Source organism: Nonomuraea sp. B10E15, from assembly GCF_039871615.1.
In the GTDB taxonomy this organism is placed as follows: Bacteria; Actinomycetota; Actinomycetes; order Streptosporangiales; family Streptosporangiaceae; genus Nonomuraea.
The window spans coordinates 1,418,706-1,474,006 of sequence record NZ_JBDPMB010000001.1 but is presented as its reverse complement, the minus strand read 5'-3'; the positions used below and the strand labels follow the sequence as shown (position 1 = coordinate 1,474,006).

General features: G+C 71.5%; 56 protein-coding genes and 1 riboswitch (1 of these 57 only partly in view). Of the genes, 23 read left to right on the top strand and 33 right to left on the bottom strand.

What is annotated here, in order from left to right; genetic code table 11:
• Window positions 1-35: 35 nt before the first annotated feature.
• On the top strand, window positions 36-875 hold the full coding sequence (locus ABGB14_RS06805; RefSeq protein WP_347642669.1) for a deoxyribonuclease IV: 840 nt from the start codon (window positions 36-38) through the stop codon (window positions 873-875).
• A 416-nt stretch (window positions 876-1,291) separates the two neighbouring features.
• Here ABGB14_RS06805 and ABGB14_RS06800 read toward each other — a convergent pair whose 3' ends face one another.
• From ABGB14_RS06800 to ABGB14_RS06780, 5 genes are all read right to left on the bottom strand, one after another.
• The gene (locus ABGB14_RS06800) at window positions 1,292-2,785 is read right to left on the bottom strand and encodes a cation acetate symporter (RefSeq protein WP_347642668.1); all 1,494 of its coding nucleotides are present in this window, start codon (window positions 2,783-2,785) and stop codon (window positions 1,292-1,294) included.
• Entirely contained in the window at window positions 2,782-3,081 is a 300-nt protein-coding gene (locus ABGB14_RS06795; protein ID WP_347642667.1) for a hypothetical protein, read from the bottom strand. The genes ABGB14_RS06800 and ABGB14_RS06795 overlap by 4 nt, the downstream gene beginning before the upstream one ends.
• Window positions 3,082-3,103: 22 nt before the next feature.
• Window positions 3,104-3,844: a LytTR family DNA-binding domain-containing protein gene (locus ABGB14_RS06790; protein WP_347642666.1), complete on the bottom strand. Its 741-nt coding sequence runs from the start codon at window positions 3,842-3,844 to the stop codon at window positions 3,104-3,106.
• 69 nt (window positions 3,845-3,913) lie between these two features.
• Window positions 3,914-5,149: a histidine kinase gene (locus ABGB14_RS06785; RefSeq protein ID WP_347642665.1), complete on the bottom strand. Its 1,236-nt coding sequence runs from the start codon at window positions 5,147-5,149 to the stop codon at window positions 3,914-3,916.
• A 65-nt stretch (window positions 5,150-5,214) separates the two neighbouring features.
• On the bottom strand, window positions 5,215-5,811 hold the full coding sequence (locus ABGB14_RS06780) for a molybdopterin-dependent oxidoreductase (RefSeq protein WP_347642664.1): 597 nt from the start codon (window positions 5,809-5,811) through the stop codon (window positions 5,215-5,217).
• Between the two features lie 238 nt (window positions 5,812-6,049).
• Between ABGB14_RS06780 and aroF the strand changes: the two genes are divergently transcribed.
• Window positions 6,050-7,081, top strand: a complete 1,032-nt coding sequence (gene aroF, locus ABGB14_RS06775) for a 3-deoxy-7-phosphoheptulonate synthase (RefSeq protein WP_347642663.1) — start codon at window positions 6,050-6,052, stop codon at window positions 7,079-7,081.
• A gap of 121 nt (window positions 7,082-7,202) precedes the next feature.
• Here the strand turns inward: aroF and thiI are convergent, their stop codons facing one another.
• The 3 genes from thiI to ABGB14_RS06760 form a co-directional block, all read right to left on the bottom strand.
• Window positions 7,203-8,399: a tRNA uracil 4-sulfurtransferase ThiI gene (thiI, locus tag ABGB14_RS06770; RefSeq protein WP_347642662.1), complete on the bottom strand. Its 1,197-nt coding sequence runs from the start codon at window positions 8,397-8,399 to the stop codon at window positions 7,203-7,205.
• Between the two features lie 61 nt (window positions 8,400-8,460).
• A complete protein-coding gene (locus tag ABGB14_RS06765; RefSeq protein ID WP_347642661.1) occupies window positions 8,461-9,102 on the bottom strand; it encodes a response regulator transcription factor in 642 nt (213 codons plus the stop codon).
• Window positions 9,103-9,182: 80 nt separating this feature from the next.
• Window positions 9,183-10,289 carry a DUF5931 domain-containing protein gene (locus tag ABGB14_RS06760; RefSeq protein WP_347642660.1) on the bottom strand — a complete coding sequence of 369 codons (1,107 nt, stop codon included), beginning with the start codon at window positions 10,287-10,289 and terminating at the stop codon, window positions 9,183-9,185.
• 113 nt (window positions 10,290-10,402) lie between these two features.
• On the opposite strand from ABGB14_RS06760, the gene ABGB14_RS06755 reads away from it, so the two are divergent.
• A complete protein-coding gene (locus ABGB14_RS06755) occupies window positions 10,403-11,401 on the top strand; it encodes an MHYT domain-containing protein (protein WP_347642659.1) in 999 nt (332 codons plus the stop codon).
• Between the two features lie 60 nt (window positions 11,402-11,461).
• A complete protein-coding gene (locus ABGB14_RS06750; RefSeq protein ID WP_347642658.1) occupies window positions 11,462-12,277 on the top strand; it encodes an MHYT domain-containing protein in 816 nt (271 codons plus the stop codon).
• 137 nt (window positions 12,278-12,414) lie between these two features.
• Here ABGB14_RS06750 and ABGB14_RS06745 read toward each other — a convergent pair whose 3' ends face one another.
• The gene (locus ABGB14_RS06745; RefSeq protein ID WP_132514396.1) at window positions 12,415-13,440 is read right to left on the bottom strand and encodes a 6-phosphofructokinase; all 1,026 of its coding nucleotides are present in this window, start codon (window positions 13,438-13,440) and stop codon (window positions 12,415-12,417) included.
• 556 nt (window positions 13,441-13,996) lie between these two features.
• On the opposite strand from ABGB14_RS06745, the gene ABGB14_RS06740 reads away from it, so the two are divergent.
• Together ABGB14_RS06740 and ABGB14_RS06735 are read left to right on the top strand one after the other, a co-directional pair.
• Window positions 13,997-15,091 (top strand): ThiF family adenylyltransferase, encoded by a 1,095-nt coding sequence (locus ABGB14_RS06740; RefSeq protein ID WP_347642657.1) that lies wholly within the window; start codon window positions 13,997-13,999, stop codon window positions 15,089-15,091.
• Window positions 15,088-16,332, top strand: coding sequence for a hypothetical protein (locus tag ABGB14_RS06735; RefSeq protein WP_347642656.1), 1,245 nt, complete (start codon window positions 15,088-15,090; stop codon window positions 16,330-16,332). Before ABGB14_RS06740 ends, ABGB14_RS06735 begins: the two co-directional genes overlap by 4 nt.
• Here the strand turns inward: ABGB14_RS06735 and ABGB14_RS06730 are convergent.
• Window positions 16,325-17,227 carry a beta-propeller fold lactonase family protein gene (locus tag ABGB14_RS06730; protein WP_347642655.1) on the bottom strand — a complete coding sequence of 301 codons (903 nt, stop codon included), beginning with the start codon at window positions 17,225-17,227 and terminating at the stop codon, window positions 16,325-16,327. The two genes, ABGB14_RS06735 and ABGB14_RS06730, sit on opposite strands and share 8 nt — an antisense overlap.
• 94 nt (window positions 17,228-17,321) lie before the next feature.
• On the opposite strand from ABGB14_RS06730, the gene ABGB14_RS06725 reads away from it, so the two are divergent.
• Entirely contained in the window at window positions 17,322-18,182 is an 861-nt protein-coding gene (locus tag ABGB14_RS06725; protein ID WP_347642654.1) for a helix-turn-helix domain-containing GNAT family N-acetyltransferase, read from the top strand.
• Here ABGB14_RS06725 and ABGB14_RS06720 read toward each other — a convergent pair.
• Window positions 18,139-20,313 (bottom strand): MMPL family transporter, encoded by a 2,175-nt coding sequence (locus tag ABGB14_RS06720; RefSeq protein ID WP_347642653.1) that lies wholly within the window; start codon window positions 20,311-20,313, stop codon window positions 18,139-18,141. The genes ABGB14_RS06725 and ABGB14_RS06720 overlap by 44 nt on opposite strands.
• A gap of 149 nt (window positions 20,314-20,462) precedes the next feature.
• On the opposite strand from ABGB14_RS06720, the gene ABGB14_RS06715 reads away from it, so the two are divergent.
• Window positions 20,463-21,056: a TetR/AcrR family transcriptional regulator gene (locus tag ABGB14_RS06715; protein WP_347642652.1), complete on the top strand. Its 594-nt coding sequence runs from the start codon at window positions 20,463-20,465 to the stop codon at window positions 21,054-21,056.
• Between the two features lie 108 nt (window positions 21,057-21,164).
• Here ABGB14_RS06715 and ABGB14_RS06710 read toward each other — a convergent pair whose 3' ends face one another.
• A complete protein-coding gene (locus tag ABGB14_RS06710; RefSeq protein ID WP_347642651.1) occupies window positions 21,165-22,187 on the bottom strand; it encodes an alkaline phosphatase PhoX in 1,023 nt (340 codons plus the stop codon).
• A 318-nt stretch (window positions 22,188-22,505) separates the two neighbouring features.
• Window positions 22,506-22,973: a DNA starvation/stationary phase protection protein gene (locus tag ABGB14_RS06705; RefSeq protein ID WP_347642650.1), complete on the bottom strand. Its 468-nt coding sequence runs from the start codon at window positions 22,971-22,973 to the stop codon at window positions 22,506-22,508.
• Between the two features lie 116 nt (window positions 22,974-23,089).
• Here ABGB14_RS06705 and ABGB14_RS06700 point away from each other — a divergent pair, with 116 nt between their 5' ends.
• Window positions 23,090-23,770 carry a MerR family transcriptional regulator gene (locus tag ABGB14_RS06700; RefSeq protein WP_347642649.1) on the top strand — a complete coding sequence of 227 codons (681 nt, stop codon included), beginning with the start codon at window positions 23,090-23,092 and terminating at the stop codon, window positions 23,768-23,770.
• A complete protein-coding gene (locus ABGB14_RS06695; RefSeq protein ID WP_347642648.1) occupies window positions 23,767-26,097 on the top strand; it encodes a VIT domain-containing protein in 2,331 nt (776 codons plus the stop codon). Before ABGB14_RS06700 ends, ABGB14_RS06695 begins: the two co-directional genes overlap by 4 nt.
• A 21-nt stretch (window positions 26,098-26,118) precedes the next feature.
• Here the strand turns inward: ABGB14_RS06695 and ABGB14_RS06690 are convergent, their stop codons facing one another.
• Window positions 26,119-26,382, bottom strand: a complete 264-nt coding sequence (locus tag ABGB14_RS06690; RefSeq protein ID WP_347642647.1) for a YciI family protein — start codon at window positions 26,380-26,382, stop codon at window positions 26,119-26,121.
• Between the two features lie 73 nt (window positions 26,383-26,455).
• On the opposite strand from ABGB14_RS06690, the gene ABGB14_RS06685 reads away from it, so the two are divergent.
• Together ABGB14_RS06685 and mmuM are read left to right on the top strand one after the other, a co-directional pair.
• Window positions 26,456-27,118: a Crp/Fnr family transcriptional regulator gene (locus ABGB14_RS06685; protein WP_347642646.1), complete on the top strand. Its 663-nt coding sequence runs from the start codon at window positions 26,456-26,458 to the stop codon at window positions 27,116-27,118.
• Between the two features lie 58 nt (window positions 27,119-27,176).
• Window positions 27,177-28,043, top strand: a complete 867-nt coding sequence (mmuM, locus tag ABGB14_RS06680) for a homocysteine S-methyltransferase (RefSeq protein ID WP_347642645.1) — start codon at window positions 27,177-27,179, stop codon at window positions 28,041-28,043.
• A gap of 15 nt (window positions 28,044-28,058) precedes the next feature.
• Here the strand turns inward: mmuM and ABGB14_RS06675 are convergent, their stop codons facing one another.
• Window positions 28,059-28,487, bottom strand: coding sequence for a DoxX family protein (locus ABGB14_RS06675; protein ID WP_347642644.1), 429 nt, complete (start codon window positions 28,485-28,487; stop codon window positions 28,059-28,061).
• 135 nt (window positions 28,488-28,622) lie between these two features.
• Here ABGB14_RS06675 and ABGB14_RS06670 point away from each other — a divergent pair, with 135 nt between their 5' ends.
• The gene (locus ABGB14_RS06670) at window positions 28,623-29,081 is read left to right on the top strand and encodes a MarR family transcriptional regulator (RefSeq protein ID WP_347643132.1); all 459 of its coding nucleotides are present in this window, start codon (window positions 28,623-28,625) and stop codon (window positions 29,079-29,081) included.
• Window positions 29,082-29,212: 131 nt separating this feature from the next.
• On the opposite strand, the gene ABGB14_RS06665 is transcribed toward ABGB14_RS06670, so the two are convergent.
• Window positions 29,213-29,920 (bottom strand): lysophospholipid acyltransferase family protein, encoded by a 708-nt coding sequence (locus ABGB14_RS06665; protein ID WP_347620874.1) that lies wholly within the window; start codon window positions 29,918-29,920, stop codon window positions 29,213-29,215.
• Window positions 29,921-30,080: 160 nt separating this feature from the next.
• Here ABGB14_RS06665 and ABGB14_RS06660 point away from each other — a divergent pair, with 160 nt between their 5' ends.
• A complete protein-coding gene (locus tag ABGB14_RS06660; protein WP_347642643.1) occupies window positions 30,081-30,839 on the top strand; it encodes an alpha/beta fold hydrolase in 759 nt (252 codons plus the stop codon).
• A gap of 46 nt (window positions 30,840-30,885) precedes the next feature.
• Window positions 30,886-31,365 carry a hypothetical protein gene (locus ABGB14_RS06655; protein WP_347642642.1) on the top strand — a complete coding sequence of 160 codons (480 nt, stop codon included), beginning with the start codon at window positions 30,886-30,888 and terminating at the stop codon, window positions 31,363-31,365.
• Between the two features lie 10 nt (window positions 31,366-31,375).
• On the opposite strand, the gene ABGB14_RS06650 is transcribed toward ABGB14_RS06655, so the two are convergent.
• The 7 genes from ABGB14_RS06650 to ABGB14_RS06620 all read right to left on the bottom strand — a co-directional run bounded on the left by ABGB14_RS06650 (window position 31,376) and on the right by ABGB14_RS06620 (window position 37,075).
• A complete protein-coding gene (locus ABGB14_RS06650) occupies window positions 31,376-32,434 on the bottom strand; it encodes a hypothetical protein (RefSeq protein ID WP_347642641.1) in 1,059 nt (352 codons plus the stop codon).
• A gap of 88 nt (window positions 32,435-32,522) precedes the next feature.
• The gene (locus tag ABGB14_RS06645; protein ID WP_347642640.1) at window positions 32,523-33,218 is read right to left on the bottom strand and encodes an endonuclease/exonuclease/phosphatase family protein; all 696 of its coding nucleotides are present in this window, start codon (window positions 33,216-33,218) and stop codon (window positions 32,523-32,525) included.
• 10 nt (window positions 33,219-33,228) lie between these two features.
• Window positions 33,229-34,161 (bottom strand): ROK family glucokinase, encoded by a 933-nt coding sequence (locus ABGB14_RS06640; RefSeq protein ID WP_347642639.1) that lies wholly within the window; start codon window positions 34,159-34,161, stop codon window positions 33,229-33,231.
• A 14-nt stretch (window positions 34,162-34,175) separates the two neighbouring features.
• Window positions 34,176-34,568 (bottom strand): hypothetical protein, encoded by a 393-nt coding sequence (locus ABGB14_RS06635; protein ID WP_347642638.1) that lies wholly within the window; start codon window positions 34,566-34,568, stop codon window positions 34,176-34,178.
• A 93-nt stretch (window positions 34,569-34,661) separates the two neighbouring features.
• On the bottom strand, window positions 34,662-35,810 hold the full coding sequence (locus ABGB14_RS06630) for an ArsA family ATPase (RefSeq protein ID WP_347642637.1): 1,149 nt from the start codon (window positions 35,808-35,810) through the stop codon (window positions 34,662-34,664).
• A 1-nt stretch (window position 35,811) separates the two neighbouring features.
• Window positions 35,812-36,249, bottom strand: coding sequence for an SRPBCC family protein (locus tag ABGB14_RS06625; RefSeq protein ID WP_347642636.1), 438 nt, complete (start codon window positions 36,247-36,249; stop codon window positions 35,812-35,814).
• A gap of 58 nt (window positions 36,250-36,307) precedes the next feature.
• Complete coding sequence (locus ABGB14_RS06620; protein WP_347642635.1) at window positions 36,308-37,075, bottom strand: metallophosphoesterase; 768 nt, start codon at window positions 37,073-37,075, stop codon at window positions 36,308-36,310.
• Between the two features lie 118 nt (window positions 37,076-37,193).
• Between ABGB14_RS06620 and ABGB14_RS06615 the strand changes: the two genes are divergently transcribed.
• Window positions 37,194-38,942 carry an AMP-dependent synthetase/ligase gene (locus ABGB14_RS06615; RefSeq protein ID WP_347642634.1) on the top strand — a complete coding sequence of 583 codons (1,749 nt, stop codon included), beginning with the start codon at window positions 37,194-37,196 and terminating at the stop codon, window positions 38,940-38,942.
• Between the two features lie 76 nt (window positions 38,943-39,018).
• Here the strand turns inward: ABGB14_RS06615 and ABGB14_RS06610 are convergent, their stop codons facing one another.
• Window positions 39,019-40,149, bottom strand: a complete 1,131-nt coding sequence (locus ABGB14_RS06610) for an FG-GAP repeat protein (protein ID WP_347642633.1) — start codon at window positions 40,147-40,149, stop codon at window positions 39,019-39,021.
• A gap of 287 nt (window positions 40,150-40,436) precedes the next feature.
• Here ABGB14_RS06610 and ABGB14_RS06605 point away from each other — a divergent pair, with 287 nt between their 5' ends.
• Window positions 40,437-40,799, top strand: a complete 363-nt coding sequence (locus ABGB14_RS06605; protein ID WP_347642632.1) for a hypothetical protein — start codon at window positions 40,437-40,439, stop codon at window positions 40,797-40,799.
• A gap of 6 nt (window positions 40,800-40,805) precedes the next feature.
• Here the strand turns inward: ABGB14_RS06605 and ABGB14_RS06600 are convergent, their stop codons facing one another.
• Window positions 40,806-41,720, bottom strand: a complete 915-nt coding sequence (locus ABGB14_RS06600; protein ID WP_347642631.1) for a DeoR/GlpR family DNA-binding transcription regulator — start codon at window positions 41,718-41,720, stop codon at window positions 40,806-40,808.
• 185 nt (window positions 41,721-41,905) lie between these two features.
• On the opposite strand from ABGB14_RS06600, the gene ABGB14_RS06595 reads away from it, so the two are divergent.
• Genes ABGB14_RS06595 through ABGB14_RS06585 form a run of 3 tightly spaced genes read left to right on the top strand, consistent with a single transcriptional unit; the run spans window position 41,906 to window position 44,972 of the window.
• Window positions 41,906-43,186 carry an ABC transporter substrate-binding protein gene (locus ABGB14_RS06595; protein WP_347642630.1) on the top strand — a complete coding sequence of 427 codons (1,281 nt, stop codon included), beginning with the start codon at window positions 41,906-41,908 and terminating at the stop codon, window positions 43,184-43,186.
• Entirely contained in the window at window positions 43,186-44,058 is an 873-nt protein-coding gene (locus ABGB14_RS06590) for a sugar ABC transporter permease (protein ID WP_132603395.1), read from the top strand. The genes ABGB14_RS06595 and ABGB14_RS06590 overlap by 1 nt, the downstream gene beginning before the upstream one ends.
• A complete protein-coding gene (locus ABGB14_RS06585) occupies window positions 44,055-44,972 on the top strand; it encodes a carbohydrate ABC transporter permease (protein WP_347642629.1) in 918 nt (305 codons plus the stop codon). The genes ABGB14_RS06590 and ABGB14_RS06585 overlap by 4 nt, the downstream gene beginning before the upstream one ends.
• 9 nt (window positions 44,973-44,981) lie before the next feature.
• On the opposite strand, the gene ABGB14_RS06580 is transcribed toward ABGB14_RS06585, so the two are convergent.
• The 8 genes from ABGB14_RS06580 to ABGB14_RS06545 form a co-directional block, all read right to left on the bottom strand.
• Window positions 44,982-46,085, bottom strand: a complete 1,104-nt coding sequence (locus ABGB14_RS06580; protein ID WP_347642628.1) for a glycosyltransferase family 4 protein — start codon at window positions 46,083-46,085, stop codon at window positions 44,982-44,984.
• Window positions 46,082-47,578, bottom strand: coding sequence for a M48 family metallopeptidase (locus ABGB14_RS06575; protein ID WP_347642627.1), 1,497 nt, complete (start codon window positions 47,576-47,578; stop codon window positions 46,082-46,084). Before ABGB14_RS06575 ends, ABGB14_RS06580 begins: the two co-directional genes overlap by 4 nt.
• A gap of 12 nt (window positions 47,579-47,590) precedes the next feature.
• Window positions 47,591-48,406, bottom strand: coding sequence for a hypothetical protein (locus ABGB14_RS06570; protein WP_347642626.1), 816 nt, complete (start codon window positions 48,404-48,406; stop codon window positions 47,591-47,593).
• A gap of 127 nt (window positions 48,407-48,533) precedes the next feature.
• Window positions 48,534-49,055, bottom strand: coding sequence for a C40 family peptidase (locus tag ABGB14_RS06565; protein WP_347643131.1), 522 nt, complete (start codon window positions 49,053-49,055; stop codon window positions 48,534-48,536).
• 73 nt (window positions 49,056-49,128) lie between these two features.
• Window positions 49,129-49,291, bottom strand: a riboswitch (cyclic di-AMP (ydaO/yuaA leader).
• Between the two features lie 396 nt (window positions 49,292-49,687).
• On the bottom strand, window positions 49,688-50,662 hold the full coding sequence (locus ABGB14_RS06560; RefSeq protein ID WP_347642625.1) for a C40 family peptidase: 975 nt from the start codon (window positions 50,660-50,662) through the stop codon (window positions 49,688-49,690).
• Window positions 50,663-50,748: 86 nt separating this feature from the next.
• Window positions 50,749-52,002, bottom strand: a complete 1,254-nt coding sequence (locus ABGB14_RS06555) for an NYN domain-containing protein (protein ID WP_347642624.1) — start codon at window positions 52,000-52,002, stop codon at window positions 50,749-50,751.
• Between the two features lie 441 nt (window positions 52,003-52,443).
• On the bottom strand, window positions 52,444-53,112 hold the full coding sequence (locus ABGB14_RS06550) for a response regulator transcription factor (RefSeq protein ID WP_347642623.1): 669 nt from the start codon (window positions 53,110-53,112) through the stop codon (window positions 52,444-52,446).
• Window positions 53,109-54,347 (bottom strand): histidine kinase, encoded by a 1,239-nt coding sequence (locus ABGB14_RS06545; RefSeq protein WP_347642622.1) that lies wholly within the window; start codon window positions 54,345-54,347, stop codon window positions 53,109-53,111. The genes ABGB14_RS06550 and ABGB14_RS06545 overlap by 4 nt, the downstream gene beginning before the upstream one ends.
• A 110-nt stretch (window positions 54,348-54,457) precedes the next feature.
• On the opposite strand from ABGB14_RS06545, the gene ABGB14_RS06540 reads away from it, so the two are divergent.
• The 3 genes in view from ABGB14_RS06540 to ABGB14_RS06530 are tightly spaced (each overlapping or abutting the next) and all read left to right on the top strand, a layout consistent with a single transcriptional unit that may run on beyond the window.
• Entirely contained in the window at window positions 54,458-54,685 is a 228-nt protein-coding gene (locus ABGB14_RS06540) for a hypothetical protein (protein ID WP_347642621.1), read from the top strand.
• The gene (locus tag ABGB14_RS06535; RefSeq protein ID WP_347642620.1) at window positions 54,682-55,173 is read left to right on the top strand and encodes a PH domain-containing protein; all 492 of its coding nucleotides are present in this window, start codon (window positions 54,682-54,684) and stop codon (window positions 55,171-55,173) included. The genes ABGB14_RS06540 and ABGB14_RS06535 overlap by 4 nt, the downstream gene beginning before the upstream one ends.
• Window positions 55,170-55,301, top strand: the start of a protein-coding gene (locus tag ABGB14_RS06530) for a PH domain-containing protein (RefSeq protein WP_347642619.1). 1,542 nt of this gene lie beyond the right edge of the window; only the first 132 of its 1,674 coding nucleotides appear in the window; its start codon is at window positions 55,170-55,172; its stop codon lies off the right edge, out of view. Before ABGB14_RS06535 ends, ABGB14_RS06530 begins: the two co-directional genes overlap by 4 nt.

Genomic DNA, 55,301 nt, shown 5'->3' with positions numbered 1-55,301 from the left:
AAGTGTCCGCCACTGCGCCTACACTGTCGGTCATCATGACCCTGAAATCCCTGATCGGCGGACACGTGTCCGTGACGGGCGGCCTCGCGACGGGCGGCCTGAAATACATGGCGGAGATCGGCGCCGAGATGATCCAGGTGTTCGTCACCAACCCGCGAGGGTGGGCGCTCACCGAGGGCAAGCCCGAGCAGGACGCCCGGCTGGCGGAGTCGGGCGTCGACGCGTTCATCCACGTGCCCTATCTCGCCAACTTCGGCTCGCCCAGTCCCGAGACGCTGGCCAACTCCATCGCGATCGTGCGCCACACGCTGCGCCGCGGCGTGGCGACCGGCGCCAAGGGGGTCGTGGTGCACACGGGTTCGGCCGTGACGCAGCCCCGCGACGACGCGCTGCGCCAGACCCGCGAAAACCTGCTGCCGCTGCTCGACGAGATCCCCGACGGCGGGCCCGGCCTGCTGCTCGAGCCGATGGCGGGCCAGGGCGCCATGCTGTGCGCCACGGTCCAGGACATCGAGCCCTACCTCGCGGCCCTCGACTGGCATCCGCGGGCCGGCATCTGCCTCGACACCTGCCACGCCTTCGCCGCCGGTCACGACCTGGCGGCCGAGGGCGGGGTGCGGGAGACGTTCGACGCCCTGCACACGATCGCTCCCGGGCGGCTCAAGCTGATCCACGCCAACGACTCGAAGGACGCGTGCGGCGCCAAGAAGGACCGCCACGAGAACATCGGGGCCGGCCTCATCGGCGCGCGGCCGTTCGCCGAGCTGATGCGGCACCCGGCGGTGGCGGGCGTGCCGATCTGCATCGAGACGCCGGGCAAGGCGCCCAAGCACGCCGAGGACATCGCCCTGCTCAAGCGGCTCCGCGACGGCTGAGCGCGTACGCGGTCGACGCGGGCATGGAGCGCCCGCCGTGCGCGGTCGCGCGACCACCGGTGGCAGCCGGACACAACCGTAACGGGGCCACCGAACATGATGAGGGACGCCCGCTCGCGTGATCCGGAGCCCCCGTGGCCCGGATCGCGGGGCCGGTTCTCGCGGCCTCAGCGGGCGCCCCCTCACGGAACGGCGTGGCGGGCCCTACCCCCCGGTCAGGGCCCGGCCGCCGCGGCGACCTGCGCGGTCGCCGGTGAATCCGGCGCATCAGATCTGCTGTGAGCCTTGCGGCTCGTCCCCCCAACGCGCCGGGGTGGCTATCCGATGCCGAAACACTACGGTCGCGATCATGCGGGCGAAACCCCGTTTACGGACAGCTCGTCGAACGGTCTGTAGTCATCGCCATACGGAGAGTGCTAATGCGACGAGCGGTCACCGGGCTGCGATGAGCGGCAGTCTGGGGGGCCCGCACCCGGCTCGGGCACGTGCATCCTGGCCATCATCCACCCCACCCCGCTCGGCACCCGGCCCGGCGTGACCAGGGACATCATGACCATGGCCGCGAACGCCACCGGCACCGCGACCAGCGCGGGATAGGACGCCGGCTCCCCCACGCGCACGCCTGCCTGCTCGCTGAGCACGAGCGCGGCGGTCACGCCCCCTCCCAGGGCGAACCCCGCCGCCACCCCCGCGTCCGTCAGCCGCCGCCACCAGATGCCGAGCACCAGCATCGGGCAGAACGTGGCTGCGGAGAGGGTGAAGCCGACCACCACCAGCGCCACCGATTCCCGCGGGGTGCTGGCCGCGGTCAGGGCGAGCGCCGCCAGCAGCACCGCGGTCACGGCGGCGCGGAAGGAACGGGCGCCCGCCGGCGGCACGCATGACGACACCGCGCCCCCGACGGCCACCAGCACGCCCACCATGGTCGCGAGGAGCGCCGCGAACGCCCCGGCCGCCAGCACCCCGGTGAGCACCTCTCCGGCGGCCCCGGGCAACATCCTGGCGGGCAGCAGGAGCACGATCTCGTCCGCCGCCGCGTCGCGCGCGTGCCGGTGCCCCAGCGCCCCGTACAACGGCGGGACGACGCCGAACACCGCCAGCATCACCTGGGCCGCCACGATCGACCGCCTGGCCGCGCGGGCGTCCCTGTTGGTGTAGACGCGGACGATCACGTGCGGCAGCCCCATCGTGCCCAGCGCGCACGCCAGCAGCACCGCCAGCACCCCGGGCAGCGACGGGTCGCCGGCCCCCGCCAGCCCGGCCACCCCGGCCCGGTAGGAGCCCTCGAACAGGGTGATCGGCCGCGCGCCCGACATCCACCAGCAGATGACCCCCACGCCCAGGAAGACGACCAGCTTCAGCCAGAACTGCGAGGCCTGCAGGCTCGTCACGCTCCCCAGGCCGCCCGCGACCGCCACGCCCAGCGTCGCCGCCCCGACGGCCGCCCAGCCCAGCCACGGCGGCAGCCCGGTCAGCAGCCGCACCACGATCCCGGCGGCGTGCAACTGGGCGACCATGAACGCCAGCCCGATGACCAGGAGGAAGCAGGTGGTGAACGGGCGCAGCCGGGCCGAGCGGAGCCGCCATCCGGCGAAGTCGGGCAGCGTGTACGTCCCCGAGCGGCGCAGCGGCGCCACGACCAGCGCCAGGATGACGACGAACCCGGCGGCGGCCCCGACCGGATACCACAACATCGGCCCGCCGTGGGTGGCGATGAGCCCCGCGGTGCCGAGACAGGCCGCCGCCGAGGTGACCTCGGAGGAGATCGCGGCACCGTTCCACCAGGGCGGCACCTCCCTGGCCGCCACGTGGAAGTCGGCCAGGCCGCTGGAGCGGCGCGGCCGCGCGGCGCCCACCATCACGCCCAGTACGACGACGAAGGCGATCCCGGTGAGCACCGCGACGGTCATTTCTCCAGCCGCTCCGCCCGTCTCAGCTGCACCACGGCCAGCCCCACCCAGGCGGCCTGGGCGGCCAGCGAGAGCGCCACCCAGACCTCGGGGGCGGGCACCCACATGGCGATGACGGGAACGCCCGCCAGCACCGCGGCGACGGCGGCCACCGTCAGCATGGCCTGCCGTAACTGGCGCCCCACGATGGCCGGCACGTCGGGCGGGACCTGCCTGCCGTGCTCGTCGACGCGTCGCCGGCCGCGCCCGAGGGCGACCGGCCGTCGCGAGACGACGACACGGCGCTCCGCCGTCACCGGACCACTCCTCCGCCGACCGTCACGAGATCACGCCCCTGTGCTGGCGTACGAGCTGTTCGCGGACCTGGCGGCTGTGCCGCCTGCTGACCTGCAGCGTCTCGGTGCCGACGGTGAGCGACACCCGCCCGCCCTCGAACCTGAGCTCGCTGACGTGCTTGGCCGACACCAGAGTGCTGCGGTGGATGCGGATGAACCCGGCCTCCGACCAGCGCCGTTCCAGCGCGGCCAGCGACATGCGCACGAGATAGCTGCCGTCGACGGTGTGCAGGCGCACGTAGTCGCCCTTGGCCTCGGCGAACCAGACGGCCTGCTGGGGCACGAAGCGGGTGCGGCCGCCCAGCTCGACGGGGATCACGTCGTCCTGGCCCGGCTCGGCGGCGGGCGAGGTGGCGGCCTCCAGCCTGCGCACGGCCTCGGCCAGCCGCTCGGCCCTGACCGGCTTCAGCAGGTAGTCGACCGCCTCCAGCTCGAACGCCTGCACCGCGCACTCCTCGTGGGCCGTCACGAAGACCAGCCGGGGCGGGCTGGGGAAGCCGCCGACGAGCCGGGCGAGGTCGAGCCCGTCGAGCCCGGGCATCCGGATGTCGAGGAAGACGCCGTCGAGCCGCTCGCCCGCGCCGATCATCTGCACCATGTCCTGCAGCGCGGTGACGCCGTCGGCCGCGGTCGTGACCTGCTCGATCCGGGCGTCCTGGCGCAACAAGTAGGCGAGCTCCTCCAGAGCCGGCACTTCGTCGTCGACGGCCAGAACTCTCAGCATGTCCACCACGCTGCCGTAGAAAAGCAGAGGCCACAAGGGGTAAGCCAGCTTAGCGTAATGAATTGACTACTATGAGCCAAGTTGTGTCTTCGGTACGCGCAACCGCACCTTGGTGCCGGCGCCCAGCGCGGTCTCCACGACGAGCCCGTAGCCGTCGCCGTAGATCTGGCGCATCCTGAGGTCCACGTTCGCCAGCCCGATGCCGCCGCCCTCGCGGCCGGGTTCGTCGTCGAGCATGCGCCGCGCGCACTCGGGATCCATCCCCGCGCCGTCGTCCTCGACGGTGATGTGCGCCTCGGGGCCCGCGTCGCGCACCACGACCCGCACCTCCCCCGCGGCGCCGCCGTCGCCCCGCATGCCGTGCTTGATGGCGTTCTCCACCAGCGGCTGCAGGCACAGGAACGGCACGGGCACCGGCAGCACCTCCGGAGCCACCTGCACGGTGAAGCGCAGCTTGTCGCCGAAGCGGGCGCGCTCCAGCAGCAGGTAGCGGTCGACGCAGGTCAGCTCGTCGGCGAGGGTGGTGAAGTCGTTGGCCCTGCGCAGGGCGTAGCGGGCGAAGTCGGCGAAGTCGAGCAGGAGCTCGCGGGCGCGCCTGGGGTTCGTCCGGACGAACGAGGCGATCGTGGTGAGCGCGTTGTAGATGAAGTGCGGCGAGATCTGGGCGCGCAGCGCGCGCATCTCGGCCTCCAGCGCGCGCTGCCGCGAGGCGTCCAGGTCGGCCAGCTCCAGCTGGCCGGAGACCCAGCGGCCGACCTCGGTGACGGTGCGCACGAGCGCGGCGCTGACCTCGTCGTCGTGGGCAGCCAGCGTGCCCACGACCGCGCCGTCCACGGTCAGCGGCACCACCACCGCCGCGTACGGCTCGCCGGGGAACACCTGGGCCCGGCCGGCGGCCAGCGTGGCGCGGGCGTGGGCGAGCACGTCCCCTTCGCGCGGCCCTTCGCGCGGCCCTTCGCGCGGCCCTTCGCGCGGCCCTTCGCGCGGCCCTTCGCGCGGCCCTTCGCGCGGCCCTTCGCGTGGCCCGTCCGCCAGGCCGTCCCAGGCCAGCACCGCCTCGGCCGAGGTGATCGCGACGGCGTGGGTGCCGAGCAGCGTGCGCAGGTGCCGGACGGCCTTGCGGGCGGAGTCGCGGCCGAGCCCCGCGCGCAGGGCGGGGGCGGCGAGCGCGGCGATGTGCAACGTGGTGAACGTCGCCTCGTCCGACCTGCGGCCCTGCGGCAGCGCGTCACGGCACGGCCGCGTCCTGGCCAGCCCGTAACCGGCGGCGAAGGCCAGCAGGAACAGCGCCACGCCAGTCAGCATGCGGGCCACCGTAGCCAACAACGCGCCGTGTCCGGGGCGAAACCCGCAGTGAGACCGCTCTTGCGCTACGGCGGGCCCTCGCCGGGTTCTTCCTGGTAGGAGTAGCGCTGTTCGCGCCAGGGGTCGGCGAGGTTGTGGTAGCCGCGCTCCTCCCAGAAGCCCCGGCGATCCTCGAGGAGATATTCGATGCCGCGCACCCATTTGACGCTCTTCCACGCGTAGAGGTGGGGCACCACGATCCGCACCGGGTGGCCGCGGTCAGGGCTGAGCGGTTTCTCGTCGAGCTCCATGGCGAACAGCGTGCCGGGGGCGGTGAAGTCGGACATCCGCAGGTTGGCGCTGTAGCCGTACTCGGCCCAGATCATCACGTGGCGCACGCCGGGGTCGGGCGGGAATGCGCCGATGATGGTGGCGGGGGCGACGCCGCGCCACTCGTTGGCCATGAGCGAGAACTTGGTGACGCAGTGGAAGTCGGCGAGCCGGGTCGTGCGGGGCAGCCGCTCGAACTCCTCCCAGGTGTAACAGTGCTCCTCGCCGGTGGCGGTGGCCCCGAACACGCGGAAGTCCCAGCTCTCGGGCTTGAACGTGGGGACCCTGCCGTAGTGGATCACGGGTCTGCCGCGCGGGACGTACTGGCCTGGAGGCAGGCGCGACTCCTCCACGATCACTCCCCTCACCGGTCTCGCGTCTTGGGCCATCCTGCCATCGGGCCGCCGATGGCACGCGGCCGGGTGCGGTGCGCTACGATTGGGGTCTATGCGCACAGCGTTCTGGTTTTGGTATGGCGACGGACCCGAGTCCGTTCGCCATCTGACGCTGCGCTAGCAGACAGGCGAACGAAAGGCCCCGGGTCCACGTGGACCCGGGGCCTTTCGTGTTTTCAGGCAGAAGGAGAAGCAGATGGTGATCGTGATGGGCCCGGAGGCCACGCCGGACGATCTCACGTCGATCGTGTCGGTCGTCGAGGCGGCCGGGGTGGAGGCTTTCATCAGCAAGGGGGTGCGCCGCACCATCGTCGGCCTGGTCGGCGACGTCACCCAGCTCGACGCGGCCGGCCTGCGCGGCATGCCGGGGGTGCGCGACGTGATGCGCGTGACCACGCCGTACAAGCTGGTCAGCAGGGAGAACCATCCAGAACGCTCCACGGTCCACGTGGGCGGCGTGCCGATCGGCCCCGACACCGTGACGCTGATCGCGGGGCCGTGCGCGGTGGAGACGCGCCAGCAGACGCTGGACGCGGCCAGGATGGCGCAGTCGGCGGGAGCGGCGCTGCTGCGGGGCGGGGCGTTCAAGCCGCGCACGTCGCCGTACGCGTTCCAGGGGCTGGGCGAGGCCGGCCTGCGCATCCTGGCCGACGTGCGCGAGGAGACCGGGCTGCCGATCGTGACGGAGGTCGTGGACGCCCAGGACGTCGAGCTGGTGGCGTCGTACGCCGACATGTTGCAGGTCGGCACCCGCAACGCGCAGAACTTCGCGCTGCTGCGGGCGGTCGGCGCGGCCGGGCGGCCGGTGATGCTCAAGCGCGGCATGAACGCCACGATCGAGGAGTGGCTGATGGCCGCCGAGTACATCGCGCAGCGCGGCAACCTGGACATCGTGCTGTGCGAGCGGGGCATCAGGACGTTCGAGACGGCGACGCGCAACACGCTCGACGTCTCCGCGGTCCCGGTGGCGCAGCGGCTGTCGCACCTGCCGGTGATCATCGACCCGTCGCACTCCGGCGGCCGGCGTGACCTGGTGTTGCCGCTGACCCGCGCGGCCATCGCGGTGGGCGCCGACGGCGTGATCATCGACGTGCACCCGCAGCCCGAGCAGGCGCTCTGCGACGGCCCGCAGGCGCTCGTCGACACCGACCTGGGTGAGCTGGCCCAGGTCATGACGGACTTCCCCGCGCTGCTCGGCAAGTCGACCGCGGCCGCGGTCGCCGCCTGACCCGCCCCTTCATCCTCTGCCCGGGCTCCTGTCGTTCGCCGTCCCGGTCGTCCCGGTGACGACCGCCCTGATCCGCCCGCCGGCCGAGGGGTGGATCAGGGCGCCGGCCGTGCGGGACCGCCTAGAGCGTGTACTCCTGGATCGAGTCGGCCAGTTGCACGCACAGCTCCTCGGCGTCGAGCCGCTTCTCGATCTGCTTCAGGTCGTCGATCTTGGCCCGCGTCTCGGCGCGCTTGGGCGCCAGCAGGGAGCAGCAGTCCTCGTCGGGCAGCTCCGAGATCTCCAGCGTGCCGATGCGCCGGGCCTCGGCCATGATCTCGGTCTTGTCCCAGCCCACCAGCGGCCGCAGGATCGGCAGCTCGACCGCGTTGTCCTGAGCCGTGATGTTGGTCAGGGTCTGCGAGGAGACCTGCCCGAGCGCGTCACCGGTGATCAGCGCGGCGGCGCGGATGCGGTGGGCGACCTCTTCGGCCGTCTTGAGCATGAGCCGCCGCTGGGCGATCACGGCCAGGCGGTCCTGGCCGGAGGTGCGGATCGACTGCTGCGCCTTGCCGAACGGCACCACCCACAACCGCGAGCCGCCCTGGAACCTGTCGAGCTTCCGCACCAGCGCGTACGCCTTGTAGATCGACTCGGAGGTGGTGAACGGGATGCCCGAGAAGTGCAGGAAGTCGACGTGCAGGCCGCGCCGCATCATCCGGTAGGCCGCCACCGGCGAGTCGATGCCGCCCGACATCAGCACCAGCGCCCGCCCGCTGCTGCCGACCGGCAGGCCGCCCTGGCCGGGGATGCCGTCGGTGAAGACGAACACCTCGTCCCTGTCGACCTCGATGAACACCGTCAGCTCGGGGTTCTTCAGGTCGACGGGCAGGCGGTATTCGTCGTTGATCGCGCCGCCCACCATGCGGTCGAGTTCGTTGGAGCGCAGCGGGAAACGTTTGTCGCGGCGGCGCGAGCGGACCGCGAAGCGGGCGCCGCGCTTGGCTTCCTCGCTCTCCCCGACGAGCTCGAGACCGGCCTTCAGCACCGTTTCCGGGTCTTTCTCGACCCGCCAGGCCCGGTGGATCCACACCAGCCCCGGCACGTCGGCGACCCGCTCGGCCACGGCTCCGGCCTGCTCCGCGGTGGCGCCCTGGGGGAGGAAGATCGCGATCACGCCGTGCCGTCTGCGCACGTCGACCTTGATCCCGAGCGGCTGGAGCGCGTCGCGGATGTTACCGATCAGGCGGCGTTCGAACAGCTCGCGGTTCTTGCCCTTGAGGACGATCTCGCCCAGCTTGAGCAGCACGCACGGCTCGCCCAGGGCAGACATCGTCATGGTGGAACCTCCGGGAAATGGGGAAAAGGCGTGTTGGTGCCAACGTCGCGCGCCCCCGAGTTTAGTCCGCGTCGAGGCCCTGCTCGATCGCATATCGCACCAGCTCCACCCTGTTGTGCAGCTGGAGCTTGCCGAGGGTGTTCTGGACGTGGTTCTGCACGGTGCGGTGCGAGACCACCAGCCGCTCGGCGATCTGTTTGTACGACAACCCCTTGGCGACCAGCCGGAGCACCTGCGTCTCGCGCTCGGTGAGGCGCGGGCCCTCGGCGGGCGCGGGCTGCGCGGCCAGCCGCCGGTATTCGCCCAGCAGGAGCCCGGCCAGCCCGGGGGTGAACACGGCGTCGCCCTCGGCTGTCCTGCGTACGGCGTCGAGGAACTCCTCCCGGCTCGCCGATTTCACCAAATATCCGGACGCGCCCGCCTTGATCGCCTCCAGCACGTCCTCCTGCTCGGCGCTGGCCGACAACACCAGCACGCGCGGCGGCGCCTCCAGCCCGGACAACCCGGCGGCCACCTCGTGGCCCGGCATGTCGGGCAGCCGCAGATCGAGCACCACGAGGTCGGGCCGGACCGCGCCGGCCACCCTGACCGCCTGCCGCCCCTCACCCACGGTGGCCACGACGTCGTAGCCGGCCTCGGCCAGATCTCTCGAGATCCCGTCACGCCACATGGGATGGTCGTCCACCACCATGACCCGCACCATGCCCGCAACTCTAACGCCGGCCGCGCCCCGCGCCCCGGCCTCGGCGGAGCAGGACCACGATCAGCGTCGCGGGGGCGGGGTCACGCGGGGAGGCTGATCTCGACCTCGGTGCCCTGCCCGGGGACGCTGACGATCGAGACGTCACCGCCCAGGTCGGCCACCCGGCCGCGGATGGAGCGGGCGACCCCCATGCGCCCCTCGGCCAGCGCCTCGTCCAGCCGCCCTTCCGGGATGCCCGGCCCGTCGTCCCGCACGCTGACCGTCACGGTGCCCTCGCCCGGCTCCGCCAGCACCCAGGCGCGCGCCGACGGCCCGCAGTGCGCCCTGACGTTGTCCAGGGCCGCCCCGACGGCGGCCACCGCCTGCTCCGCCACCGGCGCCGGCAGGACCAGCGGCGTGGCGGGGGTGGAGACCGTCACCTGGGACGAGGCGTGCCGCAGCAGGAGGGTGCGCAGGTCGGCGGAGCCCGGCTCGCCGGCCTCGCCGGGGCGGTCGGCGACGAGGCGGCGTAAGGCGGACTCCTGCTCACCGGCGAGGCGGCCGAGCTCGGCCGCCTCGCCGCCGAGCCGCTGCCCGCGCCGGTGCACCAGGGCGAGCACCTGGAGGACCGAGTCGTGGATGTCGCGGGCCAGGCGGTCGCGCTCGCGCTGGGCGGCCTCCATCTCGACGGCCCGCTGCATGCGCTCCTCGGCCTGCTTGGCGAGCCTGGCCACGTGGCCGACCACGACGCCCGACAGGAAGAGCAGGACCGCGCCGTTGATCAGGATGGGCACGTCGGGGGCGCGCACGCGCAGCCACAGGTCGCCCGCCGCCATGGCGAGCGCCGCCACCGCTCCCGCGCGCCGGCCGCCGTGCACGGCCCAGGCGAGCACGGGCCCGGCGACCCAGGTCGCGGGGACGGGCGTCGTGCCCGCCTCGCCCTGCTCGGCGCCCTGGACGTACGGCGAGGCCAGCAGGCAGGCCAGCACCACGAGCAGGTCGGTCACGAGCAGCGGCCACCGGCGCAGCGCGGCGGCGGAGTAGGCGAGCGTCGTCCCCGCGGTCCAGAGCACCATCACGCCGATCACCAGCCAGCCGAGGACCGGCTGCTCGTAGCCGCGGTGCTGGGCCATCAGGACGATCGCGTACACCACGGACGCGACGCGGAAGACGGCGATCGCCCGCCAGAACGGCCCCTCGATAGCCATGAGCCTTTCTCATGTTTCCGACATAACAAGTTGACAGATAGTTGCAATATCCATGCGTAAGGGACATTCCCGATGACAGAATCCGGGGACCCCTAATGCAAGGAACGCGATAGATGACCGCTGTGAATCATTTCACCTATGGGCCGCTCACGCCGCTGCTGGCCTACGTGATGTCATGCATCGGGTCAATGCTCGGCCTGCGTCTCACCGCGCAGGCCCACGCTTCGCGCGGGGGTTCCAAGGTGCGGTGGCTGCTCGGCGCGGCCATCTCCATCGGCGGCACGGGCGTCTGGGTCATGCACTTCATCGGCATGATGGGCTTCCAGGTGGAGGGCACCCAGATCAAGTACGACGTGTGGCTCACCGCGGCCTCGGCGGCCGTCGCGATCATCGTCGTGGGCACCGGCCTGTTCCTCGTCTCCTACGGCCGCGGCCGCCTCTTGGCCCTGCTCGGCGGCGGCCTGCTGACGGGGCTCGGGGTGGCCTCCATGCACTACCTGGGCATGTACGCGATGAACATGTCCGCCCAGGTCTCCTACGACCGCGTCACCGTGGCGATCTCCGTGGTCATCGCCGTGGTGGCCGCGACGGCGGCGCTGTGGTTCACCCTCCGCGTCAGGAAGCCCATCTGGATCACCGGCGCCGCCCTGGTCATGGGCGTGGCCGTGTCCGGCATGCACTACACCGGCATGTACGCGATGCACGTCACGGTCGACTCGGAGCCCGGCATGATCGCCGGCGCCGACGCGCTCGACTTCCTCGTGCCCCTCATGACCGTGATCAGCCTGATCACCCTGACCATGCTCCTCATGGTGATCCTCTCTCCGTCGGAGGAGGAACTGCACGAGGACGCGGAGCTCCTCGCCAAGCTGGAGCTGCGCCGGCGCACCGCGCAGCAACAGCAGCAGCTCGCCCATCCCTCGCCCGGTGTGGCGCCCGCGCCGATGCCGATGGCGGCTCCCACGCCCCAGGCTCCCTTCTCACAGGCTCCCTTCCCCCAGGGTTCCTATCCCCAGGCGCCCGCCCCGCAGGCCGATCCTTCGTCCATGCCGGCGCCCGGCGGCCAGGCCCAGCCGTCGCGCAGGCAGCCGTCGCGCTCGCGCAGAAGGTAGTTGCGCGGCCGACGATCACCCGCCCATACTCCCTTATCAGTACGCGAGGGATGGGTGGGTATGTCGTCGGTCGATCATTTCTCCTTCGGGCTCGTGACGCCCGTCGCCGCCTACGCCGTCTCCAGCATGGGTTCGATGCTGGGCCTGCTCCTGACCTCGCGGGCCCGTGTGGTCGGCGGGCGCGCCGGCGCGTTCTGGCTGGTGGGAGCCGCCCTCGCCATCGGCGGCACGGGCATCTGGACGATGCACTTCATCGCCATGCTCGGCTTCTCCATCCCCGGCATGGCCATCCGCTACGACGTGCCGCTCACGGTCACCTCCGCGCTCATCGCGGTCGTGGTCGTGGGGGTGGGGCTGTTCCTCGCCGCGTACGGCGCCGATCGCCTGAGCTCCCTGCTCGGCGGCGGTCTGCTGACCGGAGCCGGCGTGGCGAGCATGCACTATCTCGGCATGGCCGCGATGAACATGTCAGCACATGTCTCCTATGACCCGGTGATCGTCTCGGTCTCGGTGCTGATCGCGATCGCGGCGGCCACGGCGGCGCTGTGGTTCACCGTACGGGTCAGCGGTGCTCTCAAGATCGGCGCCGCGGCGCTCGTCATGGGCGTGGCGGTCGCGGGCATGCACTACACCGGGATGTACTCCATGACGGTGACGCCGCACCACGAGGTGGGGGCTGTGCCCGGCGCCCAGGGCGTCGACTTCCTGCTGCCGCTGATCGTCGGCACCAGCGTGATCACCGTCGGCCTGCTGCTCGCGGCCCTGCTGTCGCCGTCGGAGAAGGAGCTGCGCAACGAGGCGGCCTACCGGGAACGGCTGCGCGCGCACGACGAGGGCGCGCCGGAGATGGATCTCTCCGCCGCGCCCCGCCGATGATCTATGTCATGGGTACGGCCCGCGTCGCACAGGTGGGCCGCCAACTCGCTGCGGCGCAAGCCGTACCCCTTGGGGGGTTGTAGCGGTAACCCCGCTGACGCAGAAGCTACGGCCGCCCGCTTGCAGCCCGCTTACAGTCAGCCGAAGAACACCTCCGCCTCCGCGTAGCGCGAGACGGGCACGGTCTTCAGCTCGGCCGTGGCCTCGTCGAGCCCGACGCGGACGATGTCGGTGCCGCGCAGCGCGACCATCTTGCCGTAGTCGCCCTCGTGGGCCGCGTCGATGGCCTGCAGCCCGAACCTGGTGGCCAGCACCCGGTCGTAGGCCGTCGGGGTGCCACCGCGCTGGATGTGACCGAGCACCGTCGTGCGGGCCTCCTTGCCGGTGCGCTTCTCGATCTCCTTGGCCAGCACCTCGCCGATGCCGCCCAGCCGGACGTGGCCGAACGCGTCGAGCTCGCCCGCCTGCAGCTCCATCTGGCCCTCGACGGGGTGGGCGCCCTCGGCGACGACGATGATCGGCGAGTAGCGGGTGCGGAACCGCGACTCCACGTATTCGCAGACCCGGTCGATGTCGAACGGCTTCTCCGGGATGAGGATGACGTTCGCGCCGCCGGCCATGCCCGCGTGCAGGGCGATCCAGCCGGCGTGCCGGCCCATGACCTCGCAGATGAGCGCCCTGTGGTGGGACTCGGCGGTGGTGTGCAGGCGGTCGATGGCCTCCGTCGCGATGTTGACGGCGGTGTCGAAGCCGAAGGTGTAGTCGGTGCCCGACAGGTCGTTGTCGATCGTCTTGGGCACGCCCACGACCTTGACGTCGCGGTCGTAGAGCTGCTTGGCGACGCCCAGGGTGTCCTCGCCGCCGATGGCGATCAGCGCGTCGACGCCGGTCGAGGCGAGGTTGTCCTTGATCCGGTCGACGCCGCCCTCGATCTTGATCGGGTTGGTGCGCGAGGAGCCGAGAATGGTCCCTCCGCGCGGCAGGATGCCGCGCACGGCCTGGATGTCGAGCGGCATCGTGTCGCCTTCGAGCGGGCCGCGCCAGCCGTCACGGAAGCCGACGAACTCGTGGCCGTACACGCTCACCCCCTTGCGGACCACTGCCCGGATCACGGCGTTCAGGCCGGGGCAGTCGCCGCCCCCGGTGAGCACTCCAATACGCATGGCGGGTTCCTCCCGATGGGGTTCACGTCCAGAATCATATGGTCAGAATCACATGTTCAGACCACGTTCAGACCGCATTCTGCCGGTCGGGCGGGCAGTGGTCTAGACCAAACGCCAGGTCCGCCGGCCCGAACTGACGACGATGCCATTCTGCCGGAGTCGCGGTGGCCGGCGCGCGCCCCGCGGCGCGCGGCGTACCGGTCCGCGTGTCCCGCCGCGACGGCGCCCGCACCTCGCGAAGGAGCGATCGAGGACCAGGCGAGGACGGACGCCCCTACCGTCTCACTGATTCGCGTGACGTGCGGATGCACCGGGGCGGCTGTGAGCGCTCCGGCGCAGCGCACCGTACGGCAGAGGAAGGAGCCGTCATGGACGAGACCGCCCAGAACGAGACCGACAGCCCGGTCGAGGAGAAGAAGAAGGTCACCCTTACGATCCGGCGCCTGGAGAGGATCGAGACCACCACCGAGCGATCCATGGACGCCTGATCTGTGACGTCCTGGCCGGCCAGGCCGCGCCTGGCCGGCCGCTCCGTGCAACGACCTGGAAGGCAGGCATGCGACTCCCGCAGATCAAGCGCGTTCACCGGCCCATGGCCATGCCCGGCGGCCGCATCGTCATCGGCCTGATGCAACAGGGCGTCTCTGCCGAGATCCAGGATGACGCGGACGGCGCCATCGCCCTGCTGATCACCTTGATGGACGGGACCCGGACCGTCGATGAGATCTGCGCCGCCTTCACAGCCGCCCATGGCGAAGCGGACGAGGACAGCATCCGTGGCGTCATCGGCGAGCTGATCGCCGGCGGCTTCGTCGAGGACGCGGGCGCGCCGGTCCCCGGCAACCTGACCGCGCGCGAGGCCGAGCGTTACGGGCCGCAGAAGAACCTGTTCACGTGGGTCGACCCCACGCCGCGCAGCTCGCCGTACGAGGTTCAGTCGAGGATCAAAGACGCCAGGGTGAGCCTGCTCGGCCTCGGCGGGACCGGCACGGCCGTGGCGGCCGGGCTCGTCTCCAGCGGAATCGGGGCGCTGAACGTCGCCGACTTCGACGTCGTGGAGGAGCCGAACCTCACCCGGCAGCTTCTCTACACGGAGGCCGACATCGGCCGCCCCAAGGTCGACGCCGCCGTGCACCGGCTGCGCTCGATGAACAGCCTCGTCGAGGTGACGGGCAACACGATCAAGGCGGACGGCGCGGACGACATCGCCTCCCTGATCGAGGGCTCCGACGTCTTCGTGCTCTGTGCGGACGAGCCCCAGCCCGACATCATGTTCTGGACGAACGAGGCCGCGCTGCGCACCCGGACGCCCTGGTTCACGAGTCTCTACACAGGGCCGATGGCCGTGGTCGGGTCCATGATCCCCGGTGAGACCGGCTGCTGGGCGTGCCTGCGGCGTAAGGAGGACCAGCACGAGTTCAAGGCGCACGGCACCCCGCTCACCGAAGGACGGCCGAACGCCGTGAACGCGGCCAGCGCCAACATCAGCGGCCACCTCTGCGCGCTGGAGGTCCTCTACCATCTCGGCGGCCTCCCCACCCAGGCACGGGGGCGGATCTTCCACTCGAACTTCGCCATGTGGGACCACTACTACTTCGTGGACGTCCCGCGCTACGACGACTGCCCGGCCTGCGGGGTTCAGGCTTCGTGAGCGCCGTCACCGCGGAGAGCAGGGTCGCCTTTCACCGGCTGATCGTCCGCCCGCACGACGACGATCCGGAGATCGCGGTGGTCGGCAGGCCCGAGATCGGGGAGTTCGTCGAGCTGCCCGCCGTGTACGGTGCGGCGATCACCCTCATGGCCGCGGACCTGTCCGTCGGAGCCGTACGGCGGCGGATGGCCGAAGTCCACCATGTGGAGATCGACCTCGCGGAACTCGTGGAGGCTCTCAGCGCGCTCGGGTTCATCGCCTCCATCGAAGGGGATCCGCTGCCCGACCCTGCCGCGGACGTGCCCCCGAGCCATTTCCACCGGCTGACCGAGCGGCATGTCGCCTGGCTCTTCAGCCCGCCGGTGAAGGCGCTCTGGCTCGTCGTCGTGGCCGCGGCCCTGCTCACCCTCGCCACGCGCGACGAGCTGGTGCCGGTCTACGCCCACTTCTTCTGGTCCGACTATGTCGGCCTCACGGTTCTGGTCAACACGGTGATGATGTCGGCCTCCATCTCGGTGCACGAGCTGATGCACCTCGCCGCCGCGCGCTCCCTCGGGGCGCGGGGACGCATCGGCTTCGGGACCCGTCTGCACAACCTCGTCGTGCAGACGGACGTCACCGGCGTGTGGGGGCTCCCCAGGCGCTCGCGCTACCGCGTCTACCTGGCCGGGCCGGCGTGGGACGTCTTCGTGATCGCGTCCGTGATCCTGGTGGCCGCCCATGCCCCGCTGCCCGAGGTCGTACGGGCTGTCCTTCAGGCGCTCGCCCTCGCCGTCCTCATGGCGATCCCCTTCCAGCTGCAGGTCTACATGCGCACCGACCTCTACTACGTGCTGTGTGAGCTGCTGCGGACCCGGAACCTCTTCGGCGACGGGATCGCCTATGCGAGATACCTCAGAACGCGCATCCTGGACACGTTGCGGCGCCGTCCGCCCTCCGTCACGGATCCGACGGCCGGGCTCGCTCCCCACGCGCGCCGGGCCACGCGCGTCTACTCCCTCTTCCTGGTGGGCGGAGCGACCGTCGCGCTGACCGCGTTCGGGTTGTTCACCGCACCCATCGTGATCGGCACGCTGCTGCGAGCGCTGGAGGGCCTCACCGGAGGATCCGCCCTCGCGGCGCTCGACTCCGGGCTCCTGCTCCTCGTCGAGGGCGGCATCCAGATCCTCTTCATCGTGACCTTCGTTCGCAGCCATCCCCGCCTGCTCCGCAGGGCACAACCCGGTCGGCCCCTCACGTGATCAGCACGCAGGCCGGGCTCTCCACGTCGTACACCTGCCCGGTCGGCTCGGGGACGCCGTCCTTCAGCGCGAAGACGTTCACGGTGCCGGAGCGCTGGTTGGCCACGTACATGCGGTCACCGTCGATGGCGAAGTGCCGCGGCCAGTCGCCGCCCGACGGCACCTCGGCCACCACCGACAGGTCGTCCCGCAACACCGAGATCGTGTTGGGGCCGCGGTTGGCGACGTAGACCAGGCCGCCGGCGAGCTCCAGGTGCGAGGGGGCGTTCTCGCCCGCCTGCCCGGAGGCGGGCACGGACGTGCGCCGCTCGCCCTCGACGAGGGTGACGGTGCCGCCGAGCTCGCCCGCGACGTACAGGCGTGAGCCCGTGAAGGCGAAGTGGCGCGGACCGGTGCCCGGTCCCATCGTGATCGGCTCCAGCGGCGTTCCGTCGGGGCGGTAGCGGCGGATCTCGTCGGTGCCGAGGTCGGAGACGTGCAGGAGGCCGTCGTGGAAGACGGCCTCGTGGGCGTGCGGGCCCGCCTGGCGATCAGGGTCGGGGCCCGAGCCCTCGTGCCGCAGCACGATCGGCTCGCCCGCGAACGCGCCCCTGGAGTCGAGGTGGTAGACGACGGCCGTGCCGTCGCCGTAGTTGGCCGCCGCCAGGAGCCTGCCCGTGGGATCCACGGCGACGTGGCAGGGGCTGTCGCCCTCGCTCGGCCGCTCGTCGAGCGGGCTGAGGCCCTCCTCCCCCACGGTGTACGCGGTGAGCCAGCCGCGTTCGAGCTCTCCCACGGCGTACAGCACCGGCAGGGTGGGATGGGCGGCCAGGAACGACGGGGCCGCCACCCTGGTCAGGTCGCCGCCGGTCGTCACGATGCCCGGGCCGTATCCGCCTATGTACACGTGCTTCACGGTGGGTATCCTCCTGTGGTTGACTATGGCAATGAGTTCGTTGCCAGAAGCAAGAGTTTCTGAGGTAAGAGCCTTCAACAGGTTCTATACGAAGGTGATCGGCGCGCTCCAGGCAGGGATGCTCGACTCGCCGTACTCGCTGACCGAGGTGCGGGTGCTGTTCGAGCTGGCGCACGCCGAGCTGATGGAGACCGGCGAGCTGCGCGGGCTGCTCGACCTGGACGCGGGCTACCTCAGCAGGATGCTGGCCCGCTTCGAGGGCGACGGGCTGATCGCGCGCGAACGCTCCGCCTCCGACGCGCGCAAGCAGCTCGTACGCCTCACGCCCGCGGGCTCGGAGGTCTTCGCCAAGCTCGACAGGCGCTCGGCCGAGGAGGTCGAGCGCCTGCTGTCCACGCTGCCCGAGCCCGACCAGGAGCGGCTGGTCACCGGCATGGCGACGATCAGGAGGCTGCTGGGCCCGCCCGGGGAGCGGCAGCCGTACGTGATCAGGCCCCCACGCACCGGTGACCTGGGCTGGGTCGTCCACCGCCACGGCGCCCTCTACAGCGCCGAATACGGCTGGGGCACCGGCTTCGAGCAGCTGGTCGCCAGGATCGTCGGCGAGCTCGACTTCTCCCGCGACGCCGGGTGGATCGCCGAGGTGGGCGGTGAGCGGGCCGGATGCGTGTTCTTCGTCCGGCAGGACGCTGCCACGGCCAAGCTGCGGATGTTGCTGGTCGAGCCGTCCGCCCGCGGCATGGGCATCGGGCGGCGGCTCGTGGAGGAGTGCCTGCGGCACGCGCGGGCGGAGGGCTGCCGGCGCGTCACGCTGTGGACGCGCGACTGCCTGGTGAGCGCGCGGCACATCTACCGGGCGGCCGGGTTCGAGCTGGAGTCGGAGGAGAAGGGCACGGAGAACGGCGTCGAGGTCACCGACCAGATGTGGTCGTGCGACCTGCGGGCCACCAGTTGAGCGGCCCCGCCAGGCGCATCAGGCTCGGCGCCAGCACCGCCCTGATCACCGTCGCGTCCACCAGCACGGCCACCGCCATGCCGACGCCCAGCATCTGCACGAACGACACCTGAGCGGTGGCGTAGGCGGCGAACGTCAGCGCCAGGATCCCGCCGGCCGCCGTGATCAAGGGGGCGCTCCGCTGCAGGCCCGCGGCCACGGCGTGCTCGGTGTCTCCCGTCCTGTCGTACTCCTCCTTGATACGCGACAAGAGGAACACCTCGTAGTCCATGGACAGCCCGTAGGCGACGCAGAGCATGAGGATGGGGATGCTCACCTCGAGCGTGCCGGTGGGGGTGAAGCCGAGCAGGCTCGACAGGTTGCCCTCCTGGAAGATCCAGACCAGGGCTCCGAACATGACGCCGAGGCTGAGCACGTTCATGAGGGTCGCCTTGATGGGAATGATCACGCTCCTGGTCATGAGGAACAACACGACGAAGGTCATGCCCAGCATGAGGGCGAGGACGAGCGGCAGCCGGTCCACCACGGAGGACCGGTAGTCGGCCAGCTCGGCGGGATAGCCGCCGAGCAGCACCTCGAACGGCGGCTCGACGGAGCGTACGGCCTCGACGACGCGGACGGGGTCGCCGGCCAGCGCCTCCGCCGACGGGACCACGGACAGCCACGTCCCCTGCCCCGCGAACCTGGCGGGGTCGCCGTCGCCCACCCGGCCGCCCGCGGTGTAGGAGCCCGCCGCCGAGTCGACCTGGGCGACGCCGGGGACCCGGGACAAACGCGCGGCATACGCCGAAATGTCGCCCGACGCCGTACCTTTCGAGATGACCTGGATGGCGTCCGTCTCCTCCGCCGGGAAGGACCGGCGGATGACGTCCTGGGTCTGCCGCGATGATGCCTCGGGCGGCAGGATGCGGTCGTCGGCCACGCCGAAGCGCAGCCCGAGGAACGGCGAGGCCAGCACCAGCAGCACCACCATGGCCAGCCCGCCGGCCAGCAGTGGCCGGCGCATCACCCGCAGCGCCGTCGTGTGCCAGAACCCCGCCGCGCGCTCGGGCCCCTCCCGCTCGGGGAGCATCGTGCCGCCGGCCGTGGCGAGCACGGCGGGCAGCACCAGCACCGCCGCGACCAGGCCGCCGATCACGACGGCGACGCCCGCGTACGCGAAGGAGCGCAGGAAGTCGAACGGCAGCGCGAGCAGCACCGCCAGGGACGTGGCCACGGTGAGGCCGCTGAACAGCACCGTCCTGCCGGCGTGCTCCACGGCGCCGGCGACCGCGCTCGCCCGGTCGGCGCCGCGCCGCGCCTCCTCGCGGAACCGCTGCGTCACGAACAGGCAGTAGTCGATGCCGAGGCCGAGCCCCATGGCCAGGGTCAGGTTCAGGGCGAACGTCGAGATCTCGGCGAACAGCAGGGCGCCGCCGAGGAGCGCCAGCCCCACCACCATGGCGAACACCCCGGCCAGGATCGGCACCACGGCCGCCACCACGCGCCGCTGGTGGAACCAGAGCAGCACGAACGCCAGCGGGAAGATCACCAGCTCGGCGCGGACGAAGTCCTGCCTGGCCAGGGGCACCGTCTCCCTGAACACCTCCTCCCCTCCCCCGGCCCGCACCTGGAGCAGGCCGCTGCCCTCGGTGATCTCGGGCACGAGCCCGGGCAGGACCCCTGCCCGCACATGGTCGGCGTCACCCGGGATGCGCACCAGGATCAGCGCGTGCCTGCCGTCGCCGCTGCGCAGGGTGGCGGGCCGGTCGCGGGTCCAGTAGGAGGCGGCCTCGGCGACGCCCTCCTCGCGCCCGATCCGGGCGGTCAGCTCCCTGCCCGCCGCGACGACGGCGGGATCGTCCACGGTGCCGCGCCTGGCGGTCACCAGGAAGATCATGTCCGGGCTGCCCGTGCCGAACCGCGCGACCAGCTCGCTCTGGGCGCGGTCGGACTCCGATCCCGGCGCCTCAAACCTGGACAGGGACAGCCGCGACACCGTGCCCGCCGCGAGCACCGCGGCGACGACGGACACGACCAGGGCGAGCGCGAGCACGAGCCGGCGGCGCCGGACGAGGAGGAACCCGAGCCTGCGCAGCGCCGGGTCCGCGACGCTCGCTCCGGCGGCCCGGGGCCGCGCGTTCACCGCCATGCCGGCACCTCGGCGGGCGTCCTCAGGGGGCCGGGCTCGATGACGAGCACGGTACTCATGGCGTCTCCTCAAAACTCGGTAAACTACTCGTGTTTACGGTTCGCACCAGAAATACAAGCAAAAGCTCGTGTTTGTCAATGAGGAGACGCATGGCTGAACGCACGGTCCGCCGGCAGGCGCGCGGCCTGAAGCGCATGGCGGAGATCCTCGACGCGGCCGAACAGGTCATCGCCGAGGTGGGCTATCCCGAGCTGACCACGAACCAGGTCGCCGCGCGGGCGGGGATGTCACCCGGGTCGCTGTACCAGTTCTTCCGCAACAAGGAGGAGATCCTGGACGGGCTGGTGACCCGCTACACCGACGACCGGCAGGAGTTCTGGGCCGGACGGCTGGCCGCCGTCACGCCCGACGTTCCCCTGGACGTGCTGGTCGGGCAGTTGGTGGACGAGAGCGTGCGGTTCAAGAGCCGCTCGCCGGCGTACTGGTCGTTGTTGTACGGGACGGCGACGGGCGATCGCCTGGCCGAGGCGGCCGGACGGCTGCACGACGACATCGCCCGGCACATCGCCTCCATGCTCCGCCGCCGCTCACCCGTCCTTTCTGAGGAACGCTCCCTGCTCGTGGGCAGCATGGCGCTGGCCATGGTGAAGGCGGTGATGCCGATGATCACTTCGGCGTCGCCCGAGCGCGGCGCCGAGCTGGTGGACGAGCTGAAGTTCGCGCTCGTGCGCTATCTGAGCTGACCGGCAGGGTCATCGGGCAGGCTCGCAGGGAAGCACGGGCCCGGGACGATCGGGCCCGGGACGATCGGCGAGGGAGATCGGGGAGCGCGAAGCTCAGGCCGGAGAAGCTCAGGCGCGGAAGCGGCCCGTCACCTCGAACGTGTGCCCCTCGGCGCGGCCCCGCCGCGCCGAGAAGTAGAGCCGTTCGCCGTCCGGGGAGAACGCCAGCCCCGTCAGCTCGGCGCCGTCGTGCCCCTCCAGCCGCAGGAACGGCGTGACCGCCCGGTCGGGGGCGATGACGTCGATCTGCGTGGTCTCCCTGGCCACGTAGAGGTCGCCCGAGGGCGCCGCCGTGATGGCGCGCACGCCCGAGCACAACCGGTCGAGCGTCGAGGTCTGCGCATCGTAGGCCCACAGGCCCGAGTCGCCCTTGGTGGTGAAGTAGCACACCCCGCCCGCGTAGTGGCAGCCGTCACCGCCGTCGAAGTGGCGGGCGTCCTCCACCTGGTGGCGGGCCTCCTGGAAGAGCGCCGCCGGCGAGGGCACCGCCTGCCAGCGGCCCGAGGCGCAGAGGACCTCCAGCGCGCCCTCCGTCAGGTCACCCCAGTCGCCGGGTATGAACCGGTAGAAGCAGCCGTCCGGCTCGTCCTCGGTCATGTAGACCACGCGCCGCTGCGGGTCGCAGGCGGCGGCCTCATGCTTGAACCGGCCCATGGCCAGGCGGGGACGGGCGGCGCGCGAGCCGTACGGATCGCATTCGAAGACGCGGCCGCGGTGGCCGAGCTCGCACGACAACCAGGTGTGCCACGGTGTGGCGCCGCCCGCGCAGTTGAGATCGGTGCCCGACAGGATGCGGTAGGCGTCGGCCACGCTGCCGTCGGCGCGGAAGCGCAGCGCCGACGCGCCGCCGAGCAGCGGCAACTCGGAGTTGGACACGTAGATCCAGCCCGCGCCGTCAGGGAAGCAGGCGCCACCGTCGGGCGCCGCGTGCCAGGTCAGCCCGGCCACCTTGTGCCCGGAGCGGGCCACCTCCCTGCCATGGAACCCAGAGGGCAGGGCGAGGCCGTGCTCGCCCGGCAGGCGGAGCGGGCCGTACGGGCTGGGGCCGCCCGGCACGAGCGGGCCCGTGCGGAGGAGAGTCTTGTGGGACATCGTGGGGCCTCCCTCTAGGTGCCACGCTAGTCGACCGCACGGACATGAATGGCAGAGACTCGGCAGACCAAACTCTGCGCAAACCTCACGGCCCCAGAACTTGATCATGCGGGAGACCCTGAGCGGCCGGCAACCCGCGATGCCCGGGCCGTCTTCAGGCTCGAAACGCGCGCCGGCACCCGGCCTCCGCGCGGCGGCCCATCCCGGCGGCCGTCTCGCGGCCGTCTCGGCGGCCGTCTCGCGGGCCGTGTGCGCCGCTCAGGGCAGACGAAGAGCCCGGGTGCTCCGCCCTGCGGATCCCGGGCTCCTCGGGGTCGGTCAGCGCTGGGCCTGGAACATCCAGTGTTGCTTGTCGATGTCCTGCGCCACGGCGATGAGCAGGTCCTGGGTGACGGGATCGGGCTCGTCGGTGACCCGGATGCGCTCGTACATCCGCTTGCTGATGCCGTCGAGCGTCTCGGTGATCCTCGCCACGACCTTGCCGTCCTCCAGCCAGCCGCCATCCGGCTGAGGGAGCTTCGTGTTCCTGGCGACCGTGGCGGAACGGCCGTCCGGGTTGACCCCCAGGGCGACGCTGCGCTCGGCGATGAGGTCCATGTGCTTCCTGGCCAGGTCGGTGACCTTGTCGAGCTGCCGGTGGATCGGGCGGAAGTGTGCGCCGACGAGGTTCCAGTGGGCCTGTTTGGCGACCAGCGAAAGGTCGATCAGGTCGACCAGAGCGCCCTGCAGGGCTTCCGCGACGGTGTTCCTGGCATCACCCGAGAGTGGACCGGTGATCGTGGCCATGTCGTCATTCCTCCCTATTCGGTCGGACTGTCCCTTTTATTAACGACTCTCAGGCCCGCGTTCTTCCGGTGCGCCATGGGTTGACAGTGTAATAGTGACAGTGTCACTGTGAAGGTATGAGCGACACCTGGACCATCGGCGAGCTGGCCGACCGCGCGGCCCGAGCGCTGCGCGACGGTGCGGCGCCTTCCGGGAACGGCAGGGTCAACGGCCGGGTCCGCGACGTGCCCGGCGAGCGGCTGATCAGGTGGTATACGACCATCGGCCTCGTGGACCCGCCCCTCACCAGGCGCGGCAGGATCGCCCGGTACGGACGGCGCCACCTGCTCCAGATCGTGGCCGTCAAACGGCTGCAGGCGGCGGGCCGCTCGATCGCCGAGATCCAGGCCGCCCTCGCGGGCGCGACGGACCGGATGCTGGAGACGACCGCCGCGCTCGACACCGGCACCGCGCTCGGGGACACCGCCGCGCTCGGCGACACCCCCGGGCTCGGCGAGACCGCCGGGTCCGGAGACGCGCCGGACGACCGGGCGCGCGGACGGTTCTGGGCCGAGCACCCGGGTACGGGAGCCGCACGGGACACGGGGCCGCCGGCGGTCGGCCCCCGGCCCGGTCCTGGGGCGCGTGCGGCGAGGACCGGGCGCCGAGCGGGTGCCCTGGTGGCAGGGGTCGTGCTGGGCGACGGGGTGCGGCTGGTGCTGGACGCCGGCCGGGCGCCGTCCGATGAGGACGTTCAGGCGGTGCTGGCGGCGGCCGGGCCGCTGCTCGCGGTGCTCGAAGAGAGGCAACTGATATGAGGATCACTTCGCTGGAGCCCGCACGGTGCCTGCCGGTGCCGGACGCCGGGTTCGGCGCCCTGCGGACCGAACGCGGCAACCTGCCGCTCGAAAGCGTGGACGTGGCCGCCGGCATCTCGGGGCTCATCGCCGGGGTGGAGGTCACCCAGGGGTTCAGGAACCCGTTCGACGTCACCCTGGAGGCGACGTACGTCTTCCCGCTGCCCGACCGGGCCGCCGTGACGGGGTTCAGGATGGAGGCCGACGACCGGGTCATCGAGGGCGTGCTGAAGGAGCGCGGCCAGGCCAGGGCCGACTACGACCAGGCTCTGCGCGAGGGCAGGCGGGCGGCGATCGCCGAAGAGGACCGGCCGGACGTCTTCACGATCAGGGTGGGAAACATCCTGCCCGGCGAGCGCGTCTCGGTCCGGCTGACCATGAGCCAGCCCCTGCCGTACGAGGACGGCGCGGCCACGTTCAGGTTCCCGCTGGTCGTCGCGCCGCGCTACATCCCGGGCACGCCCATCGACGGGCGGCCCGCCGGCGACGGCGCCGCGCCCGACACCGACGCCGTCCCGGACGCGTCCAGGATCAGCCCTCCCGTCCTGCTGCCCGGCTTCCCCGACCCGGTGCGGCTCTCGCTCAGCGCGCGCGTGGACGCCGCGGGCCTGGAGCTGCGCGAGCTGGCCTCCAGCCTGCACGTGGTCGAGGAGGAGGGCCACACGGTTCGCCTGCGACCTGGAGAGCGGCTCGACCGCGACTTCGTCCTGCGCATGTCGTTCGACGCGTCCACGTCGTTGCAGCTCGACGGCGAGGGCACGTTCGCGCTGACCGTCGTGCCGCCGCCGCTGCAGGCCACGCGCGCGCCCCGCGACGTGGTGCTGCTGCTCGATCGCTCCGGCAGCATGGGCGGCTGGAAGATGGTGTGCGCCCGCCGGGCCGCCGCGCGCATCGTGGACACGCTGACGCCCCAGGACAGGTTCGCGGTGCTGACCTTCGACTCCGTGGTGGAGCAGGCGTTCGAGGGTCTGGTGGAGGCGTCCGACCGCAACCGTTACCGCGCCGTCGAGCATCTCGCGCGGGTCGACGCCCGAGGCGGCACCGAGCTGCTGGAGCCGCTGCTCCGGGCCGTCGCCCTCCTGGGCGCCACGTCCGGGCGCGAACGCGTCGTCGTGCTGGTCACCGACGGCCAGGTGGGCAACGAGGACCAGATCCTGGAGCGGGCCGGCGGGGCGCTGTCGGCCATGCGCGTGCACACCGTCGGCATCGACAGGGCCGTGAACGCCGGGTTCCTCGGCCGGCTGGCCGGGCTGGGCGCGGGGAGGTGCGAGCTGGTCGAGTCGGAGGACCGGCTCGACGCCGCCATGGAGCAGATCCACCGCAGGATCGGCGCCCCCCTGGTCACCGACCTGTCGGTCAAGGGCCTCGACCTGGAGCCGGACACGGTCACCCATCTCGGCTCGATCTTCCCCGGCGTGCCCCTGCGGGTGTTCGGGCGCTATCGCGAGGGCTCCGCGCTGACCGTGCACGGCATGGCGGCCGACGGGCCGTGGGAGCAGCAGGTCCCGGGCGTGACGGTGGACCATCCGGCCATCCGCGCCGTCTGGGCCCGCACGCACCTGCGGGAGCTGGAGGACCGGTACGCCATGGGCGAGCACGACCTTGAGTCCAGGATCGTGCGCACGTCCCTCGACAACGGTGTGCTCTGCCGCTTCACCGCGTACGTGGCGATCGACACCAGGCAGGTCGCCGACGGCGGCCCCGAGCACCGCGTCATCCAGCCGGTCGAGCCGCCCAGCGGATGGGAGATGCCGCGGAGCGCGGCGCCGATGGGCGCCTTCGGGCACACGATGATGGCCGCCGCGCCGGCGGCCGCCGTACACATGCGGCAGCCTCAGGGCTTCGCCCCGGGAGCGGAGCAGGGGCTGCTCGGCGATGCCGGCGCCGCCGGCCCGCTTCCGGCGCCGGGAGCGCCCGCGCGGCCGGGCTCGCCTCGCGGCATTGCCCGCTCCCGGAGGTCCGGCCCTCGGCACGCGGACCCGGTGGCATCGGTACGGCCTCAACTGGTGGCCGAGCTCGGCAGGTTGACGGCGCTTCCCGCGCCCGACCTGCTCTACCTGGCCGACCTGGGCTCGCGGCTGGCCGCGCTCGCCTCCTACCTCGGGGGAAACGAGGAACTGGCGGCGCTGGCCCGCGAGCTGGAGGCGGCCGAGCGGCCGGGCGCGGACGCGCAGGCGCTGCACGACCGCGCCGTCGCCGTCCTCACCGCGCTCGTCGGCCACTCCTCGGGGCCGGGGGCCACGGGTGAGCCTCGCGAGGGTCGCGGCCCGTTCTGGAAGCGCACCTAGTTTCCGGGGTCACCGGGGCGGTCACATGATCGGCGTCCACTCCTTCAGCAGGACGACCTCGTAGCCGCCGGCCGCCGTGTACGGGTCCCGGAGGAGGATCTCCCGCAGGTCCTCCTCCCCGGGCACCTCGTAGACGTGCAGCGCCCCGGTGTCGTCCGCCCACGGCCCGGCGGTCACCAGCCGGCCCTCCTCCTTGAGCCCGCGCAGGTGCTCCCGGTGCGCGGGCCGGGCGGCGAGCCGCCGCGGGTCGCCGTCGAAAGCCAGGTTCAGTACGTATCTCGCCATGCCCCGCACGCTAGGCCCGCACCCTCCTTCGGCTCAGCATCGTGGGGCACGGCGATGGTGTATATCGGGATACATGACGTACACGCTGGCCGACCTGCCGATGTTCGCCCGGCTGGGAGAGGAACGGCTGCGCGGTCTGGCGGCGCGGCGCAGGCGCTATCCGGCGGGGCAGGTGCTGTGCTCCGAGGGCGATCCCGCAGACCATCTGATCGTGCTGCTCGACGGGCGGGTCAAGGCCGGGCGGGTGAGCGCGGAGGGCCGGGAGGTGGTTCTCGCCGTGGAGGCGGCGCCGGTCGCGTTCGACAAGACGGCCCTGCTCGTGGACGGGCCGCACCGGGCGACGCGCACGGCCCTGACGGCGGTGGAGGTCGCGTACGTCCCGCGCTCCGCCGTGCTGGAGCTGGTCGCCTGCGAACCGGAGGTCGCGGCGCGGCTGCTGCGCACGCTGGCCGCGACCGTGCGCGATCTCGACGAGCGGCTCACCGACGCGGCGGTGCGCGACGTGCCGGCGCGCGTGGCGGCCTGGCTGGTACGCCGCTGCGCCGGCGGCCGGGTGCCGCTCCACGGCGGCCAGGCGGGCTTGGGGGCCGAGATCGGCGCGACCCGGGTGAGCGTCAACCGTGCGCTGCGGGGGTTCGAGCGCCGGGGATGGGTCGAGATCTCCACCGGCGAGGTGGTCGTGCTGGATCGTCTGGCCCTCTCCCGCCTGGCCGCCGTCCCGATCCCGGCGTCCTGAGTCCCGGCGGAGCGTCCGCGTCGTCCGGAGGCCGTCCGGCTGCTCATACCCTGAAGAGGTGACGACACTTGTCCTGGACGGCGGCCTGTCGACCCAGCTCGAACGGCTCGGCGCGGATCTGCGCGACGCGTTGTGGTCGGCGCGGCTGCTGCTGGAGGAGCCGGAGCTGATCCGGCAGGCGCACGCCGGCTATTTCGCGGCGGGCGCCGACGTGGCCACGACCGCCAGCTACCAGGCCACGATCCCGGGCTTCGTCCGGCGCGGGCTCGACGTGGCGCAGGCCGGGCGGCTGCTCAGGCTGTCGGTCGAGCTGGCGGGACAGGCCCGCGACGAGGCCGGCGGCGGGCTGGTGGCGGCGTCGATCGGCCCCTACGGCGCCTACCTGGCCAACGGGGCGGAATACACCGGCGACTACGACCTCGACGAGGACGGCCTGTTCGCCTGGCACCTGCCGCGCTGGGAGATCCTCGCCGGGGCGGGAGCCGACCTGCTGGCCTGCGAGACGATCCCGTCCCGTCCTGAGGCGCGGGCGCTGGCCCGGCTGCTGAGCCACACGCCGGAGGTCAAGGCGTGGGTGAGCTTCTCCTGCAGGGACAGCGAGCATCTACACGACGGAACACCGATCAAGGAGGCCGCCGCGCTGTTCGCCGGGCGTTCGCAGGTGGTGGCCGTCGGCGCCAACTGCACCGCGCCGCGCCACATCCCCGGGCTGATCTCGTGCCTGTCGGGCGCGCTGCCCGTGGTGGTCTATCCCAACTCGGGCGAGTCGTGGGACCCGGCCGGTCGCCGCTGGGTGGGCCTGGCCGACCCGATCGAGTACGGCCAGGCCGCCAAGGAGTGGCAGCGGGCGGGTGCGTCGCTGATCGGAGGTTGCTGCCGGACGACTCCCGAGCACGTCCGGCAGATCCGCGCGCACCTGTCCTGAGCGCCCGCCGTGGCGCTAGACGGCGACCGTGGCCGCACCCCCGCGGCGGCCCAGCACGCGGTCGAGCGCGAACGCGCCGCCGCCGCTGAAGCCGATGGCCAGGCTGGCCGCCGCGAGGGCCAGCACGAACTCGTAGCCGCCCTCGCCGGCGGCGAAGCCGTTCGCGCCGTGCACGAAGACGATCGCGCCCACCATGGTGAGCGCCAGCAGCGAGCCCACGATCGGCAGCGCGGCGCCGGCGACGAGCGCGAGCCCGCCCACGACCTCCAGCGTGGCCACCGCGGGGGCGGCCACCCCGGCCAGCGGGATGCCGACGGACTCGAAGAACTTGGTGGTGCCCGCGATGCCCATCGTCGCGAACTTCTGGTAACCGTGGACGATGAAGATCACGCCGACGGCGATCCTCGCGAGCAGCAGGACGATGGGGCGCGCCTGTTCGATCATGCGACCTCCTTGATTGTCGTTCAGTTTTGAACGACAACTCTAACCGTGATGTTCAAAGCCGAACAAGAAGTCAGGCCGCCGAGTCAAGGACCTCTTCGCAGGGGCGGCACGGCCTGCGCCTACACTGAGGCGGTGATGGACCCCCGATGGCTGGACGCGACGGAGATGGCGGCGTGGCATGCCTTCGTGTCCACCTTTCACCTGCTGGAGCGCCGCATCGAGGAGCAGCTCAAGGCCGCGGCGGGGCTGACGCACCCGCAGTATGAGATCCTCGTGCACCTCTCCGCCGCCCCCGACCGCCAGATGCGCATGACGGAGCTGGCCAGAGACGTCGTGGCGTCGAAGAGCGCGCTGACGTATCAGATCACCCAGCTGGAGAAGGCCGGCCTGGTGGAGCGGGCGCACTGCCCCTCGGACGAGCGCGGGGTGCTGGCGGTGCTCACCGACGCGGGCATGCACTGCCTGGAACGGGTGGCGCCCGGCCACGTGGAGGTGGTGCGCGCCTATCTGATCGACCGGCTCAGCCGTGAAGAGCTGCATACGATGACGACCGCCATGCGGAAGACGGAACGGGCCTTACGGTCGTCCCGCTGAGAGGTGACGTGGCTTCGGCATGCCCGGAGGCACGCGCAGGCCCATGACAGGAGGACGGTCATGCGTGAGCATCACCATCCGATGTCACTCTAAGCTAGCATGCCGTCACGCCGAGCGACCATTCTGCCGCTCTAGCTCTTCCCCGCGGCGGCGCGCGCGGCCCGCTCCATCTCGACGCGGGCGCTGGCGGCGTACTTGTCGACGTATTCCTGCTCCGACAGCTCCATCAGCGCGTACATGATCTCGTCGGTCACCGCGCGCAACACCAGCCGATCATCCTCCATCCCGTAATAGCGGGAGAAGTCGAGCGGCTTGCCGAACCTGACGCCAGGCCGGATGCCGAGCTTGGGCAGCGGCCGCCCGGGCGGCATCATCTCGTACGTGTTGATCATGGCCCAGGGAATGACCGGCACCCGGGACTCCAGCGCGAGCCGGGCCACGCCGGTCTTGCCTTTGTAGAGGCGGCCGTCGGGCGAGCGGGTGCCCTCGGGATAGATGCCCAGGATGTGGCCCTCGCGCAGGATGCGCAGCCCGGTGCGGAGCGCGGCCTCGCTGGCCTTGCCGCCGGAGCGGTCGATCGGCACGGTGCCGACGCCGCTGAAGAACAGGCGGGTGAAGAAGCCCTTCACGCCACGCCCGGTGAAGTAGTCGGCCTTGCCCAGGGAGATGACCTTGCGGCGGATCTGCAGCGGCCCGAAGAAGTGGTCGGCGAACGACAGGTGGTTGCCGGCCAGGATCGCCGGCCCCTGCCTGGGCACGTTGTCCGCGCCTTCGGTCCATGGCCTGAAGACAAGGTGGAGGATCGGCCCCAAGATGGCCTTGACCACCCAGTAGAACACCCCGGCACCTCTTCCTCAGCGTGTTGTCGGCGATCAGAGTCATCTTCCCATCCCGCGGGGGATGCTCCTACACCACCTCTCGCACAAACACCCTAGAACGTGCGACGATCGGGCCGTTCCGGGATGAATTGCTGGAATGAAACAGCACAGAGGAGCTGTTATGCCGCTCATGCCAGGCGCGGAGCCCTACCACCACGAAGCAGGACAGGTCGGGGTGCTGCTGTGTCATGGGTTCACCAGCACGCCCCAGTCGCTGCGACCGTGGGGCGAGTTCCTGGCCGGGCACGGGGTGAGCGTCTCACTGCCCCGCCAGCCCGGGCACGGCACCCGGTGGCAGGAGATGAACCGTACGCGCTGGGAGGACTGGTACGCCGAGGTGGAGAAGGCGTTCGAGATCCTTCAGGGCCGCTGCACGGAGGTGTTCGTGGCAGGGCTGTCGCTCGGGGGCTGCCTGGCGCTGCGGCTGGCCGAGGTGCACGGCCCGGCGATCAGGGGCGTGATCGTGGTCAACCCGTCGATCGCGAACGACGTGCCCCTGATGAGGCTGGCCCCGCTGCTGAAATGGTTCGTGCCGTCGGTGCCCGGCGTCGCGGGCGACGTCAAGAAGCCCGGCGTGACCGAGCTGGCCTACGCCCGCACCCCGGTGAAGGCGGCCGCCTCGCTGCCGGAACTGTGGTCGCTGGTGCAGGCCGACCTGGCGAAGGTGACACAACCGCTTTTGGTCTTCCGCAGTGCCGATGACCACGTGGTGAAGCCGGCGAGTGTGGCGATCATCCGTGAGAAGGTGCCGCAGGCCACGATCGAGGAGCTTACCGATAGCTACCATGTTGCGACGCTGGACAACGATGCCGACAGGATCTTTGCCGGGAGCCTCGGCTTCATCCGGACACATGCCTCGGTACCCTTGCAGAGGGACTGATCGCACCCAGGGGGAAGTCGCGATCGCTGTGGAGAGGCCCATCTAGGTGACGCCCCAGAGTGACGAGGACGAGGTCTGGCGGCAGATCGTCGCGTCCTTCAACGACACCGCCGAGCGCGACTCGGCCGACCAGCCATGGCCGGACAGCGAAAACGTCCCCGCCGAACCCACCCGCAGGGTGGTCAAGCCCTCCGAGGAGCCCCCGGCCGGGCCCGGCGGGCCGGACGAGCCCGAAGGCGACCCGGAACCGCGTGACGACGGCGACGAGGAGGACGAGGGTCACTTCGTGCCGCCCCCGCCGCCTCCCCTGCCCAAACTCGATCTGCCGACCAAGCTGGCGTGGGTGGCGCTGTTCGGCGGCCCCGCCTACCTCCTGGTCGCCGCGATGGCCAACTGGCACATGGAGGGGTGGGCGCTGTTCACGGCGGTGGCGGCGTTCATCGGCGGGTTCGTGGCGCTGGTGGTGCGCATGGGCGACGGCCCGCCGTCCAACGACTCGGGCTGGGACGACGGCGCCGTGTTGTGAGGCCCCCGCCCTACGACTTCGACGTGGTGGTCTTCGGCGCGAACGCCTCCACCACGTCGGTGTAGCGGTCGGCGGTGTCGACCGCGTGGCCGACCGCCCAGACCGCGCCCTTGCCCGCGAGATAGGCCACCGCCTGCAGGCGCACGCTGCTCCTGCCGTGCTTGGCGCGGCCACGGATGATCTCGCAGTCGCCCTTCTCGCAGCGCATCATGAACGGCTCCCCCGCCCGCGACGGGTCGTAGCCGGCTATCCAGTGGCGGCCCTTGCCGTCGCCCGTCACGCCGTAGAGACGGGCCTCGGAGCGGGGCAGCCGCTGCTCGCGCCAGCGCTTGCCGTTCCAGGTCAGCACGAGCGGGCTGATGTCGCCGGGACCGTGGTAGACGCCGCCGACGGCCACCGCCCGCTTGGAGCTGTCGACGTGCACGTCACGCAGGTAGCCGCCGCGGATCGAGGGCACCGGCATGGACTTCCACGAGTTGCCTGACCGGTGCACGATCAGCGGCTCGGTGCCGGTGTCGCCGACGGCGAACCCGTCCGCCACCGCGTAGAGCGCGCCCTTCTCCTTGGTCTCGTGGACGGTCCAGGAGGCTCCGTGGCCGGTGAGGATGAGCCCGTTCTTCTCGCGGCTGCCGACCGCGACGATCCGCCCCGACCTGGCGTCGATGCCGCCCAGCCAGTCGCCCGCCCGCAGTCCCTGCGGCCTGACCCGGTCGAACCCCGTCGCGTCGCCGTGCGCCAGATAGGGCAGCCCGTCGTGGCCGTCGCCGACCGTCCACACGTCGGACGCCGACACGGCGGCCAGGCCGCGCAGGTTTCCCGCGGCCGTGGCGTCGCGCACGGGCACCTCCGCCCAGCTCTTGCCGTTCCAGTGACGGATGGCCCCGCGGTTCTTCCAGACGTCCCAGATCTCCTGCTGGCCCACGGCCCACACGTCGTCGGCCGAGATCGCGAGCACGTCGGAGAGCGAGCCGTCGGCCTGGAGGCGCACGCTGGTCGAGTGCTGCCACGCCTCGATCGTGGCAGGACGGGGATCGGCATGCGCGGCGGGCGAGGCCTGTGTCAAGGCCACGGACGTCGCCAAGATCAAAGAGAGCGCACGCCGCTGAGAGCGACGGGTCATGATTGAATGCTACGGGCTCGCGAGCCCCTCTTGCCCGTTACAGCCCAACTCGCAACTCTGCGATGACCGGCAGATGGTCGGAGGCAGCGCCCAGATCGGCCGGCGGGGCGTCCACTCCCCCGCAGGAGACGACACGCGCGTCGCGCGCGGCGAACACCCCGTCGATGCGCGCGGACGGCCGCCGCGCGGGGAAGGTCAGGCCGTCGCCCCTGGGCGCCACCGCGTAACAGTCGGCCAGCCGCCCGGCGAGATAACGCCAGGCGGGCTGGCGGTCCTGCTCGTTGATGTCGCCGCCGAGCACCACCGTCGCGTCCAGCCGGGTGGCCGCGCGTTCCACCAGCGCCACGGCCTCCGCCGCGTGGTGCACCCTGGCCGGGTCGTTGAGGTCGAGGTGGAGCGAGCCGACGGCCAGCCGGGTCCCCTCCGCCTCCACCACGGCGACCGCCAGCCCGCGCCGCTCCAGCCCGAAGAAGGCGCGCAGCGCGTGGCTCTCGGCGTGCAGCACGCTGACGCAGGGCCCGGTGAACACGGCGACGCCCCCGAGCCTGCCCGGGGTGGCCGGCCGCAGCCCCGACGCGACGGCCAGGGCCCGGCGCCTGGCCCGCCAGCGTACGAACCTGGGCGCCTCCTGCACGCACAGCACGTCGGCGCGCATGGCGGTGATGACCCTGGTCAGCGCGGGAACGTCGTCGCGCAACCCGTGCAGGTTGTAGGTCGCTACGCGGATCGTCACGTAGCGGTGACTAGCGGCGCCTGGCCAGGTCGGCGGCGCCCACCACGCCGGCGGAGGCGCCCAGCTCCGCCAGCTTGACCTCGGCCAGCGGCCGGTGCCCGTGCCCGGTGAGCCGCTCGGCGAAGGTCTCGCGCGCCCGGTCGATGAACAGGTCGGCGGCGCGGGACACCCCGCCGCCCACGATGAAGCAGCCGGGGTCGAGCACCGCGGCCAGGTCCGCCATGCCCTGGCCCAGCCAGTCGGCGAGATTGCCGAACGCTTCCAGCGAGGCTTCGTCGCCCAGCCGCGCGGCCTCGGTGACCTCCTCGCCCTCGATCTTGCCGCCGGCCAGCCCCAGCAGGATCCCGGCCCGCTCCGGCTCCGCCTCGGCGATCTTCCTGGCCTCCTTGACGAGGGCCTGACCGCTGGCGTACTGCTCCCAGCAGCCGATGTTGCCGCAGCCGCACGGCCGCCCGCCGGGCAGCACCTGCATGTGGCCCAGCTCGGCGCCCATGCCCCAGCGACCGCGGTAGAGAGCGCCGTCGAAGACCAGACCGCCGCCGATGCCCGTGCCGAGCGTGATGCAGACCACGTGAGACTGGCCCCGCCCCGCGCCGAACCTGGTCTCACCCCAGGCCATGGCGTTGGCGTCGTTCTCGATCACGACCGGCAGGCCGAGCAGGCCGCTGATCTTCTTCTGCAGCGGCTCCTCGCGCCAGGCCAGGTTGGGGGCGAAGCGCACCATCGACCTGGTCTCGTCGACGAACCCGGCCGCGCCGACCCCGACCGCCTCGATCCGCCTGCCCTCCGCCAGCTCGCGAACGACGTCGGCCACCGTCTCGGCCACCACTTCCGGGCGGTCGGCGGCGGTGGGCCTGAGCGTGTGTTCGACGATCTTGCCGTCATCGTCGACCACACCGGCGGCCACCTTGGTTCCGCCGATGTCGACACCGATCGTGAGCATTGCCCCGTGTCTCCCTATCCCAGATCTATGTGTTCCACATTGTCGCGGCGATCCTGATCGTCGCGTTGCCTGCGAGGGGCGGGCGGCCTGCTGAGGACGTCGAGCGCGCCGCGGACGGCGGCGAACAGCTCACCGCCGGCGGCCACCAGGTGCCCGGTCACGTCGGAGCCGGACTCGCGCTGGGCGGCGATCGCCCGGCAGACCGGGCAGGCACGGCAGATGTACTCGTCGTGTGGCTCGGACACCGCCTCTTCCCACACGTCGCGTTCCCTGCGACCGCCGCCGGCGAACGAGTTGAACACGGACTTGCCGACCTGGCGGGTGGCCCGCCCCTGGATCGACTCCAACAACTTGCGCGCCTCGTCGGCGACGGTCCCGATCGGATCTCTGTCGTTGCTCTCGGTCATCTGGCCCTCCCTGCGTATGGGGTCGCTCATCCTCCTCAACTCGTCAGGTTGCGGATTCGCTCCCCGACCTGAACGGTAATGCAGAAACCGCCGTCACGCGGGATCGCCGAACCGCACGCTGAGCACGCCGTCGCGGAGCGCTGCCGCGCTGATCTTACGACGGGCCAGCGCGGCGGGCAGCGCCAGGATCCTGCGGTAGGGGCCGGCGGTGACGATCAGCTCGTCTCCCTTGCGGGCCAGGTCGATGTCGTCGCGGTCGGCCCCGGGCAGGGCGAGGGCCAGCTCGTCGGCGCTCATCCGCAGCGGAGGCTCGATCGCGTGCGGGGCGAACGGGTCGGACTCGCCGTACATCGACGCGCCGAGCTCGGCCAGGGCCTTCCTGCCGACGGGCTCGGCGGGCAGATAGGGGACGACGTGCACGGGCAGCGGCGCGAAGGACTCCTCCGCCTCGGCCAGCAGCCTGGACTGCGCCTCCACCCACCGCGCACGCCACTCGTCGGCGTCGCCGTCGGGGAAGACCCGGTTGGCCACGACGGCGTCGACGCGGTAGCCGTACAGGTTGAGCGAGGTCATGGTGCGCCTGGCCTCGGCGAGCACCACGGCCTCCGGGGTGAGCACGAGCCGCACCGAGGCGTGGTCGCCGGTGAGCAGCTCGCGCACCTCCATCAGACCGCGGTGGAAACGCTCGGCCGCGCTCATGACCTCCTCGCCCGGCGCGCTGACGTGGGCCACGCTGCGCACGAACGGCGAGACCAGCCGCACGAGCTTGCGGCCGACCGGCATCAGCCTGCTGACGTGCCAGTCGAGCGCCTCGGGCAGGGCCAGCAGCCGCAGCGTCTCAGCCGTCGGCGCGCAGTCGACCACGATCACGTCCCAGCGGCCCTCACGGGCGTGCTCGCGCAGCTCCAGCAGGGCGATGATCTCCTCGGCGCCGGGCAGGACGGTGATCTCCTCGGAAGTGACCTCGTCGAGGCCCAGCTCCTCCAGCACTCCCCTGGCGTATTCGCGCAGCTCGCCCCAGTGGCGCTCCAGCGTCTTCTGGGTGTCGACCTGGTGCAGGTGCAGCCCTGGCGCGATCTCGCCAGGCTCGGCGTCGAGCGCGTCGGCCAGCGAGTGGGCGGTGTCGGTGGAGACGATCAGCGTCTTGAGGCCGCGGGCGGCGGCGAGCGTGGCGGTCGCGGCGGCGGCCGTGGTCTTGCCGACGCCTCCCTTGCCGGTGAAGAGCAGAACCCGGGGGCTCAACTCAGCGGCCCTCGACGCGCTTCTTGAGACCCTTGAGCGCGGTGTCCACGATCACCTTCTCCGCCTTGCGCTTGATCATGCCGATCATGGGCACGCTGAGATCGACCGACAGCTCGTACGTCACCTCGGTGCCACTGCCCGCGTCGGCGAGCCGGTAACTCCCCCTGAGGTCGGAGACCATCTTGCCCGGCTCGACCACCTGCCAGCTCACGCCGTCGTCGTCCTGCCAGGCGTAGCCGAGGGTGTAGGTGTCGCTGATCGGGCCGGCGTCGAGGGCGAACCGCACCTGCTGGGGCCTGCCGTCGGGGCCGGTGGAGAGGACCTCCGCGCTCTTGACCTGCCCGGCCCATTCCGGGTAGGCCGGGAAGTCCGCGATGACCGCCAGGACATCGGCGCGACCGGCGCTGATGGTGGTGCTCGAAGTGGTGCGATCAGCCATGCGACCACCGTAGTGCACAACACGCCGCTCGGGACGGACCGGAGGGCGGCGCCCGCGCTCACCACTCGAGGACGTACGGAACGCCCCTCCCCCGGAAGTGGCCGACGTTCACGCACTCGGTGCGCCCGACGCGGGTGCGGCGGTGAAGGGGGTTGTGCACGTGTCCGAACAGGGCGTAGCGCGGCTGGGTGCGCCTGATCGCCTCCAGCGTGGCCTCGCTGCCGCGCTCGAACCTCCTGGCCACCACGTCGTAGAGCAGCTCGGGCAGGGCCGGCGGGATGTGACAGCACAGCACGTCGACCTCGCCGACCGCCTCGACCTTGGCCGCGTACTCCTCGTCGCCGATCTCGTACGGCGTGCGGTAGGGGGTCCTGAGCCCGCCGCCCACGAACCCGAACCGCAGCCCGCCGATCTCCGTGACCTGCCCGTCGAGCACCTCGAGCCCCGGCCTGAGGTAGTCGGCCCACAGCGCGGGGATGTCGACGTTGCCGTAGGTGAGGTAGGCGGGGGCCGGCATGGCGGCGAAGAGGGTCTCGTACTGGGCGCGCACCTTGCGTTCGATGTGCTCGCGCCGGTCGCCGCCGAGCGTGGCCCACAGCCGCGCCGACATGGCCCTGGCCTCGTCGAACCGTTTGGCCGTGCGCAGGGCGATGAAGGCGGACGCGTTCTCCGCCCCGAACAGGTCGGCGAAGATGCCCTGCGCGTGGTCGTCGTAGTCGATGAAAAGGATCAGGTCGCCGAGGCAGATCAGCGCGTCGGCGCCGTCGCCGGCCCTGGCCAAGGCGTCCGCCCTGCCGTGGACGTCGCTCACCACATGGACCCTCATGGGGGAAATCCTAAGAGCCCCGCTGCTAGCGTGACATAACGCCTCGGCGACGGAGCTACCAGTGCGTAACTTGGCGCGGTAACGTCCAGGCCAGGTCGTCACGAAGAGGAGTTGATCCGTGCGCGAGTACAGCGTCCCCGTCCTGGTCGACGTGCCCGCCTCCGCCGGCCTGGCCGACACCGTCTTCGCGCGGGCCGAGGAGCGGCCGGGCGCCGTGGTCATGCGCCGCAGAACCGACGCGGGCTGGCCCGTCGTCACCGCGGCCGAGTTCCGCGACCAGGTGGTCGAGGTGGCCAGAGGGCTGATCGCGGAGGGCGTCGAGCACGGCGACCGGGTCGCGCTGATGTCGCGCACCCGCTACGAGTGGACCCTCGTCGACTACGCCATCTGGTCCGTCGGAGCGGTCACCGTGCCGGTCTACGAGACCTCCTCGGCCGATCAGGTGGCGTGGATCCTCGCCGACAGCGAGGCCAAGGCGGCGTTCGTCGAGCTCGACTCGCACGAGGAGACCGTGCGGGAGGCGGCGCCCGGACTGAAGGCGGTCTGGCGGATCGACGGCACGCTCGACGCCGAGGGCGTCCCGGCCTCCGCCGTCGACGAGCGTAGGAAGCGGGTCGCCTCCTCCGACCTGGCCACGATCGTCTACACCTCGGGCACCACCGGCCGGCCCAAGGGCTGCCGGATCACCCACGACAACCTGCTGTTCACCGCGCTCAACGTGCTGCGCGGGCCGCTGGAGCCGCTGTTCGCCGGCAAGGACCCGGCCGCGCTGCTGTTCCTGCCGCTGGCGCACATCTTCGCGCGGATGATCCAGGTGGTGCTGTTCGAGGCGGGCGCCGTCATGGCGCACACCCCCAACATGAAGAACGTCGCCCCCGATTTGCAGGGCTTCCAGCCGACGTTCCTGCTGGGCGTGCCACGCGTCTTCGAGAAGGTGTACAACTCCGCCGAGCAGAAGGCCATCGCCGGCGGCAAGGGCGCGATCTTCGCCCGCGCGGTGGACGTCGCGGTGGCCTGGAGCCGCGCCGAGAGCTCCGGTGGCGCGCCGCTCGGGCTGCGGCTGCGGCGGGCGGTGTTCGACCGGCTGGTGTACGCCAAGCTGCGCGCCGCCACCGGCGGCAGGCTCTCCGCGGCGGTGTCCGGCGGCTCGGCGCTCGGCGACCGGCTCGGCCACTTCTTCAGGGGCGTGGGCATCGAGGTCTTCGAGGGCTACGGCCTGACCGAGACGTCGGCCCCCTGCTCGGTCAACATGCCGGGCGCCAACAAGGTCGGCACCGTCGGCAAGCCGCTGCCGGGCGTCACGCTGCGCATCGGCGACGACGGCGAGGTCCTCGCCAGGGGCAGGAACGTCTTCGCCGGCTACTGGAAGAACGACGCGGCCACGGACGAGGTGATCGACTCCGAGGGCTGGTTCCACACCGGCGACATCGGCGAGCTGGACGCCGACGGCTACCTGCGGATCACCGGGCGCAAGAAGGAGATCCTGGTGACGGCGGCGGGCAAGAACGTCGCCCCCGGTCCTCTGGAGGACGCGCTGCGCGCCCACCCGCTGATCTCCCAGGCCATGGTCGTCGGAGACGGCCGGCCGTTCGTGGCGGCGCTGATCACCCTCGATCCCGAGGCCATGCCGGCGGGGGCGACGGCCGAGCGGCTGCGCACCGATCCGGAGGTGCTGGCCGGCATCCAGGCGGCCGTCGACCGGGCCAACCTGTCGGTGTCGAAGGCCGAGCAGATCAAGAAGTTCGCGATCCTGGCCGCCGACATCACCGAGGACAGCGGGCACCTCACGCCCACCCTGAAGATCAAGCGCAATCTCGTGCTGCGCGACTTCCAGAAGGAGATCGACGACCTGTACGGCGGGCCCTGACCCACCGCACAGGTGCGAGGGCCGGGGGCGGGCACCGGCCCACCGCACAAGTCCAGGGACGTGGTCCGCGCGCCGGTCAGCCCAGCGCCTCCCCGACGCCCTCCACGTCGCCTCTCCTGCTCATGACCTGCTCGCTCCTGCCGGTGGCCGGATCGAAGACGGTCACCCCCATGGGCGGCGCATCGCGGGGCATGCCGAACACCAGCCGCGTCCCGTAGAAGGCCACCGGCAGGTTGCCGCCCGGCAGGGTCGGGACGACGGAGGCCGGCCCGCCCTCCTGTGCGGGCAGCACCTGCGCGGAGTCGCCCCAGGCCACCGCCACCCGGCCGTCGGGCGCGGCGGCCAGGGCCGCGGTCCCCCCGCCCGTGCTCCCTGCGCAGGCGCCGCACGTCGTGGAGCCGGCGAGTCCGGCGTCGTGGAAGAACTGCACCTTGCCGCATCTCGGCTGGGTCGCCGCCCACCTGCCGCCGGGCACGTAGACGACGGCCTCGCCGAACGCGCAGCCGTCGCCGCCGTCGTGCTTGACGGCCTCGATCCGGCTCGCCCGCACGTCCGGGATCACGGTCACCGCGCCGTCGCGTGATCGCGTCCGGGACTTACGCTGCCTGCCGCCGCCGTCGTCGCGTTCCCCCGGCGCGCCTGCCACGAGCCCCATCCGGCCGTCGTGCAGCGGGCCGACCGCCACCGCGGCGCCGAAGCCGTCGAAAGGCTCGCTGTTGCCCGGCACCCCTTCGGTGTCCTGGGTGATGCGCCGGGACGGAGTGCCGTCGCCGGTCACGTAGACGGCGCCCGCCGACTGAACGCCGCCGTCCTTCTCCTGCGGCGCGCCGACGGCGATCGTCCGGCCGTACGCCGCCACGGCCGTCCCGAACCGCGCCCCCGCCTGGGGTTGCGGCGAGACGATCTTCTTGACGGGCTCGGCGTTCCCGCCGTACAGGACATAGACGGCACCCGCGGCGCCCTTGCCGTCGACCTCCGTGTACGGGGCGCCGACGACGAGATCCGCGCAGTTGTCCGCGTTGACCCGGGTCAGCGTCACCGCGGCGCCGATCCCGTCGGCGGCCTTGTCGGGGATGGCCAGGGGAACGAGCCGGTCCGCGCTCAGGATCGACACCTGACCGCCGATGATCATGCGGTTGCCGACCGCGACGTCGTCCTTGCCGTCCCCGTCGAAATCCCGCGCGGTCGCCTTGGAACAGTCCTTCACCGGAGAGGCCCCAGTGGGACGATTTGACGATTTTTGAGAGGCCGCGGGATTTATGTCCGACTCGCACGCGGAGATAGCGAGAACGAGCGCCAGAACCCATGCAATATGTCGCCGTAACATACCCGGATCATTTCGGATTTAAGCTCCCACGTGCCACCTGAACAGGGGAATCTCCATTCGATTCCGGCTTGCGGACGCCAGCCCGCGGAGTATTCTCGTGGCAAAGAAACGGGACCGGAGATCCTGAACATCCCCGGTCCCTCCTCACCACCGTAGGGGAGATCTCCATGAGCATCAAGGACACCTGCATCGAGCTCGGCGACAAGATCCAGGGCGAGCTGGTCAAGATCCGCACAGAACAGCGACTGCTGGGGGAGGACCTCACCCACCGCATCAACGGCGTGGACAACCGCGTCAAGGACCTCGCCCGCACGATGGACGCGGGGTTCGCGAGGGTCGATGAGAGGCTCACCGGCCTCGAAGGGCGCATGAACTCCATGGAGGGCCGCATGGAATCCATGGATGGCCGCATGGAATCCATGGAGGGCCGCATGGAATCCATGCAGGAGGGCCAGAAGACCATGCAAGCCACTCAGACGGAGATGTTGCACATCCTCGTCGGCATCCAGAGCAAGCTCGACGCGGCCTGATCGCCGTCACGAGGGCGGGACCGCGTTCGGTGCGGCCCCGCCCTCGTCACGTCCGCCGCCTGGTCCGTCACGTGCGGGCCAACGCCGGACGGACCTGGGGGGTGCGGGCGTACCCGACCCCCGTCCCGGTGGGTGAACAGGTGGGCGGCGCTGGTCCGCCCCCGCGATGACGAGTTCGCCCACCTGGCCGGCCAGCGCCTCCCTGGCCTGGGCCCCGAGCCCGGCATCGGAGATCACCATGTCGGCCTCGTTGAGCTGGGCGATGGTGCTGATGCCGACGGTGCCCCATTTGGTGTGGTCGGCGAGCACCACGAGTCGGCCGGCCGACTCGATCAGGGCGCGGTCCGTCTCGGCCTCCATCATGTTGGGAGTGGTGAAACCCGCTCTGACGGTCATCCCGTGCACGCCGAGAAACAGCACGTCCACGTTGAGCTCGCGGATCGCCGCCACCGCCACGGGGCCGACGAGGGCGTCGGAGGGCGTGCGCATCCCGCCGGTGAGCACGACGGTCTGGTCGGTCCGGCCGCAGCGCCGGAAGACCTCGGCGACGCGCACCGAGTCGGTCACGACGGTCAGGGCGGGGACGCCGGCCAGATGGTGCGCCAGCGTCCAGGTGGTGGTGCCCGCCGACAGGGCCACGGCGGTGCCGGGCCGGGCGAGGGCGGCGGCGCGGCGGGAGATGGCCTGCTTCTCCGCCTCCTGCCGCACTGACTTGGCGGCGAAGCCGGGCTCGTCCGTGGAGCCGATGACGGTGGCGCCGCCGTGCACCTTGGCCAGCAGGCCGCGCTCCGACAACGACTCCAGGTCGCGTCTGACGGTGATGTCGGAGACCCCGAACACCCGCACCAGCTCGACCACCCGGACGCCGCCGTGCTGCCTGACCAGTTCGAGAATCGCCTGCTGACGCTGCGGAGCGCGCATCGCCTCACCAGATCCCAACAGGTTCCTACACCATCCCGATCGCATCATGACACGGCGGCGGCGGCGCGGCTGCCGGGGATTCGTCATGAAACCGTGCGTTGACAGTCCGAAATGTTGGTCTTTCGATGAAGGAAGATGCGCGAACTCGGGGGAATCTGAAGGGTCCGGCAAGGAGGAAATCCACGATGGCCCACCAGCTACCGATCTCCCGCCGTCATGTCCTGCTGGGAGCCGCCGCCGCGTTCGGCGTCCCGGCCGTGCTCACCGGGTGCGGCTCCGGCGACGCCGGCCCCGCCTCCGGCGGCGGCGGGCAGGGCACCGTCACGATCGGCTCCAACGCCTCCGACGAGATCCCGAAGAAGACCCTCGAAACCGTGGTCGGCGACTTCACGCAGGCCACCACGAAGATCAACACCGTGGACCACAACACGTTCCAGGAGAACATCAACCGCTATCTCCGCGGCACGCCCGAAGACGTGTTCACCTGGTTCGCCGGCTACCGCATGCAGTTCTTCGCCCAGCAGGGGCTGGCCGTGGACATCTCCGACGTGTGGCGGGAGATCGGCGGCGGCTACACCCAGGCGTTCAAGGACCAGTCGACCGGATCCGACGGCAAGCAGTACTTCGTACCGTTCACCTACTATCCGTGGGCGGTGTTCTACCGCAAGAGCCTCTGGCGGGAGAAGGGGTACGAGCCGCCGGCCACGCTCGACGAGCTGACCGCGCTGGCCAGGAAGATGAAGGCCGACGGGCTCGTCCCGATCGCGTTCGCCGACAAGGACGGCTGGCCGGCGATGGGCACGTTCGACATCCTCAACATGCGGACGAACGGCTACGATTTCCACATCTCGCTCATGGCCGGCAAGGAGTCGTGGACGGATCCCCGGGTCAGGCAGGTGTTCGACACGTGGCGGGGGCTGATGGAGTTCCACCAGCCGGCCTCGCTCGGCCGCACGTGGCAGGAGGCCGGCCAGTCTCTGGCGCAGAAGAAGACCGGGATGTACCTGCTGGGGATGTTCGTCGCCCAGCAGTTCCCCGAGGCCGACCGGGACGACCTGGACTTCTTCACCTTCCCGGAGATCAACCCGGCGTACGGCACCGACTCGATCGACGCCCCCATCGACGGCTACATGATCTCCGCCAAGGCGAAGAACGTGGACGGCGCCAAGGCCCTGCTCAAGCACTTCGCCCAGGCCTCCTCGCAGAACGTCGCCACGAAGCTGGACCCCGGCACGCTGGCCGCCAGCTCCAAGGCCGACACCTCCGGCTACAGCGCCCTGCAGAAGCGCGGCGCGGAGCTCGTGTCGAAGGCCACGCACATCGCGCAGTTCCTCGACCGTGACACCCGGCCCGACTTCGCCTCGACCGTGATGATCCCGTCCCTGCAGTCGTTCGTCGGCGAACCGGACGAGATCGACTCCTTACTGGCGAGCATCGAGAAGCAGAAGGCCAACATCTTCCGCTGATGGCCGTCAAGACCCGTCGCTACTCCGCCCGCGACGTGACCATCCTGGTCATCGGGCTGGGGGTGGCCATCGTCGTCAACGTGGGCCTCGTCTGGGGTCCCACGCTGGCCTCCGTAGGGCTGTCCGGCACCGCCTGGAACGGCATCGGCCCCATCGAGTGGGTCGGCGGGCGCAACTATCACGACCTGGCCGCCGAATATCCGCCGTTCTGGTCGGCCGTCCGCAACAACGTGCTGTGGCTGGCCTTCCTCGGCCTGGTCGCGACGCCGTTCGGCCTGTTCTGCGCGGTGCTGCTGGACCGGCGGCTGCGGTTGTCACGCGTCTACCAGAGCGCCCTCTACATGCCGGTGGTGCTGTCGCTGGCCGTGGTCGGCTTCATCGCGCAGCTCGTCTACTCCTCCGACTACGGCGTGCTGAACGCGGTGACCGGGCTCGGCGTGGACTGGCTCGGCGACAGCTCGATCAACATCTGGGTCGTCATGGTCGCCGCCGCGTGGCGGCACGTCGGGTACGTGATGATCATCTATCTGGCGGGGTTGAAGGCCGTCGACCCGGCGCTCAAGGAGGCGGCGGCGATCGACGGGGCCAGCGAGCGGCAGGCGTTCTTCCGCGTCGTCTTCCCGACGCTGCGGCCGATCAACGTGATCGTGCTGGTCATCACGGTGATCGAGGCGCTGCGGGCGTTCGACATCGTCTACGCCATCAACAAGGGCAGGAACGGGCTCGAGCTGCTGTCGGTGCTGGTCACGGAGAACATCGTGGGCGAGGCCAGCCGGATCGGGTTCGGCTCGGCGATCGCGGTGATCCTGCTGGTGATCTCGCTGGCGTTCATCGTCACCTACCTGTCGCAGCTGTTCAGGGAGGAACGATGACGCTCACCGCCCCCGCCTCCGCTCCCCCGTCGCAGGCGCGACGGCCCGCCGCGCGGCGCCCGGCGCGGCCGCTGCGGATCCTGCTGCACGCCTTCCTCGCGCTGGTGGCGCTGGGCTGGCTGCTGCCGCTCGCCCTGGCCGTGTACGCGTCGCTGCGGCCGTACGAGGAGACCGCCCGCCTGGGCTACTTCTCGCTGCCGGAGGATCTCACGCTCGACTACTACGCGGAGGCGTGGATCCAGGCCGAGCTGCCCCGCTACTACCTGAACACGCTGATCATCGTCATCCCCGGCGTGCTGATCACGTTGTTGCTGGCGTCGTTCGCGGCGTTCGCCATCGCGCGGTTGCGCATCCCCGGGCGCAAGGCGCTGCTGGTCGTCTTCACCGCCGGCAACCTGCTGCCGCCGCAGGTGCTCATCACGCCGCTCTACACCCTCTACACGCTGGTCCCGCTGCCCGCCTGGCTGTCGGACTCGCAGTCGCTCTACGACTCCTACCTGGGGCTGATCCTCATCCACGTGGCGTTCCAGTTCGGCTTCTGCGTCTTCGTGATGGCGAACTTCATGCGCACCATCCCCGAGGAGATCAGCGAGGCGGCGCTGGTGGACGGGGCCGGGGTGTGGAAACGGTACTGGCGGCTGACGCTGCCGCTGTGCCGGCCGGTGCTGGCGGCGCTGTCCACGCTGCAGTTCACGTGGATGTACAACGACTTCCTGTGGGCGCTGGTACTGATGTCGTCGGGCGACAAGCTGCCCGTCACCTCGGCGCTGAACAACCTGCGCGGCCAGTTCTTCACCGACTACAACCTGCTGGCGGCCGGGTCGGTGCTGGTGGCGCTGCCGACGCTGATCGTCTTCCAGCTGCTGCACAAGCAGTTCGTGGCCGGCCTCACGCTGGGGTCGACCAAGGGCTAGGCCGAGGGCCTAGAGGAGTGCCCGGAAGCGGGCGGCCACGTGGTCCCACGCCCATTCGCGGGCCACCCAGTCACGGCCGACCGCGCCCATCTTGCGCGCCTTGCCGGGATCCGTCAGCAGCTCGACGAGGGCCCGGGCGATCTCGCCGACGTCCTCGCCGTCGACGACCAGCCCGGTCTCGCCGGGCCGCACCGCGTCGGTCGTGCCGCCGGACGCGCCCACGACCACCGGCAGCCCGGTCGCCGACGCCTCCAGGAACACGATCCCGAGCCCTTCCACGTCCAGGCCCTTCCACCGGGTGCGGCACGGCATCGCGAACACGTCGCCGGCGGCGTAGTAGCCGGGCAGGCCCGCCGCCGGCACCGCGCCGGCGAACCTGACCGACTCGTGCCCCGCCGCCAGCCGCTCCAGCGTCCTGCGGTGGGGCCCGTCGCCCACCAGCAGCAGGACCGCGTCCGGCGCCACCCGCAGCACCTGGGGCCAGGCCCTGATGAGCTGGTCCTGGCCCTTGCGGGGCACCAGCCGCGACACGCACACCACCACCGGCCTGTCGCCGAGGCCCAGCTCGGCCCTGATGGACCGGCGGGCCGTGCCGGGGCGGTACTGGCCGGTGTCCACGCCGGGAACGAGGCGTACGAGCTTGGCCGGGGGGATGGCGGCGGCCAGGCGGGCTCGCGTGTACTCGCCCAGATACGTCACCACGTCGGCGTGCTCGCCGATCCTGCGCAGCACGGCGCGGAATCCGGGCGTGCTCGCCCACGACGCCTCGTGGCCGTGGGTGAGCATCACCACGCGCCGCGCGCCCGCCGCGCGCAGGCGCGGCGCGAGCAGGCCGAGGGGCGCCGCCGCGCCGAACACGACGGTCCGCACGCCCTGCTCGGCCACCAGGCCGGCCGCCCTGCGCGCGACGGCCGGGCCCGGCAGCATGAGCCGCGTGGGATGCCGCACGATCCGGTACGGCTGGCGCCGGTCGAAGTCCGCGCACCCCGGCCAGGCGGGGGCGTAGACGGTCACGCCCGGCGTGCGCAGCGCGAGCCCGTGCACGAATGACTGGATGCCGCCCGGCCTGGGCGGGAAGTCGTTCGTGACGAAGAGCACGTCCGCATGGGTCACGGCACCGGGACGCCGTTCAGCTCGGCCCATGAGCGGGCCAGGGCGATGCGCTCAGGGCTGGAAGGATGGGAGGCATAGAGCACATATTCCACCGGATCCGGCGACAAGTCGGAAATATTGGTAATTGCCAGCCGTTTTTGCATGGCGATGAACGTGGCCGGATCCCGGGTGAGGTCGAGCGCGTGCACGTCGGCCCTGGCCTCGACGTGGCGGCTGATCACGTTCTGGGCAGGGCCCATGATCAGCGAACCCAGCGTCATCAGGCCCATGACCACACCCACCGCCCGCGGATCGGCGATCGAGGTGACGCCGGTGCGCCGGCGTACCGCGCCGAACACCAGGTACAGCAGGACCACGCCGAGCGCCGCCCCCAGGGCGCCGACGAGGGTCCCGAAGAGCACGTCGTCGGCCTCGGCGTGGCCCAGCTCATGGGCGACGACCAGCTCGACCTGGGGCTGCGGCGCCTTGAGCAGCGTGTCGTAGACGACGATCCTGCGGGTGGCGCCGAAGCCCGACACGTACGCGTTGAGCGCCGTCGTGCGCCGCGAGGCGTCGGCGACCAGCACGTCCTGCACCGGCACGCCGTCGCGCTCTGCCATGTCCAGCAGGTTGTCGCGCAGCGAGCCCTGCGGCATGGACGTGAAGTCGTTGAACAGCGGCTCGAACACCACCGGGTAGACGAACGACATCACCACGGTCAGCGCGCACGCCCCCACGGCCGCCGGGATCCACCAGCGCCGCACCCTGCGGGCCAGCCCCACGAGGACGAGCAGCATGAGGCAGAGCAGGAAGGCCTCCACGCCGAGGCCCTTCAGCCGGTCGGCGGTCCAGCCCGCCCAGTCCTGGGTGGACAGCCCGTAGTCGCGCAGCAGCGTCTCGAACCAGACGCCGAGCGGCCACCTGACCGCCTCGACGATCGCGGTGAGCACCAGGACGCCGAGGACCACCCGCACCCACCAGGGGCCTTTCAGCCGGCCCAGCACCCTGGCCCCGAAGGGGGTGGCCACCAGCAGGGCCGCGAAGGCCAGCGTGAGCGCCAGCCCGAGATAGCTCGGCAGGGACGTGGCCGCGTCGAACGCCCGCGCCCTCGCGATCTCGGCGGCTGTGAAGTCGCGCGCCGGGTCGGGCGGCCCCGCGGCCAGGACCGTCCACGGCGTGCTGGAGGCGGCCACGGCCAGGATCACCGCCGCGAGCACCGCCAGGACCACGGCGGCCTGCCGTCTGAACCGGCGCTCGGCCGCATCCACCGCCGCGTCCGCTACCGGGCCCTCCCCCGGATCCTGCGCCGGGCCGTCCGTCGTCGCGGGCACCCCGTCACCCTGCCCCCGTTCGCGCCGTCTCCACGCCCCCGCCGCGCCGCCGTCCGTCCGCGCGGCGTCCTCCGCGCTGACGGCGCCCACGGGAACACCGTCACCGGGCCCTGTGGCAGCCGCCTCTCCGCCGCCCGCCCCGGCCTCCTCAGAAGGGCCGTCCGCGTCCCGCCGTCCGCTCATCCTTCTCCCCACTCACGCGAGCTGCTCCCGCACGTACGCGCGCCACCGTGCCGTCAGCGTGGCCACGGAGAGCCCGAGCGCGGCGAGCGCCTCGTCGACGCCGGCCGCCTGCGCATCACGGTAGAGCCTCACCAGGCTCCTCTCACCGAAACGGCGGGCGAGGAACCGACACGCCAGCCAGGCCTCCTGGTACGCCAGCGCAAGGCGTCCGGGGTCAGGCCCGCCGACGGCGAACGCCTCGGGTGTCGGCAGCGCGGCCGGCACGCGCCCGGCCCGCACCTCGGCGGCCAGCTCGGCGGCGGCCGTGCGCACGGGCAGCCCGGCGTCCCGGTAGGCCACGTAGTCGGCGAAGCCCTCGTAGAGCCAGACGGGCAGCCCGCCGGTGCCCGCGGCGACGTGGGTCAGCTCGTGGGTGAGGACGACGTCCTTGCCGGTGGAGGTGAGCCTGCCGAACGACTCGGGGACGACGATCACCCGCCCGCCGTCGGCCACCGCCGCCAGCCCGTCGAGGCGCTCCACGCCGGCCAGCCGGGCCGCGTCCTGCGCGGAGCCGGGAACGATGACCACGGGCCGCACCGGGCGGCCGAGCACGGCCGTGACCCGCAGCCCCGCCGAATCGGCGCGGCGGGCGAGTTCGCTGAGCGTGCCGGGTGCGGCGCGGTGGCCGGTGACGAGGGAACGTGCCCCGCGGGCGGTGACCTGGCCGTCCGGCCACAGGTCACGGGCGTGCGCGGGGAAGACGGGCGATCCGGGGGCGGGCGCGTCGGCGGCGAGGCCGAGGAGGAGGAGCGCGGCCAGCGCGGCTCGTCGGCTCACCTGCTCGGACACGCTGCCGATCGTAGTGGGCCCGATCAGGGCCGGCCCTCTACGAGGGGCCGCCGACGAGCGTGAGGACGGGCTGCCACGGGAGCCCGCCCGGGCTCCGGAAGGTCTCCCGGGCCCGGGCGGGGCCTCATCAGAGGCCGGGACGGACCGCGCCGACGAACGACGACTTGCGCCATCCGCCCAGCTTGTCGATGCGCACCCGTTCGCCTGTCCGCGGCGAATGGATCATCTTGCCCTTGCCGACGTACATGCCCACGTGGCCGAGCCCGTTGAAGAACATGAGGTCCCCGGGCTTGAGGTTGCGCCAGGAGACCTTGTTCCTGATGCCGGCGAACTGGCTGCTCGCCACGCGCGGGAGTTTCACCCCGGCCTTCTTCCAGGCGTACTGGACGAGGCCGGAGCAGTCGAACGAACCAGGGCCTGTGGCGCCGTAACGATACGGGTCACCGATCTGGTTCTTGGCCACGGCGATGGCCTTGCCGGCCTTCACCTTCTGCCGAGCGGTCTTTGCCCGCTTGCGAGCGGCCTTGGCCGACTTCGCGGTGGTGGCGGCGGTGGCCGCCCTCACCGAGGAGACGCCGGCCGTGTCGCTCCTCGTCGCCGCCTGAGCCGTGGGGGCGTGGAGGACCAGGCCTCCGGCCGTCACGGTCATCGTGAGCACGACGCCAGGCAGGGCAAGGCGGGACAGACGGGGGTTGTGCAGGGAGGTAGACAGGATTTCTCCTTGGGTCTTCCACGAACGCCTACCGGGTTAGCTGTCGGATTCGGGCCTGGAAGTCGCCCTACGGCGCGATGGCGCGCCGATTCACCCCTGATCCCTGGGGAACTGGGATCGCTGGGTCCCCGGTTCCGTGCCTCCTGACTGCACGGATTCGGCAGGTCATCGCCCGTGTCATGGGGATGTCGCGGCGATGACCAGCGGATCTTCATCTGTCTTCACACCGGGAGGGACCGATGCGGGTTCACGGCGCCATGGCTTGTGCACCGCGACGACGCCAGAAGCTACGCGGAACGGTCAAGGATCAGCAAAAGCCGAGTCAGGCTGTAAAGATCGACTCAGGCCTCAGTAAACTCCCGAACCCCTGTTGGAACAGGGGGCGTCGTTACCAAAAAGTGACCCTGCTCACATTCGCGAAACATCCGTCTTGTCAGGGGTCAGATGTCGCGTTTGTCACATTCCGCCTCGTATGATCTCGACCTAAGGTGATCAGGAGGATGCGGAACGTGATCGCGGACCGCCCGCACGACGGCAACGATGGTGCGTCGTAGAAGGAGGGGACGGAATTATGGGCGGACGGCGCCCACGAGGCTGCGGCCGTAGGCGGAGAGGCTGACGACCTTGACCACGTCGCCCGTCTGCGGCGCATGGACGATCTTCCCGTTGCCCGCATAGATGCTGACGTGCCCCAGACCCTCGCTGAAGATGAGATCACCGGGCTGGAGCGCGTTCAGCGACACCTTGCGGCTGGCGCCCCACGCCCACTGCGCCCACGTCGTCCTCGGCAAGGACACGCCCGCGGCCCGCCATGACGCCTGCGTCAGCCCCGAGCAGTCGTAGCCGCCCGGCCCTGTCCCGCCGAACACGTACGGCTTGCCGACCTGCGCGAACGCGAACCGCAGCACCGCTGCGGCGTTCCCCGACGCCGGTCCCGTGTACGCGATGCCGGTGCTGTTCGGGTCACCGGTCTTGTAGGCGCCCAGCTTCTTCAGGAGCTTCTTCTGCTTGGCGATCAGGCCGAGGATCTCCTTGCGCTCCTTCTCGACCTCGCCGCGGACCTCGTCGGCCGACCGCAGGGCACCCTGCGCCTTGTCACGTTCCTTCTTCAGCCCGCGGTTCTCCCGGTCGAACGCCGCCAGCTTCTCCGAGCGTTCCTTGGCCATCTGCCCGGCCAGCGCCATCCCGGCCAGCCGTCCCTGCGGGTTGTCGGCGCTGACCAGCCCCGGCATGGTGGTGGCGTAGCCGCCGGCCCGATAGACGGTGGCGGCCATGTCGGCGATCTGGGTGCGCAGGTCGGCGACCGTACGGAGTTTGCGCTTGTAGCTCTTGTTCAGCTTCGCGTAGGTGCCCTTGGCCTTCTTGTAGCGCTCGGTCGCCGTGTTGTAGCGGTCGACGACCTTGTCGGCCTTGTCGTTGAGCTTGTCGAGCTTGGCCTTGGCCTGCCCGATGGTCGGCTTCGGATCAGCGAGCGCCGCCCCCATGGGAGACACCACAAGCCCGAACGCGAGACCCACGGCCACCGGCACCCGGCCAAACCTCACTGCGTCGCCTCCCAGGGGATCTTTACTGGGGCGAAATAGTACAGAAGTGGCGGGTGAGGTCTCACCCGAACATACCAATTCGTAACTTAAGCCCGGCCCAGGCGGCGCAGCAGCAAGCCAGAGGGAACGGGTCTGGCTCCCATCCGCCTGACGGACTCGGCCACCTCCCGGTCCGACGACACCACGGCTATGGCGCGACCGGGCGGCTCGGCGCGGACGAGCTGGCGGATCAGGTCGTCGGCGATCTCCCCGGGCGCGCTGAACAGCACCCTCACGCCGCGCGGCGCCACGACCTGCACAGGGGCGTTGAGCTCCGCACCGTCGAACACCGCGGTCACCTCGACCCTCGTCTGCGCCACCAGCCCGCCCAGCCCGGTCATCAGCCGGTTGCGCTGGTCGGCGAGGGTGAGCGTGCCGTAGCCGGTCTTGGTGACGTTGTAGCCGTCGATGATCAGGTGGATCTGCGGCAGCGCGAGGAGCTGGTCGAGAAGCTGCGGGTCGTCATCGGCCAGCGCCCGCGCGGGCACGCGCACACCCGGCCGTTCGCCGGTGACCGCGGCGACAGAATCGGCCGGCCGGCTGATCGTGGTGGGCAGGGCCAGCTCCCTGCGCAGCCCGGCGGACGCGTCCTGCAGCGCGTCGAGCAGCACCCTGATGCGGGCGTCCTCGATGCTCCTGCCCTCGCGCGCGGCCCGGCGCGAGGCTTCGAGCTGCTTCTCCACGTCGGACAGCCGTTCGCGCAGCCGCCGCAGCTCGGACTCCCCCGCGCTGCCCGCGGCCGAGGCGGCCGTCCTGGCCTCCTCGGCCGCCCGCTCCATCTCCTCGGCCCTGCGCGCCGCGGCCTTGGCCCGCTCGCGGGCGTCGTGAAGCCTGCGGCGCAGGTCGGAGTTCTCCGCGCGGGCGGCCCTGACCTGCTCGCGCAGGCGTTCCGCCTCCTCCTTGGCGCCGCTCTTCTGCGCGGCGAGCTGCTCGCGCAACCGGGCGACGGCCTCCTCGCGCTCGGAGTCCTCGGCGGCCGCGAGCGACTGCTCCAGGTCGGAGCGGGCGGCCTCGATCATCTCCGCCCAGCCGGGCGGGCGGGTGAGATAGGCGGCCGCGGCCACCAGCACGGGGTCGGCGGCGGGCGGCACGTTGCCCTCGGCGAGAGCGGCGACCAGCTCGGGCCAGCCCGCGGTCACCGACTCGGCGACCAGCTCGCGGAACTTCTTGTCGTTCTCCAGCTGCGCCGCGATGGGGGCGCCGCCCAGCTTGGCCCGCTTACGCGGGTCGAACTTGGCGATGCCCCGCAGCGGCGGCGGAATGGCGGCACCGGGCATCGTGCCGAGGACTTGAGACGCCAAGTCGACGACATTGAGCCGCACCTGCTCGGGAAGCGGGCGAGACAGGCCTTCACCCGCTGAACTCATCCCACTTGTCCCTTCGTGACATGCCCTTTCAGACAAGGGTACGGCTGCCGCGTACCTGACCGTAACGGCCACTCCGCTTTGGGCAAGCGCTTGGTGGGGACGGATCGGCCACGCCGGTACGGGCGTCCACCAGGGAGGCCGACCATGGCGGAACGGTCTCGCACCGCCGCTCGTGACCTCGGAGGGTCGCCTCGGCCCGGCGCCCCGCGGCGCTGCGGCAGGCCCGGCGGGCGCGCACTTGTCCGGGTCGCCGCCACCCGGCGCGAAAAGCTGGGATTCCAGCGCCCCGGCCCGTCCGAGCCCGGCCCTCGGAGCACAGGCCCGGTCCGGCGGCTCGCCGCGCCGTGATCGGGACCTGCCGGCGCGGTGCCCCGGCTACGAGCCCGCGTCGTAGACCAGCAGCGCGACCTGGACCCGGTTGTTGAGGTCGAGCTTGGTCAGGATCCGCGAGACGTGGGCCTTGACCGTGGGCACGCTCATGAACAACTCGCGCCCGATGTCGGCGTTCGACTTGCCCTGGCCGACAGCCGTCGCCACCTCCCGCTCCCGCTCGCTGAGCCGGCCGAGCAGCTTCCTGGCGCGTTCGGTGCGATCGTCCGCCCCGCCGTCGGACACGTGCGTGATGAGCTGCCGGGTGACCGCCGGCGACAGGATCGGCTCGCCCTCGGCCACCTTCCTGATCGCCTGGACCAGGTCGCCCGGCGCGATGTCCTTCAGCAGGAAGCCGGCCGCACCCGCCCGCAGCGCGCGCAGCACCTGCGCGTCGGCGTGGAACGTGGTCAGCACCACCACCTCGGGCGGCGCGGAGGCGCGGCGCAGCGCCTCGGTGGCGGTGAGCCCGTCGACGCCCGGCATGCGGATGTCCATCAGCACCACGTCGGGCCGGTGCTCGGCCACCATGGGCGGCACCTCGGAGCCGTCGCCCGCCTCGCCGACGATCTCGATGTCGCCGGCGCCGCCGAGGATCATCGACAGCCCGGCCCGCACCATCGCGTCGTCGTCGACGATCAGCAGTCTGATCGGCTCGCCGGCCGGAGTGGTCATGCGTCCTCCCGAGTCGTCTTCACCGGCCACGGTAGCCAGGCGCGTACCAGGAACTCGCCCTCCGGCGTCGCGCCGTGCTCCAGCCTGCCGCCCGCCAGCTCGGCGCGTTCCGTCAGCCCGATGAGCCCGGCGCCCGCGCCGGGGATGCGCAGGCCGTGGCGGGCCCGCAGCGGATTGCGCACCTCCACCGACACTCCCTTGTCCCGCCTGCCCGCCACGGTGACGGCCACCGGCGCGCCGCCCGCATGCTTGCGAGCGTTGGTGAGCGCCTCCTGGACGATGCGGTAGAGGTTACGGCCCAGCCCTTCCGGCGCGTCCCCCACCCCGAGGGTCAGCCGCACGTCCATGCCCGCCTGACGGCATTCCTCGGCCAGCTTGGGCAGGTCGGCGAGCGTGGGCTGCGGGCGCTCCGGCACCGGTTCGGCCTCTTCGCCCTGCTCGCCCGGCCTGGCGGCGCGCAGCACGCCGATCACCTCGCGCAGGTCCTGCAGCGCCAGGTGGGCGTTGTTCCTGATGGCGCCGGCCGCCCTGGCGATCTCCTCGGTGGGCGCGTCCGGGCGGAACTCCAGCGCGCCCGCGTGCAGGCTGAGCATCGAGATGCGGTGGGCGAGCACGTCGTGCATCTCCCTGGCGATGCGCTCGCGTTCGCTCCGCCTGGCCTCTTCCGCGGCCACCTCGGCCTGCTGCCTGAGCGACCAGATGACCTGCCGCCTGGCCCTGACCACGATGCCCCACGCGAACACGGTCAGCGCGATCGTCACCCCGAGTGCCGCCGTCCAGCCCCGATCGAGGTCGTTCTGCGGCCGCAGCCAGACGTAGGGCGCCAGCGTGAGGAGGGAGAAGAGCGCGAGCGGCCCGGAGATTCTGAACGGCCGGTGCACCGCCACCGTGAACAGCGCCACGACCGAGGGCCCGCCGGGCAGCTCAAGGTAGGACGAGAGCAGCGTCGTCACCACGGCCAGTCCGACCGGCCACCTGCGCCGCAGCCACACCGCCGCGCACGACAACGCCCCTATGACCTGCTCGATCATGAGCAGTGGCGCCGGCTCGTCCTGGATCTCCGTCAGCGACAGCAACGTCAGGCCGCAGGCCAGCAGGAACATGACGGTGTCGACGATCCAGTCGCGCGTCGAGCGCCGCACGCGCCCGCCTTCCCGGGCGTCTCCGAGCAGCACCGACGGCAGCGCCCACCGATATTCGGGGGCGGGAACGCCGTCCTGCTGGTGTGCCGTCACGTCCACCGAGGTTAGGCCCTGCCAGGGGCGGCGCGACAGCGACCAAAGTCGACGCCGGCCGAGACCTACGGCCGACGCGGGCCGCGCGGCCGCGCGGCGAGGCTGGAGCCATGCAAGCGGTTCTGACGATATCGGGGTGGGTGCTGCTCCTGCAGGGTGTGGGCGGCCTGGTCAACGCCCTGTTCGGATGGTGGCGGTGGGCGCACGACCTGCTCGTGGTCAATCTGCTGCCGGTCCTCGAGGGATACGAGGTGTTCGCGGCCATCGTGCTCGGGGTGCTCGGCTTCGTGCTGCTGGCCGCGTCCGACGCGACGAAGAAGACGAAGGAGGACAGATGAGCACGACCATGCTGAGGCCGCCGCGCAACCTGCCCGATCCGCGGGTGATCCCGTGGTGGACGGTGCAGTGGCTGCTCCTCATGGCGCCGCTCGCCGTCGCGGCCGTGGCGGCGTACTGGATCTTCACCGAGCGGCCGCTCTGGCTGGGTGCGGCGGTCGCCGTGTTCGGGGTGGCGTGCGTGGCGCTGGCGCTGGTGGCGCCGCGGGCGTACTACCGGGTGGAGCGGTGGGAGGTCACCGGCGAGGCGGTCTACACGCGCAAGGGGTGGCTGACGCACACCTGGCGGGTGGCGCCGATGTCGCGGATCCAACGGGTCGACACCGCGCGGGGGCCGGTGCAGCGACTGTTCGGTCTGGCCGACGTCACGGTGACCACCGCCTCGTCCGCGGGAGCCGTCAAGATCGAAGGATTGGACCACGAGGTGGCCGCCGAACTGGCCGAACGCCTGACCGCCCGCACGCAGGCGACGCCCGGGGACGCCACATGAACGCGCCAGGGCTGCGCGGGCAGGACAGGAACGCACCGGAGGCGGCACGCCACCGCGGCGGGCAGGACGGCTGGCGGCGGCTGTCACGACGGAGCCTGTGGGTCTCGGGCACCAAGTCGCTGGCACTG

Coding starts and splice junctions, on each gene's coding strand:
- ABGB14_RS06805 (WP_347642669.1), top strand. CDS start 36: ATGACCCTGAAATCCCTGATCGGCGGACACGTGTCCGTGACGGGCGGC.
- ABGB14_RS06800 (WP_347642668.1), bottom strand. CDS start 2,785: ATGACCGTCGCGGTGCTCACCGGGATCGCCTTCGTCGTCGTACTGGGC.
- ABGB14_RS06790 (WP_347642666.1), bottom strand. CDS start 3,844: ATGCTGAGAGTTCTGGCCGTCGACGACGAAGTGCCGGCTCTGGAGGAG.
- ABGB14_RS06785 (WP_347642665.1), bottom strand. CDS start 5,149: ATGCTGACTGGCGTGGCGCTGTTCCTGCTGGCCTTCGCCGCCGGTTAC.
- aroF (WP_347642663.1), top strand. CDS start 6,050: ATGGTGATCGTGATGGGCCCGGAGGCCACGCCGGACGATCTCACGTCG.
- thiI (WP_347642662.1), bottom strand. CDS start 8,399: ATGACGATGTCTGCCCTGGGCGAGCCGTGCGTGCTGCTCAAGCTGGGC.
- ABGB14_RS06765 (WP_347642661.1), bottom strand. CDS start 9,102: ATGGTGCGGGTCATGGTGGTGGACGACCATCCCATGTGGCGTGACGGG.
- ABGB14_RS06760 (WP_347642660.1), bottom strand. CDS start 10,289: ATGGCTATCGAGGGGCCGTTCTGGCGGGCGATCGCCGTCTTCCGCGTC.
- ABGB14_RS06755 (WP_347642659.1), top strand. CDS start 10,403: ATGACCGCTGTGAATCATTTCACCTATGGGCCGCTCACGCCGCTGCTG.
- ABGB14_RS06750 (WP_347642658.1), top strand. CDS start 11,462: ATGTCGTCGGTCGATCATTTCTCCTTCGGGCTCGTGACGCCCGTCGCC.
- ABGB14_RS06745 (WP_132514396.1), bottom strand. CDS start 13,440: ATGCGTATTGGAGTGCTCACCGGGGGCGGCGACTGCCCCGGCCTGAAC.
- ABGB14_RS06740 (WP_347642657.1), top strand. CDS start 13,997: ATGCGACTCCCGCAGATCAAGCGCGTTCACCGGCCCATGGCCATGCCC.
- ABGB14_RS06720 (WP_347642653.1), bottom strand. CDS start 20,313: ATGGCGGTGAACGCGCGGCCCCGGGCCGCCGGAGCGAGCGTCGCGGAC.
- ABGB14_RS06715 (WP_347642652.1), top strand. CDS start 20,463: ATGGCTGAACGCACGGTCCGCCGGCAGGCGCGCGGCCTGAAGCGCATG.
- ABGB14_RS06710 (WP_347642651.1), bottom strand. CDS start 22,187: ATGTCCCACAAGACTCTCCTCCGCACGGGCCCGCTCGTGCCGGGCGGC.
- ABGB14_RS06705 (WP_347642650.1), bottom strand. CDS start 22,973: ATGGCCACGATCACCGGTCCACTCTCGGGTGATGCCAGGAACACCGTC.
- ABGB14_RS06700 (WP_347642649.1), top strand. CDS start 23,090: ATGAGCGACACCTGGACCATCGGCGAGCTGGCCGACCGCGCGGCCCGA.
- ABGB14_RS06695 (WP_347642648.1), top strand. CDS start 23,767: ATGAGGATCACTTCGCTGGAGCCCGCACGGTGCCTGCCGGTGCCGGAC.
- ABGB14_RS06690 (WP_347642647.1), bottom strand. CDS start 26,382: ATGGCGAGATACGTACTGAACCTGGCTTTCGACGGCGACCCGCGGCGG.
- ABGB14_RS06685 (WP_347642646.1), top strand. CDS start 26,456: ATGACGTACACGCTGGCCGACCTGCCGATGTTCGCCCGGCTGGGAGAG.
- ABGB14_RS06675 (WP_347642644.1), bottom strand. CDS start 28,487: ATGATCGAACAGGCGCGCCCCATCGTCCTGCTGCTCGCGAGGATCGCC.
- ABGB14_RS06670 (WP_347643132.1), top strand. CDS start 28,623: ATGGACCCCCGATGGCTGGACGCGACGGAGATGGCGGCGTGGCATGCC.
- ABGB14_RS06660 (WP_347642643.1), top strand. CDS start 30,081: ATGCCGCTCATGCCAGGCGCGGAGCCCTACCACCACGAAGCAGGACAG.
- ABGB14_RS06640 (WP_347642639.1), bottom strand. CDS start 34,161: ATGCTCACGATCGGTGTCGACATCGGCGGAACCAAGGTGGCCGCCGGT.
- ABGB14_RS06635 (WP_347642638.1), bottom strand. CDS start 34,568: ATGACCGAGAGCAACGACAGAGATCCGATCGGGACCGTCGCCGACGAG.
- ABGB14_RS06625 (WP_347642636.1), bottom strand. CDS start 36,249: ATGGCTGATCGCACCACTTCGAGCACCACCATCAGCGCCGGTCGCGCC.
- ABGB14_RS06620 (WP_347642635.1), bottom strand. CDS start 37,075: ATGAGGGTCCATGTGGTGAGCGACGTCCACGGCAGGGCGGACGCCTTG.
- ABGB14_RS06605 (WP_347642632.1), top strand. CDS start 40,437: ATGAGCATCAAGGACACCTGCATCGAGCTCGGCGACAAGATCCAGGGC.
- ABGB14_RS06600 (WP_347642631.1), bottom strand. CDS start 41,720: ATGCGCGCTCCGCAGCGTCAGCAGGCGATTCTCGAACTGGTCAGGCAG.
- ABGB14_RS06595 (WP_347642630.1), top strand. CDS start 41,906: ATGGCCCACCAGCTACCGATCTCCCGCCGTCATGTCCTGCTGGGAGCC.
- ABGB14_RS06590 (WP_132603395.1), top strand. CDS start 43,186: ATGGCCGTCAAGACCCGTCGCTACTCCGCCCGCGACGTGACCATCCTG.
- ABGB14_RS06585 (WP_347642629.1), top strand. CDS start 44,055: ATGACGCTCACCGCCCCCGCCTCCGCTCCCCCGTCGCAGGCGCGACGG.
- ABGB14_RS06575 (WP_347642627.1), bottom strand. CDS start 47,578: ATGAGCGGACGGCGGGACGCGGACGGCCCTTCTGAGGAGGCCGGGGCG.
- ABGB14_RS06565 (WP_347643131.1), bottom strand. CDS start 49,055: ATGACCGTGACGGCCGGAGGCCTGGTCCTCCACGCCCCCACGGCTCAG.
- ABGB14_RS06550 (WP_347642623.1), bottom strand. CDS start 53,112: ATGACCACTCCGGCCGGCGAGCCGATCAGACTGCTGATCGTCGACGAC.
- ABGB14_RS06540 (WP_347642621.1), top strand. CDS start 54,458: ATGCAAGCGGTTCTGACGATATCGGGGTGGGTGCTGCTCCTGCAGGGT.
- ABGB14_RS06535 (WP_347642620.1), top strand. CDS start 54,682: ATGAGCACGACCATGCTGAGGCCGCCGCGCAACCTGCCCGATCCGCGG.